This window comes from uncultured Pseudomonas sp., from assembly GCF_913777995.1.
Taxonomy (GTDB): domain Bacteria; phylum Pseudomonadota; class Gammaproteobacteria; order Pseudomonadales; family Pseudomonadaceae; genus Aquipseudomonas.
In genome coordinates this window covers 224,708-281,572 of the sequence record NZ_CAJYVE010000034.1, presented here as the reverse complement: position 1 = coordinate 281,572, position 56,865 = coordinate 224,708, and the positions used below count along the sequence as shown (strand labels likewise).

General features: G+C 65.2%; 50 protein-coding genes (2 of these 50 only partly in view). 24 read left to right on the top strand and 26 right to left on the bottom strand.

The window, feature by feature from the left end; all coding sequences use genetic code 11:
- From QZ497_RS15715 to QZ497_RS15695, 5 genes are all read left to right on the top strand, one after another.
- Window positions 1-1,791 carry the 3' portion of a DUF2126 domain-containing protein gene (locus QZ497_RS15715; RefSeq protein ID WP_295476643.1) on the top strand. 1,494 nt of this gene lie to the left of the window's left edge, so only the last 1,791 of its 3,285 coding nucleotides appear in the window; its start codon lies beyond the left edge, outside the window; it ends in the stop codon at window positions 1,789-1,791.
- A gap of 111 nt (window positions 1,792-1,902) precedes the next feature.
- The gene (locus tag QZ497_RS15710; RefSeq protein WP_295476642.1) at window positions 1,903-4,407 is read left to right on the top strand and encodes a circularly permuted type 2 ATP-grasp protein; all 2,505 of its coding nucleotides are present in this window, start codon (window positions 1,903-1,905) and stop codon (window positions 4,405-4,407) included.
- On the top strand, window positions 4,407-5,300 hold the full coding sequence (locus tag QZ497_RS15705; protein WP_295476641.1) for a transglutaminase family protein: 894 nt from the start codon (window positions 4,407-4,409) through the stop codon (window positions 5,298-5,300). The genes QZ497_RS15710 and QZ497_RS15705 overlap by 1 nt, the downstream gene beginning before the upstream one ends.
- 330 nt (window positions 5,301-5,630) lie before the next feature.
- Window positions 5,631-6,077, top strand: a complete 447-nt coding sequence (azu, locus tag QZ497_RS15700) for an azurin (protein ID WP_295476640.1) — start codon at window positions 5,631-5,633, stop codon at window positions 6,075-6,077.
- 103 nt (window positions 6,078-6,180) lie between these two features.
- On the top strand, window positions 6,181-7,131 hold the full coding sequence (locus tag QZ497_RS15695; RefSeq protein ID WP_295476639.1) for an ornithine cyclodeaminase family protein: 951 nt from the start codon (window positions 6,181-6,183) through the stop codon (window positions 7,129-7,131).
- Window positions 7,132-7,205: 74 nt separating this feature from the next.
- Here the strand turns inward: QZ497_RS15695 and nadE are convergent, their stop codons facing one another.
- Both nadE and pncB read right to left on the bottom strand, forming a co-directional pair.
- Window positions 7,206-8,033 (bottom strand): ammonia-dependent NAD(+) synthetase, encoded by an 828-nt coding sequence (gene nadE / locus QZ497_RS15690; RefSeq protein WP_295476638.1) that lies wholly within the window; start codon window positions 8,031-8,033, stop codon window positions 7,206-7,208.
- A 29-nt stretch (window positions 8,034-8,062) separates the two neighbouring features.
- Window positions 8,063-9,274 carry a nicotinate phosphoribosyltransferase gene (pncB, locus tag QZ497_RS15685; RefSeq protein WP_295476637.1) on the bottom strand — a complete coding sequence of 404 codons (1,212 nt, stop codon included), beginning with the start codon at window positions 9,272-9,274 and terminating at the stop codon, window positions 8,063-8,065.
- 875 nt (window positions 9,275-10,149) lie between these two features.
- Here pncB and QZ497_RS15680 point away from each other — a divergent pair.
- From QZ497_RS15680 to QZ497_RS15655, 6 genes are all read left to right on the top strand, one after another.
- Window positions 10,150-11,286: a branched-chain amino acid ABC transporter substrate-binding protein gene (locus QZ497_RS15680; RefSeq protein ID WP_295476636.1), complete on the top strand. Its 1,137-nt coding sequence runs from the start codon at window positions 10,150-10,152 to the stop codon at window positions 11,284-11,286.
- 142 nt (window positions 11,287-11,428) lie between these two features.
- The gene (locus QZ497_RS15675; RefSeq protein WP_295476635.1) at window positions 11,429-12,343 is read left to right on the top strand and encodes a branched-chain amino acid ABC transporter permease LivH; all 915 of its coding nucleotides are present in this window, start codon (window positions 11,429-11,431) and stop codon (window positions 12,341-12,343) included.
- A gap of 2 nt (window positions 12,344-12,345) precedes the next feature.
- The gene (gene livM / locus QZ497_RS15670; RefSeq protein ID WP_295476634.1) at window positions 12,346-13,644 is read left to right on the top strand and encodes a high-affinity branched-chain amino acid ABC transporter permease LivM; all 1,299 of its coding nucleotides are present in this window, start codon (window positions 12,346-12,348) and stop codon (window positions 13,642-13,644) included.
- Window positions 13,641-14,516, top strand: coding sequence for an ATP-binding cassette domain-containing protein (locus QZ497_RS15665; RefSeq protein WP_295476633.1), 876 nt, complete (start codon window positions 13,641-13,643; stop codon window positions 14,514-14,516). The genes livM and QZ497_RS15665 overlap by 4 nt, the downstream gene beginning before the upstream one ends.
- The gene (locus tag QZ497_RS15660) at window positions 14,513-15,229 is read left to right on the top strand and encodes an ABC transporter ATP-binding protein (RefSeq protein WP_295476632.1); all 717 of its coding nucleotides are present in this window, start codon (window positions 14,513-14,515) and stop codon (window positions 15,227-15,229) included. Before QZ497_RS15665 ends, QZ497_RS15660 begins: the two co-directional genes overlap by 4 nt.
- A gap of 746 nt (window positions 15,230-15,975) precedes the next feature.
- On the top strand, window positions 15,976-16,740 hold the full coding sequence (locus QZ497_RS15655) for an SDR family oxidoreductase (RefSeq protein ID WP_295476631.1): 765 nt from the start codon (window positions 15,976-15,978) through the stop codon (window positions 16,738-16,740).
- A 190-nt stretch (window positions 16,741-16,930) separates the two neighbouring features.
- Here QZ497_RS15655 and QZ497_RS15650 read toward each other — a convergent pair whose 3' ends face one another.
- Together QZ497_RS15650 and QZ497_RS15645 are read right to left on the bottom strand one after the other, a co-directional pair.
- Complete coding sequence (locus tag QZ497_RS15650) at window positions 16,931-18,073, bottom strand: AGE family epimerase/isomerase (RefSeq protein WP_295476630.1); 1,143 nt, start codon at window positions 18,071-18,073, stop codon at window positions 16,931-16,933.
- 53 nt (window positions 18,074-18,126) lie between these two features.
- The gene (locus QZ497_RS15645) at window positions 18,127-18,777 is read right to left on the bottom strand and encodes a TetR family transcriptional regulator (RefSeq protein ID WP_295476629.1); all 651 of its coding nucleotides are present in this window, start codon (window positions 18,775-18,777) and stop codon (window positions 18,127-18,129) included.
- A gap of 163 nt (window positions 18,778-18,940) precedes the next feature.
- Here QZ497_RS15645 and QZ497_RS15640 point away from each other — a divergent pair, with 163 nt between their 5' ends.
- A complete protein-coding gene (locus tag QZ497_RS15640; RefSeq protein ID WP_295476628.1) occupies window positions 18,941-21,007 on the top strand; it encodes an AsmA family protein in 2,067 nt (688 codons plus the stop codon).
- Window positions 21,008-21,148: 141 nt separating this feature from the next.
- Here QZ497_RS15640 and QZ497_RS15635 read toward each other — a convergent pair whose 3' ends face one another.
- On the bottom strand, window positions 21,149-21,682 hold the full coding sequence (locus QZ497_RS15635) for a ferritin-like domain-containing protein (protein ID WP_295476657.1): 534 nt from the start codon (window positions 21,680-21,682) through the stop codon (window positions 21,149-21,151).
- Between the two features lie 350 nt (window positions 21,683-22,032).
- On the bottom strand, window positions 22,033-22,371 hold the full coding sequence (gene osmE / locus QZ497_RS15630; protein WP_295476627.1) for an osmotically-inducible lipoprotein OsmE: 339 nt from the start codon (window positions 22,369-22,371) through the stop codon (window positions 22,033-22,035).
- Between the two features lie 179 nt (window positions 22,372-22,550).
- On the opposite strand from osmE, the gene QZ497_RS15625 reads away from it, so the two are divergent.
- The 3 genes from QZ497_RS15625 (at window position 22,551) to QZ497_RS15615 (ending at window position 24,944) form a co-directional block, all read left to right on the top strand.
- Window positions 22,551-23,441, top strand: a complete 891-nt coding sequence (locus QZ497_RS15625; RefSeq protein WP_295476626.1) for a triacylglycerol lipase — start codon at window positions 22,551-22,553, stop codon at window positions 23,439-23,441.
- A gap of 77 nt (window positions 23,442-23,518) precedes the next feature.
- Complete coding sequence (locus tag QZ497_RS15620; protein WP_295476625.1) at window positions 23,519-23,800, top strand: PsiF family protein; 282 nt, start codon at window positions 23,519-23,521, stop codon at window positions 23,798-23,800.
- A gap of 133 nt (window positions 23,801-23,933) precedes the next feature.
- Window positions 23,934-24,944: a hypothetical protein gene (locus QZ497_RS15615; protein WP_295476624.1), complete on the top strand. Its 1,011-nt coding sequence runs from the start codon at window positions 23,934-23,936 to the stop codon at window positions 24,942-24,944.
- 93 nt (window positions 24,945-25,037) lie between these two features.
- Here QZ497_RS15615 and QZ497_RS15610 read toward each other — a convergent pair whose 3' ends face one another.
- Entirely contained in the window at window positions 25,038-26,303 is a 1,266-nt protein-coding gene (locus QZ497_RS15610) for an Hsp70 family protein (protein ID WP_295476623.1), read from the bottom strand.
- 172 nt (window positions 26,304-26,475) lie between these two features.
- Between QZ497_RS15610 and QZ497_RS15605 the strand changes: the two genes are divergently transcribed.
- Entirely contained in the window at window positions 26,476-28,146 is a 1,671-nt protein-coding gene (locus tag QZ497_RS15605) for a DUF4153 domain-containing protein (protein ID WP_295476622.1), read from the top strand.
- Window positions 28,147-28,282: 136 nt separating this feature from the next.
- On the top strand, window positions 28,283-29,230 hold the full coding sequence (cbpA, locus tag QZ497_RS15600) for a curved DNA-binding protein (protein WP_295476621.1): 948 nt from the start codon (window positions 28,283-28,285) through the stop codon (window positions 29,228-29,230).
- A 322-nt stretch (window positions 29,231-29,552) separates the two neighbouring features.
- On the opposite strand, the gene QZ497_RS15595 is transcribed toward cbpA, so the two are convergent.
- The 9 genes from QZ497_RS15595 to cbiE form a co-directional block, all read right to left on the bottom strand.
- On the bottom strand, window positions 29,553-30,101 hold the full coding sequence (locus QZ497_RS15595) for a GNAT family N-acetyltransferase (RefSeq protein ID WP_295476620.1): 549 nt from the start codon (window positions 30,099-30,101) through the stop codon (window positions 29,553-29,555).
- Between the two features lie 12 nt (window positions 30,102-30,113).
- Entirely contained in the window at window positions 30,114-30,653 is a 540-nt protein-coding gene (locus QZ497_RS15590; RefSeq protein WP_295476619.1) for a GNAT family N-acetyltransferase, read from the bottom strand.
- 715 nt (window positions 30,654-31,368) lie between these two features.
- The gene (locus QZ497_RS15585; protein ID WP_295476618.1) at window positions 31,369-32,736 is read right to left on the bottom strand and encodes a PepSY domain-containing protein; all 1,368 of its coding nucleotides are present in this window, start codon (window positions 32,734-32,736) and stop codon (window positions 31,369-31,371) included.
- 158 nt (window positions 32,737-32,894) lie between these two features.
- Window positions 32,895-33,341 (bottom strand): DUF2946 domain-containing protein, encoded by a 447-nt coding sequence (locus QZ497_RS15580; protein ID WP_295476617.1) that lies wholly within the window; start codon window positions 33,339-33,341, stop codon window positions 32,895-32,897.
- A gap of 11 nt (window positions 33,342-33,352) precedes the next feature.
- Entirely contained in the window at window positions 33,353-33,814 is a 462-nt protein-coding gene (locus QZ497_RS15575) for a copper chaperone PCu(A)C (RefSeq protein WP_295476616.1), read from the bottom strand.
- Window positions 33,815-33,855: 41 nt separating this feature from the next.
- Window positions 33,856-34,233, bottom strand: a complete 378-nt coding sequence (locus QZ497_RS15570; RefSeq protein WP_295476615.1) for a DUF2946 domain-containing protein — start codon at window positions 34,231-34,233, stop codon at window positions 33,856-33,858.
- A gap of 162 nt (window positions 34,234-34,395) precedes the next feature.
- Complete coding sequence (locus tag QZ497_RS15565) at window positions 34,396-35,118, bottom strand: cobalt-precorrin-6A reductase (RefSeq protein ID WP_295476614.1); 723 nt, start codon at window positions 35,116-35,118, stop codon at window positions 34,396-34,398.
- 10 nt (window positions 35,119-35,128) lie between these two features.
- The gene (locus QZ497_RS15560; protein WP_295476613.1) at window positions 35,129-36,217 is read right to left on the bottom strand and encodes a cobalt-precorrin-5B (C(1))-methyltransferase; all 1,089 of its coding nucleotides are present in this window, start codon (window positions 36,215-36,217) and stop codon (window positions 35,129-35,131) included.
- A complete protein-coding gene (cbiE, locus tag QZ497_RS15555; protein ID WP_295476612.1) occupies window positions 36,217-37,419 on the bottom strand; it encodes a precorrin-6y C5,15-methyltransferase (decarboxylating) subunit CbiE in 1,203 nt (400 codons plus the stop codon). Before cbiE ends, QZ497_RS15560 begins: the two co-directional genes overlap by 1 nt.
- A 126-nt stretch (window positions 37,420-37,545) precedes the next feature.
- On the opposite strand from cbiE, the gene cobG reads away from it, so the two are divergent.
- The 7 genes from cobG (at window position 37,546) to QZ497_RS15520 (ending at window position 44,456) form a co-directional block, all read left to right on the top strand.
- Entirely contained in the window at window positions 37,546-38,880 is a 1,335-nt protein-coding gene (gene cobG / locus QZ497_RS15550; protein WP_295476611.1) for a precorrin-3B synthase, read from the top strand.
- Complete coding sequence (locus tag QZ497_RS15545) at window positions 38,877-39,503, top strand: precorrin-8X methylmutase (protein ID WP_295476610.1); 627 nt, start codon at window positions 38,877-38,879, stop codon at window positions 39,501-39,503. Before cobG ends, QZ497_RS15545 begins: the two co-directional genes overlap by 4 nt.
- Window positions 39,503-40,234 carry a precorrin-2 C(20)-methyltransferase gene (locus tag QZ497_RS15540; protein WP_295476656.1) on the top strand — a complete coding sequence of 244 codons (732 nt, stop codon included), beginning with the start codon at window positions 39,503-39,505 and terminating at the stop codon, window positions 40,232-40,234. The genes QZ497_RS15545 and QZ497_RS15540 overlap by 1 nt, the downstream gene beginning before the upstream one ends.
- Window positions 40,234-41,934: a precorrin-3B C(17)-methyltransferase gene (gene cobJ, locus QZ497_RS15535; protein ID WP_295476609.1), complete on the top strand. Its 1,701-nt coding sequence runs from the start codon at window positions 40,234-40,236 to the stop codon at window positions 41,932-41,934. Before QZ497_RS15540 ends, cobJ begins: the two co-directional genes overlap by 1 nt.
- A 375-nt stretch (window positions 41,935-42,309) precedes the next feature.
- A complete protein-coding gene (locus QZ497_RS15530) occupies window positions 42,310-43,113 on the top strand; it encodes a hypothetical protein (RefSeq protein ID WP_295476608.1) in 804 nt (267 codons plus the stop codon).
- Window positions 43,114-43,140: 27 nt separating this feature from the next.
- Complete coding sequence (locus QZ497_RS15525) at window positions 43,141-43,803, top strand: hypothetical protein (RefSeq protein ID WP_295476607.1); 663 nt, start codon at window positions 43,141-43,143, stop codon at window positions 43,801-43,803.
- Window positions 43,800-44,456 carry a hypothetical protein gene (locus QZ497_RS15520; protein WP_295476606.1) on the top strand — a complete coding sequence of 219 codons (657 nt, stop codon included), beginning with the start codon at window positions 43,800-43,802 and terminating at the stop codon, window positions 44,454-44,456. The genes QZ497_RS15525 and QZ497_RS15520 overlap by 4 nt, the downstream gene beginning before the upstream one ends.
- 6 nt (window positions 44,457-44,462) lie before the next feature.
- Here QZ497_RS15520 and QZ497_RS15515 read toward each other — a convergent pair whose 3' ends face one another.
- From QZ497_RS15515 to accB, 10 genes are all read right to left on the bottom strand, one after another.
- On the bottom strand, window positions 44,463-45,062 hold the full coding sequence (locus tag QZ497_RS15515; protein WP_295476605.1) for a MarC family protein: 600 nt from the start codon (window positions 45,060-45,062) through the stop codon (window positions 44,463-44,465).
- Window positions 45,063-45,147: 85 nt separating this feature from the next.
- Window positions 45,148-47,940, bottom strand: a complete 2,793-nt coding sequence (locus QZ497_RS15510) for a hybrid sensor histidine kinase/response regulator (protein ID WP_295476604.1) — start codon at window positions 47,938-47,940, stop codon at window positions 45,148-45,150.
- Window positions 47,941-48,026: 86 nt separating this feature from the next.
- Window positions 48,027-49,322: a phosphoribosylamine--glycine ligase gene (purD, locus tag QZ497_RS15505; protein ID WP_295476603.1), complete on the bottom strand. Its 1,296-nt coding sequence runs from the start codon at window positions 49,320-49,322 to the stop codon at window positions 48,027-48,029.
- Window positions 49,323-49,512: 190 nt separating this feature from the next.
- The gene (purH, locus tag QZ497_RS15500; RefSeq protein WP_295476602.1) at window positions 49,513-51,117 is read right to left on the bottom strand and encodes a bifunctional phosphoribosylaminoimidazolecarboxamide formyltransferase/IMP cyclohydrolase; all 1,605 of its coding nucleotides are present in this window, start codon (window positions 51,115-51,117) and stop codon (window positions 49,513-49,515) included.
- Window positions 51,118-51,194: 77 nt separating this feature from the next.
- A complete protein-coding gene (fis, locus tag QZ497_RS15495) occupies window positions 51,195-51,515 on the bottom strand; it encodes a DNA-binding transcriptional regulator Fis (RefSeq protein WP_295476601.1) in 321 nt (106 codons plus the stop codon).
- Entirely contained in the window at window positions 51,512-52,525 is a 1,014-nt protein-coding gene (gene dusB, locus QZ497_RS15490) for a tRNA dihydrouridine synthase DusB (RefSeq protein ID WP_295476600.1), read from the bottom strand. The genes fis and dusB overlap by 4 nt, the downstream gene beginning before the upstream one ends.
- 304 nt (window positions 52,526-52,829) lie before the next feature.
- A complete protein-coding gene (locus QZ497_RS15485) occupies window positions 52,830-54,197 on the bottom strand; it encodes a DUF3426 domain-containing protein (RefSeq protein WP_295476599.1) in 1,368 nt (455 codons plus the stop codon).
- A 24-nt stretch (window positions 54,198-54,221) separates the two neighbouring features.
- Window positions 54,222-55,100: a 50S ribosomal protein L11 methyltransferase gene (gene prmA, locus QZ497_RS15480; RefSeq protein WP_295476598.1), complete on the bottom strand. Its 879-nt coding sequence runs from the start codon at window positions 55,098-55,100 to the stop codon at window positions 54,222-54,224.
- Window positions 55,101-55,289: 189 nt separating this feature from the next.
- Complete coding sequence (gene accC, locus QZ497_RS15475; protein ID WP_295476597.1) at window positions 55,290-56,636, bottom strand: acetyl-CoA carboxylase biotin carboxylase subunit; 1,347 nt, start codon at window positions 56,634-56,636, stop codon at window positions 55,290-55,292.
- 17 nt (window positions 56,637-56,653) lie between these two features.
- A protein-coding gene (accB, locus tag QZ497_RS15470) for an acetyl-CoA carboxylase biotin carboxyl carrier protein (RefSeq protein ID WP_295476596.1) crosses the window boundary here: on the bottom strand, window positions 56,654-56,865 show its final stretch. It continues 247 nt past the right edge of the window; 212 of the gene's 459 nt are visible here — the last part of the coding sequence; its start codon lies beyond the right edge, outside the window — the gene reads right to left on this strand; its stop codon occupies window positions 56,654-56,656.

The following is a 56,865-nucleotide window of genomic DNA, read 5'->3' as shown; positions in this document are numbered from 1 at the left end:
CTGGCGCGCACGGCTGCCGGAGACGCCTGGCAGACTGGCCCGTGGCACCTGCGCGGCGAGCACTGTCGGCTGGTGCCCGGCGACTCGCCCGTGGGCTACCGTCTGCCGCTCAATGCCCAGGCCTGGGCAGCGCCCGAGGATTACCCTTACGTTCACCCCCAAGACCCCAGCCAGCCTCTGTCGCCGCTGCCTGCCCGAGCCACACCGGTCGCGGCCGCCAGCACCGAGCGTGCGGCGCCGCAACGCGGCGAGTCGGCCGGCTGGGTCGTGCGGACTGCCTTGTGTGCCCAGGCCAGGGAAGGACGGCTGTACCTGTTCATGCCGCCGCTGCAGCGCCTGGAAGACTACCTGGAACTGGTTGCGGTGCTCGAAGACACCGCCGCCGAGCTGAACTGTCCGGTACTGCTGGAGGGCTACGAGCCGCCAGCCGATCCGCGCCTGGCCAACTTCCGCATCACCCCCGACCCGGGCGTGATCGAGGTCAACGTCCAGCCTTCGGCGAGCTGGGACGAGCTGGTCGAACGCACCGAGTTCCTCTACGAACAGGCGCGCCTGACCCGCCTGAGCACCGAGAAATTCATGATCGACGGCCGCCACACCGGCACCGGCGGCGGCAACCATTTCGTGCTGGGCGGCGCCACGCCTGGCGACTCGCCGTTCCTGCGGCGTCCCGACCTGCTGCGCAGCCTGATCAGCTACTGGCACAACCACCCATCGCTGTCGTACCTGTTCTCTGGCCTGTTCATCGGCCCGACTTCCCAGGCGCCGCGCATCGACGAAGCGCGCAACGACTCGCTGTACGAACTGGAAGTCGCCTTCGCGCAGTTCCCCGAGCCGGGCGAGGCCGTGGCGCCCTGGCTGGTCGACCGCCTGTTGCGCAACCTGTTGATCGACGTGACTGGCAATACCCACCGCGCCGAATTCTGCATCGACAAGCTCTACTCGCCGGACAGCGCCAGTGGCCGCCTCGGCCTGCTGGAACTGCGCGCCTTCGAGATGCCGCCGCATGCGCGCATGAGCCTGGTCCAGCAACTGCTGCTGCGCGCCCTGGTCGCGCGGTTCTGGCGTGAACCCTACGCGCCGCCGCGCCTGGCGCGCTGGGGCACCGAGCTGCATGACCGCTTCATGCTGCCGTACTTCATCGAGCAGGACTTCGCCGACGTCATCGCCGAACTGAACGCCGCCGGTTACCCCTTGCGCGCCGAGTGGTTCGCCGCGCACCTGGAGTTCCGCTTCCCGAAGGTGGGCGACTACGCGGTCAAGGGTATCGAGCTGGAGCTGCGCCAGGCCCTGGAGCCCTGGCATGTGCTGGGCGAGGAGGGCACTGCCGGGGGTACGGTGCGCTACGTGGACTCGTCGCTGGAACGCCTGCAGGTGCGCCTGAACGGTCTGCCGCCGCAGCGCTACGTGCTCACCTGCAACGGCTTGCCGGTGCCCTTGCAGCCGACCGGGCGGGCCGGCGAGTTCGTCGCTGGCGTGCGCTACCGTGCCTGGCAACCGGCCAACTGCCTGCAACCGACCGTCGGTGTGCATGCGCCGCTGGTCTTCGATCTGGTCGATACCTGGATGCAGCGTTCACTGGGTGGTTGCGAGTATCATGTCGCCCATCCTGGCGGGCGCAACTACGAAACGCTGCCGGTCAACGGCAACGAGGCCGAGAGCCGGCGCCTGGCGCGATTCTTCCGCGTCGGGCATACGCCGGGCCAGGTCGAGGTGACGCCGCTCAATATCAGCGACGAACTGCCGATGACGCTGGATATGCGTCGTCATCGGCCCATACGTCGCGGCTGAGTCGCTACGGTGGCCTGCCTGCTCCGGCAGGCTGCCGTCAGGCCGGTGGTCCCGCAAGTGACATAAGTGTGCGTTAACCTCCAGTCCACCTAGCCGTCTGCCGAGCCTTGCATGCCTGATCTGCTTGACCGTTACCCGTTTTCTTCGGGGACCTACCACGAGATGCTCGATGAGCGGGGCAGGTTGCGCAGCCACTGGCGGCGCCTGCACGAGTATCTGCAGCGCAGCAGCCCGGCGCATCTGGTGCAGCGCCAGGCCCTGCTGGCCCGGCAGATCCAGGAAAACGGCGTGACCTACAACGTCTATGCCGACCCCAAGGGCGCCGACCGGCCCTGGGAGCTTGACCTGCTGCCGCATGTCATCGCCGCCGATGAGTGGCAACGCATCGAAGCCGGTATCGCCCAGCGGGCGCGCCTGCTCAATGCCGTACTGGCCGACCTCTACGGCCCGCAGCGGCTGATCGCCGACGGCCTGCTGCCCGCCGAGCTGGTGTTCGGGCACAACAACTTCCTGTGGCCTTGCCAGGGCGTGAAGCCGCCCGAGGGCACCTTCCTGCACATGTACGCCGTCGACCTGGCGCGCACCGCCGATGGCCGCTGGTGGGTCACCGCCGACCGTACCCAGGCGCCCACCGGGGCCGGCTATGCCCTGGAGAACCGGCAGATCATCGCCCGCGCCCTGCCGGACATCTACCGCGACCTCAAGGTCCGTCACTTGTCCGGCTTCTTCGAAACCCTGCAGCAGACCCTGGCGCGCCAGGCGCCCGCCGACGACGAGGCGCCGCTGGTGGTGGTGCTGACGCCAGGGCGTTTCAACGAAAGCTACTTCGAACACCTCTACCTGGCCCGCCACCTGGGTTACCCGCTGGTAGAAGGCGGCGACCTGACGGTGCGTGACGCCAGGGTCTATCTCAAGACCCTCAATGGCCTGCGCCGCGTGCATGCCATCATGCGGCGTCTCGACGACGACTTCTGCGACCCGCTGGAGCTGCGTACCGACTCGGCGCTGGGCGTTCCCGGCCTGCTGGAGGCGGTGCGCCAGGGCCAGGTGCTGGTGGCCAATGCCCTGGGCAGCGGCGTGCTGGAGTCGCCGGGGCTGCTGGGCTTTCTGCCGAAGATCAGCGAACACCTGTTCGGCGAGGAGCTGATCCTGCCGTCCATCGCCACCTGGTGGTGCGGCGAGCCGCCGGTCATGGAGCAGGCGCTGGAAAAGCTGCCCGACCTGTTGTTCAAGCCGGCGTTTCCTTCGCAGCGCTTCATCCCGGCGTTTGGCCGTGACCTCGATGAGGCGCGCAGCCAGGCCCTGGCCCGGCGCGTTCGCGCACGCCCCTATGCCTATGTCGCCCAGGAGCTGGCGCAGCTTTCCCAGGCCCCGGTGCTGCAGGCCGACGGTCAGGGGCTGCTGGCGCGGGCCGTGGGCATGCGCGTGTACGCCGTGGCCAGCGCCGATGGCTACCGGGTGCTGCCCGGCGGCCTGGCGCGAGTTGCCGCGCAGGCCAATGCCGACGTGGTGTCGATGCAGCGCGGCGGGGCCAGCAAGGACACCTGGGTACTGGGTGAGCGAGCCCCGCTCATCGAGCCGTGGAAGGGGCGTCGCAACATTGGTGTGCATGACCTGATTCGCCGTGACCCCTACCTGCCGTCGCGGGTGGTGGAAAACCTCTACTGGTTCGGTCGCTACAGCGAGCGCTGCGATGGCAGCGCGCGGCTGCTGCGTATCATGCTGGCGCGCTATGTGGACGGTGACGATCCGCTGGCCTTGCAGGCCGCCGTCGACCTGGCCGAGCGGGTGGGCCTGCTGCCGGATGCCGAAGAGGGCGAGCAAGGCGATACCTTGCCGCAACGGCTGGTCACCGCCCTGCTGGGTGAAGAGTGGATCTTCAGCCTGCGCGCCATTCTGCAGCGCCTGCACTGGGCGGCTTCGCAGGTGCGCGGCAAGCTTTCCCGGGAGAACTGGCAGGCGCTGGTGGAGTTGCAGCGCGAGGCGCAGAGCCTGGAGGCCGGCGAGCCTGACCTGGGCGAGCTGCTGGATTTTCTCAACCGTCTGGTGATGTCGCTGGCCGCGTTGTCGGGCTTCGCCCTCGACGACATGACCCGCGATGAGGGCTGGAGCTTCCTGATGATCGGCCGACGCATCGAGCGGCTGCGTTTTCTCAGCAGCACCCTGGCGGGCTTTCTGCGCGGTGCGGCGGTCAAGGATCAGGCGGCGCTGGACTGGCTGCTGGAACTGGCCAACAGCAGCATCACCTACCGTTCGCGCTACATGGCCGTGCCGCAGTTGATTCCGGTGCTCGACCTGCTGTTGCTCGACGAGCAGAACCCGCATGCCGTGCTGTTCCAGTTGCGCCAGGTGTCGCGCTCGCTGCATCGCCTGAACGAAAGCTTCGAGTCGCCCCGCGACGACAGCCTGGCCCGGCTGGCGCGGCGATTGGCCGCCGTCGACCTGGGCAATCTGGACAACCCACTGTTCGGCGACAGTGGCGTGCAGGCCGCGTTGGATGGCCTGGCCGGCCTGCTGGAAAGCATTGGTGACGCCAGCGGCCAGGCTTCCGACCGCTTGGCCCTGCGCCACTTCGCCCATGTCGATGATGTCAGCCAGCGCACGGTGTCCGTCTGATGAGTGCTCGTTACCAGGTTCTGCACGATACCCATTACCGCTACGACAGCCCGGTGTCGCTGGCCCAGCAGCTGGCGCATCTGTGGCCGCGGGACAACCCGTGGCAACGCTGCAGCGAGCAACGGCTGCAGATTCATCCGCAGCCCACTGCACGACGCGACGAGCTGGACGTATTCGGCAATCCGCTGACGCGGCTGGCCTTCGAACGCCCCCACGACGAGCTGCAGGTCAATGCCCGCCTGCAGGTCGAGGTGCTGCAGCGACCGGCCCTGGACTTCCGCCGCTCCGCGCCCTGGGAGAAAGCCTGCGATGCCCTGAGCTACAGCGCTCGCCCTATGGATGCCCAGACGCTGGATGCCTGTCGTTATCGTTTCCAGTCGCCCTATGTGCACTTGAAGGGCGTGTTCGCCGAGTTCTCGGCCAGCTGTTTTCCGCCAGGCCGCCCGCTGCTGCTCGGGGCCCAGGCGCTGATGGAAAAGATCTTCAAGGAATTCACTTTCGACGCCGAGGCCACCCAGGTGGCGACGCCGCTGGTGGAGGTGCTGGAGCGTCGGCGCGGGGTGTGCCAGGACTTCGCTCACCTGATGCTGGCCTGCCTGCGCTCCCATGGCCTGGCCGCTCGTTACGTGAGCGGCTACCTGCTGACCCGGCCGCCACCCGGCCAGCCGAGGCTGATCGGCGCCGATGCGTCGCATGCCTGGGTCTCGGTGTATTGCCCGGTGCTGGGCTGGGTGGACTTCGACCCGACCAACAACATTCAGCCGGCGCTGGAGCACATCACCCTGGCCTGGGGCCGCGACTTCTCCGACGTGTCGCCGCTGCGCGGGGTGATCCTCGGCGGCGGCAATCACGACCCGGAAGTGCGGGTCACGGTGATGCCCGTCGAAGGCTGATCAGCGGGGCGTGCGTTCGAACGCGTCGCTGGGGCAGTGGGCGCTGGCAGCGCAGGCGTAGGCGGCGAACAGACTGTGGAACAGGCCGGTGATCGACATGAAGGTGGCTCCTGGGCTCGGTTGCTTGAAGCCTAGCCGCTTGATCGCCAACTGGCCTTTTGATTGCCTGTATCGCCTCGATAGCGTCTGTTGCCGGTTCCGCCCGGCCGGAGTCACGTTGACGCAGGTCATTGGAACCGTGACAGCGTTCAGGCAGTCTTCCTCGCAGCCCGCGCAAAAAACGGCCGTGGCGGCCGGTGCGACACCGAACACCTTTCCCAGGAGATTCACATGATTCGCAAACTGTTGGCGGTTTCCCTGCTGACCCTGGCCAGCGGCCAGTTGCTGGCGGCCGAGTGCAAGGCCACCGTCGAGTCCAACGACATGATGCAGTTCACCACCAAGACCGTGGAGATCGACAAGAGCTGCAAGACCTTCACCGTGGAACTCAAGCACGTCGGTACGCTGCCCAAGAACGTCATGGGGCATAACTGGGTGCTGACCAAGGCCGCCGACATGCAGGGCGTCGCCACCGATGGCATGGGGGCGGGCATCGACAAGGATCACCTCAAGGACGGCGACGACCGGGTCATCGCCCACACCAAGCTGATCGGCGGCGGTGAAAGCACCTCGGTCAGCTTCGACCCGAGCAAGCTCGATCCGAACGAGAAGTACAAGTTCTTCTGCTCGTTCCCGGGCCACGTGGCGATGATGCAAGGCGACATCGTCTTCAAATGACACTTGCGCCACGGGCGTGAACGCCCGGCTTGAGGCGGACCCGGCTCATAGGGAGCGACCTCAGCCGGGCCGCCTTTCGCGGCGCTTACCCTGCAGGTAGCGTATGGATCTGATCGATGCCAAAACCCTGGAGTCGCTGATCGATTACCCCAGCCTGTGTTCCGAGTTACTGCTCGCGCACCAAAGGCCGATCCCGGTCAACGCTGACATTTGCCTCGAGCATCCCGGCAGTGCCGATCGCTTCATGCTCAGGCCTGCCTGGGCGCAACAGGAAATGCTAGGCGTCAAACTGGCCACCATCTTTCCCGATAACCACTATCAGCCTGACCCCAAACCCTCCGTTCAAGGCGTTTACGTCGCGTTCGATGGCCTGCGCGGCACCCCGCTGTTCGTCGCGGAGGGTGCCACCCTGACAGCGCTGAAAACCGCCGCTGATTCGGCGCTGGGATTACAGCTGCTGGCACGTCACGATGTCAGCACCCTGCTGATGGTCGGGGCTGGGGACATGGCCTTGCCTTTGATTGGTGCCTTCACCTCGATACGACCAAGCCTCAGCAGAATCCTCGTGTGGAACCGGTCTTTGCCGCGAGCCGAGCAATTGGCTGCACGGCTGCAAGCCTCCGGCATCGAATGCCTCAGCACCGACGATCTGGACAGCGCCGTTGCACAGGCCGACGTTATTTGCAGCGCCACGATGTCTGAAGAACCCTTGCTACGGGGGGCACTGCTCAAGCCTGGTACTCATGTCAGCCTGGTGGGCGCCTGGCGGCCTCATATGCGTGAGGCGGACGACGAGTTGATGAGCCGCAGCCAGATCTATGTCGACTTTCGTGACACCGCCTTGGCCAGTGGCGAGCTGTGCATACCCCTGCAACGAGGGGTCATTTCCCAGGCAGACGTCCTGGCCGATCTTTACGATCTTTGCCGGCATCCGCCCGCTGTCGATCCCAATGCCATCACCGTGTTCAAGAATGCCGGAGGGGCGCACCTGGACCTGTTCACCGCGCAGTTTCTGCAGCGACGGATAATCGCCAGTAAAACCGCTAGCGGTTGAGGCATTTGCCCGGCGGACGGGCTTCAGCCGGGGAAGCGCTTCTCGACTGAAGCCTTTTTCGCCGCGCTTGCCGATCAGGGCGCGTAAGGCAGCTCGCGCTTGTGCTGGGTCTTGGCGTAGGTCTGGCTGATGATCCGGAACGCTTCCTCGCGTACTTCCTGGCCATGCAGGAAGGCGTCGATCTCGGCGTAGGTCACCCCGTGGGCGGCCTCGTCCGGTTTGCCGGGGGCCAGGTCTTCCAGGTCGGCGGTCGGCACTTTCTCCACCAGGAACTCCGGTGCACCGAAGCTGCGTGCAATGGCGCGTACCTGGTTCTTCACCAGGCCACTGAGCGGCGCCAGGTCGCAGGCACCGTCACCGAATTTGGTAAAGAAGCCCATCACCGCCTCGGCGGCGTGGTCGGTGCCGATCACCAGGCCCTGGTAGGCACCGGCGATGCTGTATTGCGCGACCATACGGGTACGCGCCTTGGTATTGCCGACCACGAAATCCACGGCACTGGCGTGCTGCTCGTCGAAGGCACGGACCTCGGCGACCAGGGCCTTGACGCTGGGGCCGATGTTCACGGTGTGGCGCTCGTCGGGGTTGATGAAGTCCACCGCTGCCGTGGCCTCATGCTCGTCGTGCTGCACCTGGTAGGGCAGGCGCACGGCAATGAAGCGATAGGCCTGGTCGCCGGTGCTGTCACGCAGCTCGCGCACCGCGCGTTGGGCCAGCAGGCCGGCGGTCAGCGAGTCGACGCCGCCACTGATACCCAGCACCAGGCTCTTGAGGCCGGCATTGCGCAGGCATTGCTTGATGAACTCGACCCGGCGGGTCACTTCCGCTTGCAGGGCGGCCTCGTCGGCGAAGGGCGGTTGGACCTTGAGTGCTTCGGCGATCTGGCGTTGCAGGGCTTGCATGGGGCTCTCCTCGTTGAAAGTCAAAAGGCTCATTCGCCGGGGGTGTCCGGCACCTTGAATACATGCCGCAGGTAGGCGACGAAATTCGGGTCCTTGCACTGTGCCTTGCCCGGCTCGTCGGACACCTTGGCCACCGGCTGGCCGGCACAGGCGGTCATCTTCAGCACCATGTTCATCGGCTTGACCCCCGGAATGTCGGCGGTGAGGTTGGTGCCGATACCGAAGCTGACGTTGATGCGCCCGCGCAGGGCACGGAAGATCCCCAGCGCCTTGGGCAGGGTCAGGCCGTCGGAGAACACCAGGGTCTTGCTCATCGGGTCGATACCCAGCTTCTGGTAATGCGCGATGCATTTTTCGGCCCACATCACCGGGTCGCCGGAGTCATGGCGCAGACCGTCGAAGAGCTTGGCGAAGTACAGGTCGAAGTCGTTGAGGAAGGCGTCGGTGGTGATGCAGTCGGTCAAGGCGATGCCCAGCAGGCCGCGGTACTCGCGTACCCAGCAGTCCAGTGCGGCGATCTGGCTGTCGATCAGGCGCGGGCCCAGTTGCTGGTGGGCCATGATCCACTCGTGGGCCATGGTGCCCAGCGGCTTGACGTTCTTCTGTTGCGCCAGGTGCACGTTGCTGGTGCCGACGAACTGGCCGGGGAAGTCCTGTTTGAGGGCGTCGACCACGGTTTCTTGCACAGCATAGGAAAAACGCCGCCGGGTGCCGAAGTCAGCCACCTTGAACTCGCTCAGCTCTTCGGCCGAGGCATTGGCCTTCAGCCAGTCGAACTTGGCGTACAGCTGGTCGCGGGCCTGGCTGAGCAGGGTGTGCGGGTGGCTGTGGCGGTTGCGCACCTCGCTGACGATGGCCAGCAGCGGTACTTCGAAGAGGATCACATGCAGCCAGGGGCCGTGCAGGCGGATGCGCAGTTCGTCGTCTTCGATGCTGGCTTCCACATAGCGGGTGTTGAAACGGAACAGGCCCAGAAAGCGCAGGAAGTCCGGCTTCATGAAGCTGATGCGCTCCAGGAAGCCCAGTTGCTCGGCGCCCAGCGACAGGTTGCACAGGCACTCGATCTGATGGCGAATCTCGCCCAAGTAGGGGCGCAGGTCCTCGCCGTTGCGACAGCGGAACTCCCACTCGACATCCACGTTGGGGTAGTTGTGCAGCACCGCCTGCATCATGGTGAGCTTGTAGAAATCGGTGTCGATCAGGTTTTGCACGATGCGTTCGGAGAAAGCGCTCTCGCTCATCGGGGGTAGCTCCAGCATGACCGGTCGACGGACTCGGTCCGGGCGAAAAACAATGTGACAACGCCGGGCAACGAATGTGGCGCGCGAGTGTGTCGAGGCGCCCATGATGCCAGCGATCATCGCGTGTCGGGGCGCTTTGTTGGTCGTTGTCAGCAGTTTGCGTAGGCAAGCCAGGCAGGCGAGGCAGGAAGCGTCCCTTTCTCCTCGCGTGCGCGTCAAAGCAGCCGGCCGACCTATGAAACTTCCTCCTTCACCCTGGCAGCTCCTGGCTGGTCCTCCAGGCGCCATGCCGGGGTGGCCGTTGACCTCTCTGAATGGCGAGGGACTGGACAGCCTTCGCTACGTGACTTTCTGGGACCGGCCCTGAATACGCCAGCAGGGCGCTGCGTGGTGCTGTCATGGGGTATCGGGCGTCGACTGAACGTTCATGCCGTCATGGAATGACATTCGGCAGAAACCTCGTTTGCCCGCCGGGCATCGAGCGGTTATCAATAGCCGTCGCGCGCGGCGCCCGTAGGGGCCGCGTGGCAGGTTTTGCGGCGTTACGGTGACAATCCACTACGCTCACAATGGTGCGTCTCGTAGCGCTCGCGCACCGCCGGTGTGCACTTCGGTGACAGCACCGGTTACCGCCTGGTTGCCCTTTTCCAATGGGCTGGGTTGCTGCTGTTCGCTCTTAGTGGTTGTCCTTTTTTGGGCGAATGGTTGCAACCTTTTGATCAGAGGGTTGCACCTCCTGTCTGCGCTGGGGCGGACGACGGCCAGGAGGTGGATGGAACGTGAGTTTTTGAAAAATAAAAAATGATGGCACGGCGCTTGCTCGAAGCTGCTGCGTAGTTGCAGTGCTAACTAAAAAAACCTCAGGAGCACCACTCATGTCGCAAACGTTCTACCGTAAAGGCTTTCTGGCAATCGCAGTGGCTACCGCACTGGGCGTGACGTCCTTTGCACAGGCTGACGTGAAGATCGGCGTTGCGGGTCCGATGACCGGCGCCAACGCATCGTTTGGCGAGCAATATATGAGAGGCGCACAGGCCGCAGCCGATGCCATCAACAAGGCTGGCGGCGTCAATGGAGAGAAGATCGTCCTGGTTCGCGGTGACGACGCCTGCGAACCCAAGCAGGCCGTGGCCGTGGCCAACCGTCTGGTCGATCAGGACAAGGTCGTGGGTGTGGTCGGGCACTTCTGCTCTTCCTCCACCATTCCGGCCTCCGAGGTTTACAGCGACGCTGGCGTGATCGCCATCACCCCCGGCTCCACCAACCCGACCGTCACCGAGCGCGGCCTGAAGGAAATGTTCCGCATGTGCGGCCGTGACGACCAGCAGGGCGTCGTCGCTGCCGACTACATGGTCGATGTGCTCAAGGCCAAGAAGATTGCCGTGATCCACGACAAGGACACCTACGGGCAGGGTCTGGCCGATGCGACCCGTGCGCAACTGGCCAAGCGCGGCGTGAAGGAAGTGCTCTACGAGGGCCTGACCCGCGGCGAGAAAGACTTCAGCGCGCTGGTCACCAAGATCCGCTCCACCGGTGCCGAAGTGGTCTACTTCGGTGGTCTGCACCCAGAGGCCGGCCCACTGGTCCGTCAGCTGCGCGAGCAGGGGCTGAAGGACGTCAAGTTCATGTCCGATGACGGCATCGTCACCGACGAGCTGGTCACCACCGCAGGCGGCGCGCAATACGTCGACGGCGTGTACATGACCTTCGGTGCCGACCCGCGCCTGCTGCCCGACAGCAAGGCCGTGGTGGACGAATTCCGCAAGTCCGGCTACGAGCCTGAAGGCTACACCCTGTACGCCTATGCTTCGGTACAGGCGCTGGCCGCCGGCTTCAACGGCGCCAAGTCGACCAAGGGCGAAGAGGCGGCCAAGTGGCTCAAGGCCAACCCGGTGCAGACGGTCATGGGCAAGAAGGAGTGGGACGCCAAGGGTGACCTGAAGACCTCCGACTACGTGGTCTACCAGTGGGACGCCACCGGTAAATACAAACAACTCGACAAGCAGAAATAATCCAGGCTCCTGCAATGCCCCCGTCTGCGGCGGGGGCAAACTGGATATCGGCGTCTTCTGTTGCCTTTGTATCTGTTCGCTGCGCCCTTGGGGGCGTGGCGGGCAGGACCCTGAGCGGCCTTCAAGTGTGTGAGCGTGCGTGATGGACGGTATTTTCCTGCAGCAAATGGTCAACGGCCTGACCCTCGGGTCGGTCTACGGCCTGATTGCCATCGGTTACACGATGGTCTATGGCATCATCGGCATGATCAACTTCGCCCACGGCGACGTGTACATGATCTCCGCCTATCTGGCGGCCATCGGCCTGGCGGTGTTGTCTTTCTTCGGTCTTGAGTCTTTCCCCTTCCTGATTCTCGGCACCCTGGTGTTCACCATCGTGGTCACCGGGGTCTATGGCTTCGTCATCGAGCGGGTGGCCTACAAGCCGCTGCGCAACTCCACCCGGCTGGCGCCGCTGATCAGCGCCATCGGCATTTCCCTGATCCTGCAGAACTACGCGCAGATCAGCCAGGGCGCGCGCCAGCAAGGCGTACCGACGCTGCTCGAAGGCGCGTGGCGCTTCGAAGTCGGCAGCGGCTTCGTGCAGATCACCTACACCAAGATCTTCATCCTCATCGCCGCCTTCGCCGGCATGGCGATCCTCACCTACATCATCCAGTGCACCAAGCTGGGCCGCATGTGCCGCGCCACCCAGCAGGACCGCAAGATGGCCTCGATCCTGGGCATCAACACCGACCGGGTGATTTCCTACGTGTTCATCATCGGTGCCGCCATGGCGGCGCTGGCCGGTGTGCTGATCACCATGAACTACGGCACCTTCGACTTCTATGCCGGCTTCGTCATCGGTATCAAGGCGTTCACCGCTGCCGTGCTCGGCGGTATCGGTTCGTTGCCGGGCGCCATGCTCGGCGGGCTGATCCTCGGGGTGGCCGAGGCGCAGTTCTCCGGCCTGATCAACTCCGACTACAAAGATGTGTTCAGCTTCGGCCTGCTGGTGCTGATCCTGATCTTCCGTCCACAGGGCCTGCTGGGTCGCCCACTCGTGGCTAAGGTGTAAGCATGTCAGCTCCTACCAAACCTATCGACTACAAGAAAAGCCTGATCGACGCCGTGGTGGCCGGCCTGCTGGCGCTGATCGTCTTCGGTCCCATCGTCGGCGTCGTGCTCGACGGCTACAGCTTCAATCTGCAACCCTCCAGGGTCGCGCTGCTGGTTGCCGTGGTCATGGCCGGGCGCCTGTTGATGAGCCTGTTCCTGCAGACTCCGCGGGGCCAGCGCATCGCCCAGGGCATCGAGTCCGGCGGTGCCGGCGTGCACGTGCTCAAGCCCGACCACAAGTCGAGCCTGTACTGGATCATCCCGGCGCTGATCATCATCGCCATCGTGTTCCCGGTGTTCGCCAACAAGTACCTGCTGACCGTGGTGATCCTCGGTCTGATCTACGTGCTGCTGGGCCTGGGCCTGAACATCGTGGTGGGCCTGGCCGGTCTGCTCGACCTGGGCTACGTGGCCTTCTATGCCATCGGTGCCTACGGCCTGGCGCTGGGCTACCAGTACCTGGGCCTGGGCTTCTGGTCGGCGCTGCCGCTGGCCGCCATCGCCGCCGCAGTGGCCGGGTGCATCCTGGGCTTTCCGGTGTTGCGCATGCACGGTGACTACCTGGCCATCGTGACCCTGGGCTTCGGTGAAATCATCCGCCTGGTGCTCAACAACTGGCTGTCGTTCACCGGCGGGCCGAACGGCGTACCGGTGCCATCGCCGACCTTCCTGGGGTTGGAGTTCGGCCGTCGGGCGAAAGAGGGCGGGGTGCCGATCCACGAGTACTTCGGCTTCGAATACAACCCGGACCTGAAATTCCTGTTCATCTACGCGGTGCTGTTCATCGTCGTGCTGGCTGTGCTGTTCATCAAGCACCGCCTGACCCGCATGCCGATCGGCCGCGCCTGGGAAGCGCTGCGCGAAGACGAAATCGCCTGCCGCGCCATGGGCCTGAACCACGTACTGGTCAAGCTCTCGGCGTTCACCATCGGCGCTTCCACCGCCGGTCTTGCCGGGGTGTTCTTCGCCAGCTACCAGGGCTTCGTCAACCCGACCTCGTTCACCTTCTTCGAGTCGGCACTGATCCTCGCCATCGTCGTGCTTGGCGGCATGGGCTCGACCGTGGGCGTGGTCATCGCGGCCTTCGTGCTCACCGTGGCCCCTGAACTGCTGCGCAGCTTCGCCGAATATCGCGTGCTGCTGTTCGGCATCCTCATGGTGTTGATGATGATCTGGCGGCCACGCGGGCTGATCCGCATCAGCCGCACCGGCGTCAAGCCTCGCAAGGGTGTTCTGGTACAGGAAGGAGCGGCACGATGAGCCAGGAAATCGTACTTTCGGTCGAGCACCTGATGATGCACTTCGGTGGCATCAAGGCCCTGAGCGACGTGAGCCTGCAAGTGCGGCGCAACTCGATCTTCGCCCTGATCGGCCCCAACGGCGCCGGCAAGACCACCGTGTTCAACTGCCTGACCGGCTTCTACAAGGCCACCGGCGGGCGTATCGAGCTGCACACCCGGGGCAAGACCACCAACGTCATCAAGTTGCTCGGCGAGTCGTTCAAGCCGACGGACTTCGTCTCGCCGCCCAGCTTCCTCAGCCGTGTGTACTACAAGATGTTCGGCGGTACCCACCTGGTGAACCGCGCCGGGTTGGCGCGCACCTTCCAGAACATTCGCCTGTTCAAGGAAATGTCGGTGGTCGAGAACCTGCTGGTGGCCCAACACATGTGGGTCAACCGCAACCTGCTGGCCGGCATCCTCAACACCCCGGGCTACCGCAAGGCCGAGGAAGACGCGCTGAATACCGCCTTCTACTGGCTGGAAGTGGTCGACCTGGTCGACTGCGCCAACCGTCTGGCCGGCGAGCTGTCCTACGGTCAGCAGCGCCGCCTGGAAATCGCCCGGGCCATGTGTACCCGACCTCAGGTGATCTGCCTCGACGAGCCGGCCGCCGGCCTCAACCCGCAGGAAACCGAAGCACTGAGCGGGATGATCCGCAAACTGCGCGACGAGCACGACATGACCATCGTGCTCATCGAGCACGACATGGGCATGGTCATGGGCATTTCCGACGACATCGTGGTGCTCGACCATGGCAACGTGATCGCCGCCGGCAAGCCACAAGACATACGCAACGATCCGAAAGTGATCGCCGCCTACCTGGGCGCGGACGAAGAGGAACTGGTATGAGCAAACCGATCCTCGAACTGAAAGAGATCGACGTGTTCTACGGGCCGATCCAGGCCCTCAAGAAAGTCTCCCTGCACATCAACGAGGGCGAGACGGTGAGCCTGATCGGCTCCAACGGCGCGGGCAAGTCCACGCTGCTGATGTCGATCTTCGGCCAGCCACGCGCGGCCAGCGGGCAGATCCTCTACCAGGGCACCGACATTACCCAGAAGTCGTCGCACTACATCGCGTCCAACGGTATCGCCCAGTCGCCGGAAGGGCGGCGGGTGTTTCCCGACATGTCGGTGGAAGAGAACCTGCTGATGGGTACCATTCCCATCGGCGACAAGCACTGCGACGCAGACATGCAGCGCATGTTCGAGCTGTTCCCGCGGCTCAAGGAGCGGCGCAACCAGCGGGCGATGACCATGTCCGGTGGCGAGCAGCAGATGCTGGCCATTGCCCGGGCGTTGATGAGCCGGCCCAAGCTGTTGCTGCTCGACGAGCCGAGCCTTGGCCTAGCCCCCATCATCGTCAAGCAGATCTTCTCGATCCTGCGCGAGCTGGCCTCCACGGGCATGACCATCTTCCTGGTCGAGCAGAATGCCAACCATGCCCTGAAACTGTCCGACCGCGCCTACGTGATGGTCAACGGAGAAATCCGCCTGTCTGGCAGCGGCCAGGACCTGTTGAGCAACGAGGAAGTGCGTAACGCCTACCTGGGCGGGCACTGACCGGCCTGTTCTACAGGGCGTCACCCAGCCCCGGTTGGTTTCCGTCCGGGGCTTTTTCGATTTGTGGAAAACCTTTTTGTGCGTTACGTCAAGTGCGACGTCTGGCCGCTGTAATCGACGCTTTTGTCATGCCTTTGACTTGTTCAGGATTACTGTGGAATGCGCTGTTGATAACTTGGTGGCATTTAGCTGCACGCCTTTATATTCAAGGCTTGTAAGGCGGTGGTTAAAAAATGCTCAGGTGTTTTTGGCCGCCTCTTCGTGGCGTTTGTCAATGTGCTGGATACTGTTCATTAATACAGTTCAGGTGGCGAACCATCCTGTGGATAAGTCTGTGGGGAAACGTTGGAAAGACCTCGCAATGCATTTAAATGACGGGGCTGCAGCGACCTCCGGGAATTTTCGGGGCTGACGCGCCTGAACAAGACATCAGACAAGTCAAGCAAAATACTTTCGGTTTGCGGCGGCAGGCCCCGGAACACGGGCTTTCCAACCCAGAGAGTTGCCCCCAGAGATTGTGGGCCGGGTTGTGGATAAGGTGCGTAAAACCGGCTGAAGGCCAGATAAATCAAGGTCTTGGCCGTTCTGGTCGTTTTTTGTACAGGTTGCTCTGGGCATTGCATTCGACCTGCCAGGCTTGATCCAGCGCCCTCAGCGGGGGCATTCTGCCGCTCTTGTGTGCCGGGCTGCCTGTCGCGGCGCACTTATCAACAGGCCGCGCGCATGCGCCATGTCAGGAGACCCAAATGACTTCCACTGTATTCATCACCGGTGCCACTTCCGGGTTCGGCGAAGCCTGTGCCCGCCGTTTTGCCGAAGCAGGCTGGTCGCTGATCCTCACCGGCCGTCGCAAGGAGCGCCTGGACGCCCTGCAGGCCGAGCTGTCGGCCCAGACCCGGGTGCTGACCCTGGAACTCGATGTGCGTGACCGCAAGGCCATGGAAAAGGCCATCGCCGGCCTGCCTGAAGAGTTCTCCAGCATTCGTGGCCTGATCAACAACGCCGGGCTGGCCCTGGGCCTGGAGCCCGCGCCCAAGTGCGACCTGGACGACTGGGACACCATGATCGACACCAACATTAAGGGCCTGGTCTACAGCACCCGCCTGTTGCTGCCGCGTCTGATTGCCCACGGTCGCGGGGCGAGCATCGTCAACCTCGGCTCGGTGGCCGGCAACTACCCGTATCCGGGTGGCAACGTATATGGCGGCACCAAGGCGTTCGTCGGGCAGTTCTCGCTGAACCTGCGCAATGACCTGGTCGGCACCGGCGTACGGGTCACCAACCTGGAACCGGGCCTGTGCGAAAGCGAGTTTTCGCTGGTGCGCTTCGGCGGCGACCAGGCCAAGTACGACGCCACCTACGCTGGCGCCGAACCGATCCAGCCGCAGGACATCGCCGACACGGTGTTCTGGATCATGAACACCCCGGCCCATGTGAATATCAACAGCCTGGAACTGATGCCGGTCAGCCAGACCTGGGCCGGTTTCGCCATCGACCGCAATCGCGGCTGAGGCCGATATCGTTCGATCAGAGCGTTGGAGCGAGCTTGCTGGCGATGGCTGCCTCAAGTTCACAGCAGATGCGCTGACGTTGTCGGCGCTCTTCGCGAGCAAGCTCGCGCCAACAAACGCCAGGGTGCGCCTCTAATAGGCTGCAGCCAGGAAGCTTGTCGCGGCTTGGGGCGCTTTTACCCTTATCGCTTCAGACGATGCGGTTCTGCAGGTACTGCTCCAGCCCCAGGTAGCAGGTGGCGAGGTGGTAGGGCGTTGTGGACGGCATGTCGCTGCGGCTGACTTCTCCCTCGGCATTCAGGCATTCATGCCAGCCCTGGGCATGCAGGAACTGGTCGTGCAGGGCCTGGGCCTGGCTGAGCAGTTGTGCCGGTTCGTCACGCAGGGCCAGGGCGCGCAGGTACTCGGCCTGGGCCCAGATTCGCCGCGTGGCGTCGAGCATCTTGCCATCGCCGCGCAGCGTGGCGCCCACCGCGCCGCTTGGCGCATCCACGCCCTGTGCCTGGGCCAGCGGGAAGGCCCTTTGCAGCGCTGCGTGCAACGGCCGGCCATGCAGGGTCGGCGTGGAATGCAGCAGGAAGAACCATTCGAACTGGTGGCCCGGCTCATACCAGTTATCCACAGCACCCAGCGGTTTCTCCATCAGCAGCCCGGTGTCCGGGTCGACGAAGCGCCTGTGCATATGTTCCAGCAGACCGTCCAGGGCCTGGGTGGTCTGCGGGTCGGGGCGTACCTGCAAGGTGGCGAGAAAGGCTTCGGCCAGGTGCATCAGCGGGTTCTGCAGCGGGCCGCTGCCCAGCGTCGACCAGTCTTCGCCCAGGCAGGCCTCATACAGCCCGCGGCCATCGCTGAAGCGTTCACGCACCACGCTCAGCGCCGCGTCCAGCGCCGGTTCCGCCAATGGCTCGCGGGTGCGGTGCCAGTAGTGGGCGCAGGCGAAGATGATAAAGGCATGGGTGTAGAGGTCCTTGCGCCGGTCCAGCGGTGCGCCCTGGGCGTCGATGCTGTAGAACCAGCCGCCATGCTCGGCATCGTGGAAGTGCCGTTGCAGAGAGCGAAACAGCGCATGCGCGCGTTGCTCGGCGCCGGGGACGCGTGGGGCGCCGATCAGGCTGGAAAACACGAACAGCTGCCGGGCACAGGCCATCGCCCGATAGCGTTGCGGCGGCAAGGGCTGATGGCTGCCGTCCAGGGCCTCGTAGGGCAGGGCCATGGCGGCGTTCCAGCCAGGGCCTTGCCACATCGGCACGATGACCTGGACAAAGTGCTGCTGCAGGGCCGCCACGAGAGAGGTCAGTGCGGGCGAGGGGACGGAGCTGGGGGCGTGGGGCATCGGCGGGCATCACGGCGGGATCGGATGCGCGCCATGGTAACAGGCGCGGCGGCTTACGGCGCGGGGGATTGCGGCTCGCTGACGGTCAGCCCGCGCCAGTGCCGCGCGCCCATGAAGATGAAGCGCAGCTGCTGGGTGATCTTCGCCTGGGGCGTGAGGTGCTCCGCCAGGGGGGCAGCGGGCGGGTCGATGAGTTCGGGCAGCATGGCGAACACACTCTTGACCACCAGGTCGGCGATGATCGCCAGGGAGGCCGTATCGAGGTGCTGCCACTTGGGCATCTGCCGCAGGTCGGTGACCAGGTCGGCGGCGATGTCTTCGCGCAGCGTGCCCAGGGCCTGGCGCACCAGTCGTGAACCACCGTACTGTTCGCGAGCCAGGAACAGGAACTGCGGGCGATGGGCGGCCACACCCTCGAGGAAGATGCGTACCGAGGCTTCGATCAGCCCGCCGCCTTCCATCTCGTTGTGACGCACCAGGCGGATGGTTTCGCGGAAGGTCTGGCCGACTTCCACGACCAGTGCCAGGCCCAGCTGGTCCATGTCGTCGAAATGCCGGTAGAAACCGGTGGGCACGATACCCGCCGTGCGCGACACTTCCCGCAGGCTAAGGCTGGCGAAGCCTCGCCCGCTCTCCATGAGGCAGTGCGCGGCCTCGATGAGTGCGCGGCGGGTCTGTTGCTTCTGTTCGGCGCGGGGGGACATCGGTGGACCATTACAGGGATAAACTGCGCGGCACTCTAACACGAGTGCTCGCGTGGCAAGTCGATTCGCAATCGGGTCAAACCATGCTGGCTTTTACCAGTCCAAGTGATATGTCGTATGCAGCGCGGCCCTGGCCGGCGCGCTGATTCTGGAGAGTCGTGCAATGACGCGCAGCCGCAAGATCCTCGCCTGGACAGGCGCTACCCTGGTCGCCCTGTTGGCCATTCTGGTCGTGGTCATCGCCACCTTCGACTGGAACCGTCTCAAGCCCTTTCTCAATGAAAAAGTCAGCGATGCCTTGCACCGCCCCTTCGCCATCAACGGCGACCTCAGCGTGCACTGGCAACGCGAGCCCGATGAAGGCGGCTGGCGTGCCTGGCTGCCTTGGCCGCACTTCCAGGCCCAGGACCTGACCCTGGGCAACCCGGAGTGGTCGAAGCAGCCGCAGATGGTCACCCTGCAACAGGTCAACTTCACCCTTTCGCCACTGCCGCTGTTGGCCCAGCGCATGGTGATCCCGAGCATCGAACTGACTGGCCCGGATGCCCGCCTGGAACGCCTGGCCGATGGGCGCGCCAACTGGGTCTTCGACCTGCCGGCCAGCGACCCGAATGCCGAACCCTCGGCCTGGCAGCTGGACATCGGCTCGATCCGCTTCGACAAGGGGCTGGTGAGGATCGACGACCAGACGTTGAGAACCCGCATGGAGCTGGTCATCACGCCATTGGGCAAACCCATCCCGTTCAGCGATATCGTTGGCGGCGCCGAAGCCAAGAAAGTCGCCGACAAGGGCGCAGCGGCCCAGGACTACGCCTTCGGCCTGACCGCCAAAGGTGAATATCGCGGCCTGCCCGTGTCGGGTGACGGCAAGGCCGGCGGGCTGCTGGCGCTCAAGGACGCACGTCAGCCGTTTCCGGTGCAGGCCGACGTCAAGGCCGGAGCCACGCACATCGTGGTGGCCGGGACCTTGACCGATCCGCAGAACCTCGGCGCGCTGGACCTGCGCCTGAAGCTCTCCGGCGCCAGCCTCAGCGACCTCTACCCGCTGACCGGCGTCACCCTGCCGGACTCCGGGGCCTATTCCACCGATGGCCGCCTGATCGTCCAGCTCAAGGAGCCGCAAGGTGCCCGTTTCCGCTACGAGGGCTTCAATGGCCGTATCGGCAAGAGCGACATCCACGGCGACCTGGGCTTCGTCGCCGGCCAGCCGCGGCCCAAACTCACCGGCAAGCTGGTCTCCGACCAGTTGCTGTTCACCGATCTGGCGCCGCTGATCGGTGCCGACTCCAACGCTGCGCAGAAGAAGCGCGGCGGCGAGAGCAAGCAGCCAGCGGGCAAGGTGCTGCCGGTGGAAACCTTCGCCACCGATCGCTGGCGGGCCATGGACGCCGATGTGGAGTTCACTGGCAAGCGCATCGTGCAGACCCAGGACCTGCCCTTCAGCGACCTGTACACCCACGTGCTGCTCGATGACGGGCAGTTGAGCCTGCAGCCGCTGCGTTTCGGTGTGGCGGGAGGGCAGCTGGACGCCGATATCCGTCTCGACGGGCGCAGCCAGCCCTTGCAAGGGCGCGCCAGACTGTCGGCACGGGGCTTCAAGCTCAAGCAGCTGTTCCCGACCTTCGAGCCGATGAAGACCAGCTTCGGCGAACTCAATGGCGATGCCGACCTCCGCGGGCGCGGCAATTCGATCGCCGCCCTGCTGGGCACGGCCGACGGTGATCTGCGCATGCTGATCAACGACGGCGCGGTCAGCCGCGGGCTGATGGAAATCGCCGGGCTCAACGTCGGTAACTATGTGGTCAGCGAACTGTTCGGCGACAAGGAAGTGAAGATCAACTGCGCGGTGTCGGACCTGGGCATCAAGGACGGCCTGGCCAGTACCCGTGCGTTCGTCTTCGATACCGAGAATGCGATCATCTACATCGACGGCACGGCCAACTTCAAGACCGAGCAACTGGACCTGAAGATCAACCCCGAGTCCAAGGGCTTCCGGGTCTTCTCGCTGCGCTCGCCGCTGTACGTCAACGGCCCGTTCGCCAAACCCAATGCCGGTGTCCAGGCCGGCCCGCTGCTGCTGCGTGGCGCCGGCATGGTCGCCTTGGGCGTGGTCGCCGGCCCGGCAGCCGGGCTGCTGGCACTGGTCGCGACCGGTGACAACACCCCGGATCAGTGCACGCCGCTGCTGGAAAGGCTCAAGGCCGGCAAGCTGCCAAAAACCGTGAAGTGATCCGGCAGAATACCCGGTAGGAGTGGCTTCAGCCGCGAGGCTTTTCGCTGCTCGAGCCGCTCAGGTGTTGATCCGCCGTATACGGCAGACATAAAAAAACGGCCCATCCGCGAACGGAGGGCCGTTTTTTCGAGCTGGGAATCACAGGTCGCCGAGAATGTCGGCCATGTCGTCAGCGTGCTCTTCTTCCTGGGCCAGGATGTCTTCGAAGATGCGTCGGGTGGTCGGGTCGGACTCACCGATGTACTGGATGATCTCGCGATAGCTGTCCACCGCGATGCGCTCGGCCACCAGGTCTTCGTAGACCATTTCCTTCAGGGTGCTGCCCGCCACGTATTGGGCATGGGCATTTTTCGACAGGGTATCGGGGTTGAACTCCGGCTCGCCGCCCAGCTGCACGATGCGCTCGGCCAGTTTGTCGGCGTGTTCGGCTTCCTGCTGGGCGTGTTCGAGGAATTCGGCGGCGGCCACGCTGGCTTTCAGGCCGGTGGCCATGAAGTAGTGGCGTTTGTAGCGCAGCACGCAGACCAGTTCGGTGGCCAGCGACTCGTTAAGCAGGCGCAGGATGGTTTCACGGTCGGCGCTGTAGCCTTCGGTGACCGCTCCGTTCTCGACATTCTGACGGGCCCGCTGGCGCAGGCTGCTGACGTCAGACAGGGTAGGGGCTTGGTTCATGCTGTTCATCGGGGATCTCCTAGGCTAATCAGGGAATACGCTCCGCTCTGATGCAGCCGCTGTCGGCGAAGTCGTTACAAGGTGTGAGTGATGCGAGGGCGAAAAAGTTTTATCGGATTCGATCCACTCGATCGGGTGCAAAATTCTCGAAACGACTGCCGAGTAGCGGGGTCACAACCTTGAACCCCCTGCATGGAGAAGCACGATGCTCAAGTTCCTTGGCGGTACTGTCGGTATCATCTTTCTGATCGGTCTGATCGTGGTCATTGCCCTGTTCAAACTGGTGTTCTGAATACGAGAAAGCCCGGTGCAATCACTGCACCGGGCTTTTTGTCCTGCCTTTGCCGGCCTCACATGGCCCGTTCGTTCTGCTCGCGTTGTTCGCAGGTCATGAAGCCCTTGTTCACCACGCGGCCATCGCTGTTGAAGCTCACGTGATACACCTGCTGGTGGCCATCCTTGTTCAGCACATAGTTGTTGCAGGTGCCTGGGCTGACCTTGCGCTGCACGGTGGAGGACGGCTCGCCTCCAATGGTCAGCACCTGCTGACGGGTCATGCCGTTTTCAACCTGCTTGACCAGCGGCTGGTCGCGATAGGTGACGTAGTCCACGGGGTTCTGCACGGTGGTGCTGCCGCAGCCGACCAGAGTGGCCAGCACCGCGCTCGCTGCGAGGATTTTCTTGTACATCGCTGTCTCTCCATATGACAGAGCCGATGCCGGCCCGTTATGGCTTGGAGCAATGGCCTGCGGCCAGAGTTCTATCGGATATGGCCAGTAGGCATGAGTGCTTGTTGGTCGCGTTCCGCCGCTGGTCCGGATAAACGCCGCTAGGCTGAAGCCATCAAGGTTCAGGACAGGAGAGTCCCATGACACAAGAGTACGCCACGCGTTATCCGCTGTTACTGGTTCCCGGCCTGTTGGGCTTTGTCAGGGTGCTGATCTACCCCTACTGGTTCGGTGTCGTCAAACCCCTGGAACGCGGCGGCGCCAGGGTATTTCCGGTGATGGTCTCGGGCGTCAATTCCACGGAGATCCGCGGCGAGCAGCTGTTGCTGGTCATCGAGCAGGTGATGCGCGACACCGGGGCCAGCAAGGTCAACCTGATCGGCCACAGCCAGGGCGCGCTGACCGTGCGCTACGTGGCCGCGCGGCGCCCCGACCTGGTGGCCTCGGTGACCTCGGTGGCCGGGCCCAACCATGGTTCGGAGCTGGCGGACTTTCTCGAACGACGCTTCCCGGCAGGTACGCCGGGCGGGCGGGTGGTCAACGCGATCATCGGCCTGATGGACTGGCTGATCCGCATTTTCGAGACCGGCTACCGTGGCCCGCGCCTGCCCACCGATATCACCGCTTCGCACCAGTCGCTGACCACCACCGGCGTGGCGCTGTTCAACCGCCGTTATCCACAGGGGCTGCCGGCCACCTGGGGTGGCGACGGCGAAGAACTGGTCGACGGCGTGCGCTACTACTCCTGGTCGGGCATCCTCACCCCCGGACGGACCAATCGCGGACTGAATCTGATCGACGGTTCGAACATTGTCTGCCGGCTGTTCGCCCGCACCTTCATCAAGGAGCGTGGCCAGTGCGACGGTATGGTCGGGCGCTTCAGTTCGCGGCTGGGCAAGGTGATTGGCGACGACTTCCCGCTGGACCACTTCGACAGCGTCAACCAAATGATCGGCCTGGTGGGCAAGGGGGCCAGGCCGGTGCAACTGTTCCTCGAACATGCGGCGCGGCTGAAGGCCGCCGGTCTGTAGGGCCGAGGGCGGGCGGTGCGGCTGGCTAGACTGAACAGGCGGTATTTTCTGCTATCGGCGTTCAGGAGAGTCGAACAATGAACAGGCTGCATGTTCCGTTGGTACTCCTTGGCTGCCTGGTGTCTGCCCCGACACCGGCGGCCAATCCTCAGCAGGAGAAAATGGCCAGTTGTAACAGTCAGGCCAGTACCCGTGCCTTGCAGGGCGACCAGCGCAAGGCCTTCATGAGTGCCTGCCTCAAGGCCTCACCCGCCACCCCACAGGAACGGATGACCCTGTGCAATGCCAGCGCCAGTGCCCAGGCACTCAAGGGCGAACCCCGGCAACGCTTCATGAGCGATTGCCTCAGGAAGAAGTGAGCCCCTGCCGCTGACCGGCCCGGCGCGCTGTGCATGACGGGCGCGCCAGGGCCCTGGCATGCGGCAGTGGCTGGCTCTCGCTGGCGAAGGCTGGCAGACTGCCCTCCTGTCCGTGTTGTCGATAAGAGGCGCCATGTCAACGTTTTCGTCGCGTCAGGTGTTCCTGGCCAGCTGGGTCATCATGTTCGGTGGCTTGTTGCTGGTTCTGCCCTTCAGGTTGCTGCCCAGTCTTTTATGCGGGTTGTTGGTGTTCGAGCTGGTGAACATGCTCACTCCCAAGCTGCAAGGACTGATTTCCGGCGAGCGCGCGCGCTGGCTGGCGGTGGCGTTGCTCGGCACTCTGGTAGTGAGCCTGTTGGCGCTGCTGTTCGCCGGTGGCTTCAGCTTCATCCTGCACGAGGCGGAGAATCCTGGCGCATCACTGGGCAAGTTCATGACCCTGGTAGACCGGGCCCGCGGGCAACTGCCGCCGTTCATCGAATCCTACCTGCCGGCCAGTGCCAGCGAGTTCCGGGCCTCACTGGTGGTGTGGCTGCAAAAGCACATCGAAGAGCTGCAGCTGATCGGCAAGGGCGCCGCGCACATGTTCGTGACCATGCTGATCGGCATGGTGCTGGGCGCAATCATCGCCCTGCAGCGCATCAGCGACGTCAGCAGCCGCAAACCGCTGGCCGCTGCGCTGTTCGATCGTCTCTACCTGCTCAGCCAGGCGTTTCGCAACATCGTCTTCGCGCAGATCAAGATCTCGCTGCTCAACACCGCCTTGACCTCGATCTTCCTGGCCGTGGTGCTGCCGCTGGCCGGCATTCACCTGCCACTGACCAAGACGCTGATCTTCATGACCTTCGTGCTGGGGCTGTTGCCGGTGGTCGGCAACCTGATGTCCAACACCCTGATCTTCATCGTCGGCCTGTCGGTGTCGCTGTGGGTGGCGGTGGCGGCGCTCGGCTACCTGATCGTCATCCACAAGGTCGAGTACTTCCTCAACGCGCGCATCGTCGGTGGGCAGATCAGTGCCAAGTCCTGGGAGCTGCTGCTGGCCATGCTGCTGTTCGAAGCGGCCTTCGGCCTGCCCGGCGTGGTGGCCGGGCCGGTGTATTACGCCTACCTCAAGAGCGAGCTGCGCCAGGCCGGGCTGGTCTGAGCGCACACCGGCCTGCTGCGGCTGACAGCGTGTAGGACCGGCTTCAGCCGGGAAGCTTTTCGCGCCTGAAGCCGTTCTTGCAGCCTACCGCCTTCAGCCGTAGCGCTTGCGCGCTTCGATGGCCAGGCCACTGCCGATGCCGCCGAAGATGTCGCCTTCCACATGCCGGGCGTTGGGCAGCATCTGCGACACGCTATGGCGCAGCGCCGGGATGCCGCTGGAACCGCCGGTGAAGAACACCGTGCTGACCTGCTCGACGCCCACCCCGGCCTTTTCAAGCAAGGCGCTGACGCTGCCACGCACCTGTTCCAGTTGCGCTTCGATGGCCGTCTCGAACAGTGCGCGGGTCAGGTCCACGCCCAGGCCCGGCTCGATGCGCTGCATCGCCACATGACGGCTGTCGGCATGGCTCAGTTCGATCTTGCTGGCTTCCACTTCCATGGCCAGCCAGTGCCCGGCGCGCTGCTCGATGAGCTTGAACAGCCGGTCGATGCCCTGGGTGTCCTCGATGTCGTAGCGCATGCTGCCCAAGGCCAGCCTGGATTTCTGCGAATACACCGAGTTGATGGTGTGCCAGGTGGCCAGGTTGATGTGGTGGCTGGTAGGCATGAAGGCGCCGCTCTTCATCCGGCTGCCATGGCCGAACAGCGGCATCACGCCCTGCAGGCTCAGTTGCTTGTCGAAGTCGGTACCGCCGATGTGCACGCCGCCGGTGGCAAGGATGTCATCCTGGCGCTCGTCACGGGTGCGGCGCTCCGGCGACAGGCGCACCAGCGAGAAGTCCGAGGTACCGCCGCCAATGTCGACGATCAGCACCAGCTCTTCCTGGGTGATGCCCGACTCGTAGTCGAAGGCCGCGGCGATGGGCTCGAACTGGAACGACACGTCCTTGAAGCCGATCTTGCGCGCGACCTCGGCCAGGGTGTCTTCGGCCTCTTGGTCGGCGGCTGCGTCGTCGTCGACGAAGTGCACCGGGCGGCCCAGCACCACCTGTTCGAATTCACGACCGGCAGTGCGCTCGGCGCGTTTCTTCAGTTCGCCGATGAACAGCCCCAGCAGGTCGGTGAACGGCATGGCCGTACCCAGCACGCTGGTGTCGTGCTTGATCAGCTTGGAGCCCAGCAGGCTCTTGAGCGAGCGCATCAGCCGCCCTTCGTAGCCTTCGAGGTATTCGTGCAGCGCCAGGCGGCCGAACACCGGGCGGCGTTCTTCGATGTTGAAGAACACCACCGAGGGCAGGGTGATCTTGTCGTCTTCCAGTGCGATCAGGGTTTCCATGCCCGGGCGCAACCAGCCCACGGTGGAGTTGGAGGTGCCGAAGTCGATGCCGCAGGCACGGGCCGGTGATTGATCAGTCATGGGCGTGCGCCTCCTGGGAAAAAACGGCCGCGCAGTGTATGTCAGTGTTCCGCGATTGCGTAGGGCTGTTTTGCGATCATCGACGCGTGGCCGATCCAACCGGCGGGGCTGTTGTCCTATACCGCGCCGACTCTACACTGCGCGGCGCAAACGCTATGGATGAGGAAATGCAATGCCGGTTAGCGAACGAGGGACCCTGCCGTTCTATGTGTTGATCGGGCTGCTGCAAGGAGGGCTGATCCTCCTCGCCCTGCTGCTGGACACGCCGGTACCGGCGCTGGTCGGCGCGGCCCTGGGCGTGAACCTGCAGTTGCTCGGCGGTTGGCCACGCGACCGCGTGCTGTGGCTGGGCATGACCTGGCTGGCCATGGTGCTGGCGGTCATCACCGCCTGGGTGACGAGCATCGACTCGCCGGGCTGGTCGAGCGATAACTGGGCCGTCAGCATGGTGATACTGGGGTACATCGTCACCGCCTTCATCGTCAGCGGCACTGCGCGGCAAGGTGGGCGGGTGCCCTACACCGCGCTGTTCCAGCATGGCTGGAACAACGCCTTCATCATCGCCCTGGCCCTGCTGCTGACCCTGCTGTTCTGGCTGCTGTTGGTGCTGTGCGCCAAGCTGTTCCAGATGCTCGGTATCCGCGCCTTCGACTGGCTGGTCGATAACCGCTACTTCCTGGCATTGAGCCTGCCCGTGGTGGGCTCCCTGGGCATGCGCATGGGGTGCCAGAACGAGCGTGTCATCGGCCTGCTGCGCGGCATCCTGCTCAGCCTGTGCCGCTTCCTGGCCCCCCTGGCGGCGCTGATCGTCGTGCTGTTCACTCTGGCCTTGCCGTTCACCGGCCTGGAGCCGGTGTGGAAGACCGGCTACGCCACGCGCATCCTGGTCGGCCTGGCGGTGGTGATGCTGTACCTGGTCAATGGTGTGTACCAGGACGGCCAGCAGCTGCGGCCCTATAACCGGCCCTTGCTGTGGCTGCTCGACGCCGCGCTGTGCTGCCTGCCGGTGCTCGCCGCCCTGGCGGCCTGGTCGGTATGGCTGCGCATCGACCAGTACGGCCTGACGCCGGCGCGTTGCACGGGCCTGCTGGCCGCCCTGGTAATGGCTGTGCACGGCCTGGCCCTGCTCTGCGCCGTGCTGCGTCGTGGCGGGCCATGGCTGGCCAGCCTGCGGGTCAGCAACCCGATCATCGCGCTGCTGCTGTGCGGGGTGCTGGTGGCCATCAACACCCCCTGGCTGAATTTCGAGCAGCTCAGTGCGCGCAACCAGGTGCAGCGTCTGCTCGACGGGCGCACCCCGCCCGAGACCTTCGACGCCTCCGTGCTGTACTGGGACCTGGGCGCGTCGGGGCGGCGGGCCCTTGACCAGTTGCTGGAACAGGTCGACAGCCTGGAGCAGTTCAGCATCGCCACGCGCCAGGGCCTGAGGGCTCGCCTGCAAGCGACGCGCGACAACGGCAGCTGGGCGCAGCCCGAGCCAGCCGCGCCAGCCAACCTGATCTGGCTTACGGGCAAGGTCCGCGACGCCGAGCAGTTCAGCGACCCCGAGCTGCAAGGCACCGACTGCAATCGCCAGGCGTGCTACCTGTGGGCGGTGGACCTCGACGGTGACGGGCAGGATGAGGTGCTGAGCTTCTCCTCCGGCTGGCCGCAAATACAGCTGTTCGACCACGAGGACGGGCACTGGCGCAAGGTGGGGTACATGGAGGGCAGTATCGTCCCCGAGAAACTGGCCGAGCAGATCCGCGCCGGCAAGGCCACAATCAGGGCGCCGCGCTGGCGCAGCGTCGAAATCGACGGGCAGGTGTTCATTCCGGTGGAAATCGACTGGGGTGGAAAATGAATAAAGCACGCCAGCCAAGTGCTCAAGCAGGGCTGTTTGCCGATACACTCTGCGACTTTGAGCCGTTGCGGATGTCAGTGTCTGACAGGCAGGTTCCTGCGCAGCGGTCGGCTAACCGGTAACGGGTGAGTGTTCGATGGATTTCAAAGACTATTACAAGATACTCGGCGTGGCGCCGACGGCGGACGACAAGGCGATCAAGGCCGCGTACCGCAAGCTGGCCCGCAAGTATCATCCCGACGTAAGCAAGGAAGCCGGGGCTGAAGACAGGTTCAAGGAGGCCAACGAGGCCTACGAAGTGCTGGGCAGTCCTGAAAAGCGTGCCGAATACGACGAGTTGCGCAAGTACGGTCGCCAGGGTCGCCCGTTCCAGGCCCCGCCCGGCTGGCAAAGCCGCAGTGGCGGCAGCGCGGGTGGTTTCGGCGGCGATACCACCGATTTTTCCGAGTTCTTCAGCTCTATCTTCGGCAACCGCGGCGGCCAGGGTGGCCGTCCCAGGGCCCAGGGGCGCAAGGGCCAGGACGTCGACATGGAGCTGGCGATCTTCCTTGAAGAAAGCCTGTCGGGTGAGTCCAAGAAGGTCAGCTACCGGGTGCCGCAGCACAGCGCCAACGGCCAGCGCATGGCCGACATCACCAAGACCCTCAACGTGAAGATTCCCGCCGGCGTCGCCGACGGCGAGCGCATCCGCCTCAAGGGCCAGGGCGCGCCGGGAGTGGCCGGTGGCGAGAACGGCGATCTCTACCTGACCCTGCGCCTGGCGCCGCACCCGCTTTTCGAGGTCGAGGGTAACGACCTGGTGATCCAGGTGCCGCTGGCACCCTGGGAGCTGGCGCTGGGGACCAAGGTCGCGGTGCCGACCCTGACCGGGCGCATCAACCTGACCATCCGCCCGGACAGCCAGAACGGCCAGCGCCTGCGAGTCAAGGGCAACGGCCTGCAGGACAAACAGGGCCAGCGCGGCGATCTCTATGCCCAATTGAAAGTGGTCATGCCCACCCAGAACGATGAAGCCAGCCGGGCCTTGTGGCAGAAACTGGCCGACAAGGCCGGCTTCGATCCGCGCAGTGGTTGGGGCCGTTAGGCCAGGCGGGTTTCAGCCGCAATACTGGTCAATTAGACCGTTGGAGCGAGCTTGCTCGCGATAGCTGCGTCACGTTCACAGCAGATGCATGGGGTTGGTTGACCTGTTCGCGAGCAAGCTCGCCAACAAAAGCCGAATAGCGTCTAACTGACCGGTATTGGCTTTAGCCGCAATACTGTTCGCTTAAGCGGCATGTGGCCCGGTGGGAGCGGCTTTAGCCGCGAAAGCACCAGAAAATTCAGCGCATCTGTTGTGAGCAGGCGGCCGCTTCGCGGCTAAAGCCGCTACCCGTTCTAATTGACCCGTATTGCGGCCAAGCTCGTTACTGGCCCTCTATCGGGTCCATGGGCAGCTGCTTGTAGTACAGCGCCGTGGCGCTCAAGCGGCCATCGGGGCTGGCGCAGTAGTCGGGGATTTCGCCGACACGGTGGTAGCCCAGCGCCTGATAGAAGCTTTCGGCGTGGGATTGCGCTTCGGTGTCCAGGTACAGCAGACCGCGCTGGCGTTGCCGGGCCTGCTGCTCCAGCGCCGCCATCAACTGCCTGCCCAAACCCTGTTGACGGGCGCGGTGCAGCACCATCAGCTTCTGCACCTCGGCACGGTTCTGGCCATTGGGCTTCTGACACAGCGACAGCTGCACGCTGGCCAGTACCTGCTGCGCGTCGTCGATGATGACCCAGATCAGCAGGCTGTCGTTATTCAGGTCAGCCTGCAGGCCATCGACCCAGGCCAGTGCCTGGGCGTCGTCCAGATCGGCCATGAAACCCACCGAGGCTCCGTGCGCTACGGCATCGCGCAGCAGCGCGGCCAAGCCTTCTCGATAGCGCGGCAGCTCTTGCAGGGTGATGCGCTGTATCCGGGTTTGGGCCATGGGCTGTTCCGTTCAACGTCGTGGTGCTTGGGAGGCCGGGGCGCTGGCGCCCGGCGTGAGGTCCAGTTGCAGGAAGGTCAGGTCCAGCCAGCGGCCGAACTTGGTGCCCACTTGCGGCATCTGTCCGGTAATCGCGAAGCCGAGGCGCTGGTGCAGGGCCACGGACGCGGCGTTGCCGCTTTCCACGGCGGCCACCATGATGTGTTTGCCACAGGCCCGTGCGCGCTCGATCAGCGCGGTCATCAACTGCGGGCCAAGACCTTTGCCGCGCTGGTCGGCGCGCACGTAGACCGAATGTTCCACGGTATGCCGGAAGCCTTCGAAGGGCCGCCAGTCGCCGAATGACGAATACCCCACCACCTCGCCGAGCGGATCGAGGGCCACCAGGATCGGGTAGCCTTGGGCCTGGCGGGCATAGAACCAGGCCTGGCGGTTGTCCAGATCAACGGGCTGCTCGTTCCAGATGGCGGTGGTGTTGAGCACAGCGTCGTTGTAGATGTCGAGGATGCCGGGCAGGTCGGCAGGCAGGGCGTCGCGAATCAGGATGGTCATCAAGAGGCTCCAGTGAGAGCCGCAGTCTGGCGTGGCCGACTGCCTGCTGGCAAGCGGGCAGTCGTGCCTGGCCAAGGTCACAGCGCCTGGCACTGCTCCAGGCCATGGCCGCCGCCGGCCAGGTGAGGGGTGTAGTGGTACTTGCTCAAGCGGTGCCGCCCATCCTGTGTAGAGGCTTTGGTCCGCCAGGGTCATGCTGAAGGTATACGCACCCTGTGTTCCAGTGCGCTGCGCTGCCTCCAGCTTGAACTCGATGAATCCCTGGAAGTCGCCCCCGTGGCTATCGTGACCACTGCATGGGTCGCGACCGCTGTAGTTGGGGCCAGTAAAAGGCGGTGTTTGGTGCCTGATGATCTCTGCCAGTGGGCCGATGCACAAGAAATGGCCGGCGGCACAGAGCGGCCAGCGAGCGCAGGACTATAGAGGGAGTGTGCGAGGCTTCAAGGCATGTAGCGGGGTATTGGGTTGCGGGATTTTTCTATGGGGCGGGGAATAGCGTTGTTGAAACAAGGTGTTATGCAAAGGTGGCGGCTTCTGCATGAAAACAGAGCGGGGTCCGAAGCATGTCGAGTGAGGAATTCATCACAAAACCGCTCGCCGTCTTCGGACCCCGCTTCGGCAATTTAAGCTTCTGCGGGGCATTTGGCAAAGCTTGTAGCAACTATTTGCACAAATGGCGGTCGCGCCGGACGGCCGGTATTCCGGCGCTTTGCGCTCAGTTGGCGTGTGCCATCCGGCTGCGCACCACCAGGTTGTCCAGCGCCCACATCAGCAGCATCGAAATGCCTACCAGCGGAAACAGCGCACCCAGGACCAGCATCACGGCGATGGCGGTTTTCCAGCGTGGCAGGTCGTGGCGCAGCGGCGGCACACCCAGGCCACCTTGCGGGCGGCGCTTCCACCAGATCACCAGGGCGCTGACCGAACCGAGCAGGATCATCAGGCACACCAGCAGCATCAGCAGCTGGTTGAGCCAGCCGAAGAACTTGCCTTCATGCAGCATCACGCCCAGCTCGGTAGCCCGCGATACCAGGCCGTAATGCTCCCAGCCCACCTGGGCCAGCACCTTGCCGCTGTACTGGTCGATATGCAGGGTGGCGTCGTTGCGCGGGTCATCGGCGAACACCGACACCGTGTACACGCCCTCGGCGGTCTTCGGCGCGCTGATGCTGTAGCCGGGTTCGATCTGGTAACGGGTGGCGATATCCACCACATCCTGCAGGCTCACCCGCGGGTCGGCGGGGCCGCTGGAAGCGCCGTGGTGCTGCATGTGCTCGGCATGTTCGCCGCCGGACACCGGCAGCGGGGTGTTCTCCACCGCCCAAGGCACGGTCTGCTGCGTGGCCGTGTTCAGCTCGCCGGCCAGGCGTTTGGACTGCGGCACGTCGGTCCACATCGCCGCCGGGAAGCTGTTCCAGACCTCGGCATATTGCTTGCCCCAGAAGCCGGTCCAGGTCATGCCGCTGAGCAGCATGAACAACAGCAGCAGCGAGCCCCAGAAGCCGCTCACCGCATGCAGGTCACGCCATAGCACCCGACCGCGCCGCGACAGCCGGGGCCACAACACCCCGGCCGGGTTGCGCCCGCGCGGCCACCACAGGTACAGCCCCGATACCACCAGCACCACACCCCAGCCGGCGGCCAGTTCGATGAGCCGGTCGCCGGGCGTACCGATCAGCAGTTCGGCGTGCAGGCCCCGGGCGATGGCCTGCAGGTTGTTCTTCGCATCCTGCACGCTGAGGATATTGCCCCGGTAGGGATCGATGAACACGTTGAGGTCGCGGCCTTGGTAATTGAGCACGAACTGCGCGCTGCCTTCGGCGTTCACCGGTGGAAAGTACTTGCTCACTTTCGCACCGGGCCAGCCCATCAGCACCTCATGCTGCTGCATGTCGGCGCTGATGCGCTGCGTGCCGGGTTGCACGTGGAGGAAGTCGCGGTACATCAGGTTGTCGAGCTGCGGCTTGAACAGGTAGATGATCCCGGTGAGGGCCAGCAGGATCATGAACGGCGCGACGAACAGCCCGGCGTAGAAATGCCAGCGCCAGGCCAGGTTGTAGAAAGAGGGCTCAGCTTTTTTCATGGCTGTGCACCTCGGCGGATGAGTGGGAGGCCACCGACAGGCCGGGCACGCGCAGGCGCCTCTTGGCCCAGGCGTGCGCACACGTAGCATTGCAACGGTTCATGGTGCGTTCCAGAAGACAGTCTCATGGGCGCAGCACTTCAGGCTGCGCGGTCATTTCAGGACAGCTGCCGGAAAGGCGGGGCGCGGCTCTGGGCGTGCAGGAAGACGGTGCGTCGCGCATGCCCTTCGCGGGTCAGCGCCGCGTAGAACTCGGAAGGCTTGGGTGGGGTGGCGGCCAGCAGGGTCAGCATCTGCGGCAGCGCGGGGCAGCCGAACAGCAGCGTGCAATAGCCACACTTGGCCCACAGCGCGTGGTCCATGGGCGCCGCGTGCGCCGCGGCGGCTGGCTCGGCCTGCAGCGAATGATGGCCGCCAGGCGCATGGGCCGTGGAGGCACTGGCGTGGTGAGCGGCGGGCAGGCGCATGCCGGTGTGATGCTCCATCGGCATCGACTGAGAAATCAGCGGGCCGATGAAGATCATCATCATCGCGAACAGCGCCAGCCAGGTGCCGCGCCCGGGGGGCGCAGACCGGCTGGCATGGCGACGCGGCAAGGCGTTCATGCGTGGCTGGCTCAGTGTACGTGTTCAGGGGCCTGTTTCTGGACCTGCACCTGGACTTCGACGGCACCGGCCTTTTCGAAATGCAGGGTCAGGGGGAAGCGCTGGCCTTCGCTCAGCTGCGAGCGATCCTTGATGTCCAGCAGCATCACATGGTAGCTGGAAGGCGCGAACAGCACCTGGCCACCGGCGGGAATCTCGACGCTCGGCACCGGCTGCATTTTCATCAGGTCGCCGGCCTGCACGTGCTGGTGCAGCTGCGCCTGACCGGCGATGGGGCTGTCGGCAGACAGCAGGCGGTCGGCCTCAGGACCTTTGTTATCGAGGGTGAAGTAGGCGGCCACGGTGGGTGCGTTGGGTGGCAGCTGCATCGACCAGGGGTGGCCGATCATCAGGCTGCCAGCCTTGTATTCGTGGGCATGGGCGAAGGCCGCGGGCAACAGCAGGGCTGCCAGCAGCAGAGCTTTCTTGAGCATGGACGTTCTCCAGTGAGTCGTGGGATATGGCGTGCAGACCCTCAGACGTGTGGAGAAGCCCTCGGATTGGCCGCCGGCCATTGCAGATGCGGCGCTTGAGCGGTGGGCAGCAGGTAGGCGGGTAGCCGTACCGGCGGCTGCCAGGCGAACAGCCCGGCCGGCAGTCCCGCCGGGAGCATCACCGTCAGCCCGCCGCTGCAGCACAGGCAATGCTGCATGCCACTGTGCGGGTCCTTTTGTGGCTGGCCATGATCGCCCAGCGACAGCGCGGCCAGTTGCGCATTGGCGCCACAGAAACCACCCAGCAACAACGACGCATCCACGCCGCGCGGCGCGTTGGGCGCCAGGGGCATGGCCAGCAGGCTGAACAGCAGCGCGAAGCAGGCGATCCAGGCTGTCGTCGTGCGGCGTGCAGACATGGCAGGTTCCGTGGGTGGGCGGGTGAGCGACTCATTTAGCCTGAACGGGGGCCGGAAGTAAAAGCATCGGGCGCGACCTTGTGTCGCGTCACGGCCCTTGGACGCGGCTCCAGTCGCGAAGCGCCGTCACAGCCAAAGCCCTATCAGCAGGCCCAACGCAGGTCAGGTCAATGCTGCCAATGCCGCCAGCACTTCACTGACGCTGCCCAGTTCACGATCCACCGGTGGCAGGGCCGGGCGTTTGAGGATCAGCACGGGGATGCCGCGTTCGCGGGCCACTTGCAGTTTGGGCTCGGTGGACGCGCTGCCGCTGTTCTTGCTGATCAGCACGTCGATGTCGCGCTCGGCGAACAGCCGGCGTTCGTCTTCGAGCTTGAACGGCCCGCGCGCGGCGATGATCTCGCAGCGGGCGTTACCGGGCGCGCTGTCCAGGGCGCGCAGGGTCCAGAACTGCCCAGCAGGGATTTCGTCCAGGTGCTGCAAGGGTTCGCGGCCCAGGGTGAACAGCGGACGCCGAAAAGGCGCCAGGGCGGTGCTCAGTTCGGCCCAGCCATCCACCTCGCGCCAGTCGTCATTCGCGCCAGGTTGCCAGACCGGGCGGCGCAGCGCCCAGCAGGGGATGCCAGTCAGCGTTGCCGCCTGGGCGGCGTTGCGGCTCATTTGCGCTGCGTAAGGATGGGTAGCGTCCAGCAGCAGGCCGATGCCCTGTTCGCGTATGAACGTCGCCAGCCCTTCGGCGCCGCCGTAGCCGCCGACCCGCACCTGGCAGGGCAGGTCGGTCGGCACACGGCCGACGCCGGCCAGGCTGTAGAGGTGCTCAGGACCCAGGGTCCGGGCGATGGCCAGGGCGTCGGCGACGCCACCGAGCAGCAGGATGCGTTTCATCTGGAGATTCTCATGTGGCGTGGCCGACGATGCCGCCCTGACGGTCGATGGCGAAGACTTCCACCTCGACGCTGGCGGGCACCACACTGCGGGCGAAGACCAGGGCGTGGCGGCACACCACATCGCCAAGCGGCACGGCCGCCGCATGGCTCAGGGCCAGAGCCTGCTGGCTGGTATTGGCGGCGATGATCTGCTGTTGCAGGTCGTCACTGGCGCCGACCTCGGCGGCCCAGCGCGCCAGCTGCGGCAGATCGATGCTCGAATGCCGGCTGTGCAGGTCCACGTGTCCGGCGGCCAGTTTGCTGATTTTGCCAAAGCCGCCGCACAGGCTCAGCTTCTGCACAGGCACCTTGCGCAGATGCTTGAGTACCGCACCGGCGAAGTCGCCCATTTCGATCAGCGCGATGTCGGGAATGCCGTAAACCCTGCGCATGGTGTCTTCGCTGGCGTTGCCGGTACAGGCCGCGATATGCAGGTAGCCGTTGGTGGCGGCGACATCGATGCCCTGGTGGATGGAGGCGATGTAGGCCGCGCAGGAAAAAGGCCGGACGATGCCGCTGGTGCCCAGAATCGACAGGCCGCCGAGAATGCCCAGGCGCGGATTCATGGTCTTCAGCGCCAGCGCCTCGCCGCCCTGCACGCCAATGGTCACTTCGAAACCGCCGGCGTGGCCGGTTTCGGCGGCCAGCTGCTGCAGGTGTTCGGTCATCATGCGGCGTGGCACCGGGTTGATCGCCGGCTCGCCCACGCCCAGCACCAGGCCGGGACGGGTCACCGTGCCCACGCCAGGGCCGGCGACAAAGCGCACGCCCGGCTCGCCGGTCAGCCGCACCTGGGCGAACACCAGCGCGCCGTGGGTCACGTCCGGGTCGTCACCGCCATCCTTGAGGGTGCCGGCTTCGGCGCCGCCCTCCAGCAACCGGCAGAACTCCAGGCGCATCTGCACCTGCTTGCCCTTGGGCAGGGTGATCTGCACCGCATCGCACGCCGGCCCGCCGAGCAGCAGGCGCGCCGCCGCCAGGCTGGTGGCCGTGGCGCAGCTGCCGGTGGTCAGGCCGGTGCGCAGCGGGGCGGGTTGCTCGGCGGTTTCTTCGCGCATCAGGGTTTGACCGCCTCCAGCAGAGTGATGGGCAGGGCCTGGCGCCAGGTGTCGAACTCCCCCAGCGGCCGCGCATGCGCCACGTGCAGACGGGTCAGCTCGCCGCCGTGGCGCTCGCGCCAGTTCAGCAGGGCCATTTCGCTTTGCAGGGTCACGGCGTTGGCGACCAGGCGCCCACCGGTACGCAACTGCTCCCAGCAGGTCTCCAGTACGCCAGGGCGGGTCACGCCGCCACCGATGAATATTGCATCCGGGCGCTCCAGGCCGGCCAGGGCTTCGGGGGCCGCGCCGCGTATCAGTTGCAGGCCCGGTACGCCGAGGCGGTCGCGATTGCCTTCGATCAGCGCCTGGCGGCCTTCATCGGCCTCGATGGCGATGGCTCGGCAACTGGGGTGCGCGCGCATCCATTCGATGCCGATGGAACCGCAGCCGGCGCCGACGTCCCAGAGCAGTTCGCCGGGCAGCGGCGCCAGGTGGGCCAGGGTCACTGCGCGTACGTCGCGCTTGGTGAGCTGGCCGTCATGCTCGAAGGCCTGGTCCGGCAGGCCGGCCAATGGACTCAGGCGCAGGGCGTCGGGGGCGATGCGGCAGTCGATGGCCACCAGATTCAGCGCGGCGATGTCCGGGTTTTGCCAGTCGCCAGCCAGGCCCTCGACGCGGCGTTCCGCCGGGCCGCCCAAGTGTTCCAGCACGGTCATCCGGCTCGGCCCGAAGCCGCGCTCGCGCAGCAACGCGGCCAGGGCAGCCGGGCTGCTGCCGTCGTTGCTCAGCATCAGCAGGCGCAGGCCGTGGTGCAGGTGCGCGTTGACCGCCGCCAGCGGGCGAGCCACCACCGAAAGGGTGACCACATCCTGCAGGGCCCAGCCCATGCGTGCCGCCGCCAGGGAATAGGAGGAGGGCGCTGGCAGCACGAGCATCTCGCTGTGCTCCACCAGCCGCGACAGGCTCACGCCGACGCCGTAGAGCATCGGGTCGCCGCTGGCCAGCACGCACACCGGCTGGCCACGGCGTTCCAGGACCGCATTGAGCGAGAAGGGGCTGGGCCAGGGGTGGCGCTGCGCGGCGATGCACGGCGGCAGCAGGGCGAGCTGGCGGGTGCTGCCGAACACTTCGGCGGCATTGAGCAGGGCATGCCGGGCATTGCGGCCCAGGCCCTTGTAGCCGTCTTCTCCGATACCCACGACGGTCAGCCACGCAGCCATTTACATTCCTCGATCCGAACATCCGACAGAGCGTTTTTCATGCCTGCCGCCAAAGCAGGCATAATACCGCGCCCGACGGGAACAATGCTCCCGCGCTGTCTTCAGTCTGTCCGCATCGGTGATCCCTTGAACGAGCCGCAGTCCGCTCGCCCATCCTTCGCTACGCCCCGTCCCTCGGCCTGTCCGGGGTTGTTGCGTATCGTCGCGGCGCGCGATGGCGGAATCTGCCGGGTCAAGCTGGCCGGTGGGGTACTGAGCGCCGAGCAGGCCCTGGCGGTGGCCGCTGCGGCCGAGACGCATGCCGGCGGGGTGATCGAACTCACCAACCGCAGCAACCTGCAGATTCGCGGCATCCATGGCGATCATCAGGCGCTGGTCGCCGACCTGCTGGGCGCCGGCCTGGGCCCTGGCAATCCGGCCAGCGACGATGTGCGCAACCTGATGCTCAGCCCCAGCGCGGGGCTGGACCGCGACATGCTGCTCGACACCCGGCCGCTGGCGGCGCAGATCCTCACTTCGCTGGAGCAGCGCCCGCGGCTGCATCAGCTTTCGCCGAAGTTCGCCGTGTGCCTGGATGGCGGCGAGGGCCTGGCGATGCGTGAACACCCTCATGACCTGTGGTTGTCGGCCCTGCAGCGCGACGGGCAAACCTGGCTGGCGTTCGGCCTGGCCGGTTGCCCGGCCTTCGATGCGCCGCTGGCGGCGGTGCCGGTCGAGCAGGGCCATGCACTGGTGCTGGCGGTGCTGGAGCTGTTCCTCGACCTGGCCAGCCCCGAGCAGGCGCGTATGCGCCAGTTGTTGAGCGACCTGCCGGCGGCGGCTTTCCTGGCGCAGTTGCGGGCGCGCATGCCGGTTCCGCTGGAGGCAGTCGAAGGCTGGCAGAAACCTGCGACGAACCAGGATTACCGCCACCTGGGGCTTTATCCACAGGCGCAGGCCGGGTGCGTGGCGGTGGGCGCCGTCGCGCCGCTCGGGCGGCTGACCAGCGCCACCTTGCGCCAGGTGGCGCGATTGGCGGTGCAGTACGGCGACGGCCAGCTGCACCTGACGCCCTGGCAGAGCCTGCTGTTGCCCAACGTGCCTGCCGAACGTGGCCAGGCGCTGCTGGACGCGCTGCAGGCGCTGGGCCTGCTGGCTTCGCCTGACCAGGCGCTGGCGCGTCTGACCGCCTGCAGCGGTGCCCAGGGTTGCGCCAAGGGGCTGGCCGACACCAAGGCCGATGCCGTGCGCCTGGCCGAGCGGCTGCCCGGTGGTGTCAGCGCCCACCTCACCGGCTGCAAGCGCTCCTGCGCGGCTGCCCATGTGGCGCCGTTCACCCTGCTGGCGGTGGCGCCCGGCCGTTACGATCTTTACCAGCGTGATGCGCAGCACCCGGGCTTCGGTGTGCTGCGCGCTCGCGACCTCACTATTGACGCCGTCGGCGCACACCTGGCCGTCGACTCACGGAGCCACACTGCATGATTGATTACATCCGCGATGGTCAGGAGATTTATCGCAACTCCTTCGCGATCATCCGCGCCGAAGCGCGGCTGGAGACCATCCCCGCCGACCTGGAAAAACTCGCCGTGCGGGTGATTCATGCCTGCGGCATGGTCGATGTGGTCGACGACCTGCGTTTCTCCCCGGGCGCCGGCACCGCCGGGCGCCAGGCCCTGGCGGCGGGCGCACCGATTCTCTGCGATGCGCGAATGGTCTCCGAGGGCATCACCCGTGCTCGCCTGCCGGCCAGCAACCCGATCATCTGCACCCTGCACGACGAAGGCGTGCCGGAGCTGGCCAAGAGCCTGGGTAACACCCGCTCGGCGGTCGCCCTGGAACACTGGCGCGAGCATCTGGAAGGCAGCGTGGTTGTGATCGGCAATGCGCCGACCGCGCTGTTCTACCTGCTGGAGATGCTCGATGCCGGCGCCCCCAAGCCGGCGTTGATCATCGGCTTCCCGGTGGGCTTCGTCGGCGCCGCCGAGTCCAAGGACATGCTCGCCGCCGACAGCCGTGGCGTGCCCTATGTGATCGTCCAGGGCCGGCGTGGCGGCAGCGCCATGGCGGTGGCGGCGGTCAACGCCCTGGCCACGGAGGTGGAGTGATGCAGGCACGCGGCAAACTCATCGGCCTGGGCGTCGGCCCTGGCGATCCGGAGCTGATCACCGTCAAGGCGCTGCGCCTGCTGCGCGAGTCACCGGTGGTGGCGTATTTCGTGGCCAAGGGCAAGAAGGGCAACGCCTTTGGCATCATCGAGGGCCACTTGCAGCAGGCGCAGATCCTGCTGCCGCTGGTCTATCCGGTGACCACCGAGGTGTTGCCCGCACCGCTGTCCTACGAGCAGGTGATCAGCGACTTCTACGACCAGGCCAGCCTGGAAGTGGCCGCGCACCTGGACGCTGGCCGTGACGTGGCGGTTATCTGCGAAGGCGACCCGTTCTTCTACGGCTCCTACATGTACCTGCACGACCGCCTGGCCGAGCGCTACCCGGCCGAAGTGATACCCGGCGTGTGCTCGATGCTCGGCGGCGCCTCGGTGCTTGGCGCGCCGCTGGTGTACCGCAACCAGAGCCTGTCGGTGCTATCTGGCGTGCTGCCCCACGAGGAACTCAAGCGCAAGCTGGCCGACGCCGACGCGGCGGTGATCATGAAACTGGGGCGCAACTTCCACAAGGTGCGCGAGGTGCTCGGCGAGCTGGGCCTGGCGGGTCGTGCGCTGTACGTCGAGCGGGCGACCATGGCCAACCAGAAGATCGTGCCGCTGGATGACGTCGACCCGATGTCGTCGCCGTACTTCTCGCTGATCATCGTGCCGGGCGAAAGGTGGCAAGGCTGATGGCTGACAACGCTCCGGCCATCGTCATCCTCGGCAACGGCGGCCTGGCCACCGCCCGGCGTATCCAGCAGGTACTGCCTGCCGCCCAGGTGCTTGGCCTCGAAGGCCGCGTGCAGGGCGCCGATCATGCCTATGCGGAATTCGGCGCCACGCTGCGCCAGCTCTACCAGAGCGGCGCACCGATCATTGCCCTGTGCGCGGCGGGCATCGTGATCCGTACCCTGGCGCCGCTGTTGCAGGAAAAAGGCAGCGAGCCGCCGGTGCTGGCCGTGGCCGAAGACGGCAGCGCGGTGGTGCCGTTGCTCGGCGGACTGGCCGGGGTCAACGCGCTGGCCCGTGAGATTGCCAGTGCATTGCAGGTGGCGCCGGCGATCACCACCAGCGGCGAGCTGCGTTTCGGCACCTGCCTGCTCAATCCGCCGGCCGGTTACGCACTGGCTGATCTGGAGCAGGGCAAGCGCTTCGTCTCCGACCTGTTAGGCGGCGAGACCGTGCGCATCGAGGGCGACGCCCCTTGGCTGGGCACGGCGCAGTTGCCGCAAGCCGCCGATGCCCGGCGCACCATCCATGTCGGCCACGCGCTGCGTGAGCCGGCGGTCGATGAGCTGCTGATCCACCCGCGCAACGTGCTGGTGGCCATTGGCGAGGCGGGCGACGGGCTGGCCGACGAGGTGCGCGCTGTGCTGCGTCAGGCCGGTATCGCCCAGCCGTCCCTGGCCGGCCTGCTGGCCGCCGATGCCCAGATGGCCGATCCTCGCGTGCACCAGGCTGCCGCGCAGTTGCAGGTGCCGGTGCGTTACCTGGCGGCGTCGGATGGCGCGACGCGCCTGGCCCAGACCGGTCTGGCGCTCCAGGTGCTGCCCGGTCCGCTGTCCATCGGGGTGGCCGCACGGCCGTTGAACATGACGCGCATCGGTCGCCCGCGTGGGCGGCTGGCGGTCATCGGCCTGGGGCCTGGCGCGCGCGAGCTGATGGTCCCTGCGGTGCAGGCCGAGCTGGCGCGTGCCACCGACGTACTGGGCTACGAGACCTACGTGCGCATGGCCGGCCCGTTCCGTGACGATCAGGTGCTGCATAACACCGACAACCGCGAAGAGATGCAGCGCGCGCGGCATGCCTTCGAGCTGGCCGCTCAAGGACGTTCGGTGGTCATGGTGTCCTCGGGTGACCCGGGGGTGTTCGCCATGGCCGCCGCCGTGCTCGAAGCGCTGCATGAAGTGGTTGACGATCCGGCCCGCGAAGACTGGCGCGGCGTCGAGCTGCAGATTCTGCCCGGCGTGTCTGCCAGCCTGGCCACGGCGGCGCTGGCCGGTGCGCCTCTCGGTCATGACTTCTGCGTGGTGTCGCTGTCGGACAACCTCAAGCCCTGGTCGATCATCGAGCGGCGTCTCGACCTGGCGGCGCAGGCCGACCTGGTACTGGCCTTCTACAACCCGATCTCCCGTGCCCGGCCCTGGCAACTGGGGCAGGCGCTGGACATCGTGCGTCGGCATCGCGCAGCGGATACCCCGGTCACCCTGGGCCGCGACGTAGGCCGCCCGGCACAGGCGCTGCGGGTGGTGACCCTCGGCGAGCTGACGCCGGAAATGGTCGACATGCGCACCATGGTGCTGGTCGGCTCGTCGACCACCTGCACCTTCCCGCGGGCCGATGGCGGGCAGTGGGTGTACACCCCGCGCTGGTATGGCAGCAAGCCCTGACGCCGTGGCGGCCGGTCCCTCTGGATCGGTCGCTGGCGTTGCGCGTCGTAGGAAACGGCCCGTAACGGCTATTCAGAATCTGTATTGAACCCCGCGATTTCTTCTCTGATGTGATGCGGCGCTGCCTGACGGCAGCCGATCACTGCTGTCATCTCTTTCCCCAGGTTCTCGCCCGCTTCACCGTTCCTGCGGCTTCGGCCTGCTGGCTGGGGCGTCATGTGGAAATTTCCGTATCCGGTTTGCGGCAGGCGCTTGGCCGATCCTACGCCCGCGACCGCGTATTCCGGCCTGTCTCGGCGGTGGGAGCGCCCGGTGTTCCTCGCTAGCCTGCGAGTCGTCCATGAGGACTCCCAACAACAAGAAGGACCGATGACCATGAATACTCAAACCCCTTTCAACCCAGACCCACGCCTGAGCTACATCGCCAATTGCGAGCTGAGCGACTGCAGCCATTCGCTGGCCGAGCATGTTGCCGCGACGCCGATGGCCCCAGCCGATGAGCAACCCGCACCGGTCGCACAAGGTGCCGTGGTCGCCAGCAGCCTGCTGGCCTTCACCGAAGGCACCTCGGCGCAGAATCGCCAGGACGTGATGGACTCCTTCCTGTTCGCCACCCTGGTGGCCAACAAGGCCTTCAACCCGGAAACCCAGAGCCCACTGTGGTACGGCAAGTTCAACGAGGTGCTGTCGCGCCTGGGCTGGCTGTCCAGCCAGTGGCGCTACGCCCGCTACCAGGCGCAGGGGCAGCGCCTGTCCATGGACCAGGTTGGCCTGGAAATCATCGCCTCGGCCCTGGCCGCCGCCGCGTTACCCGGCCCGGCTTCCGTGGCCATGCTCAAAGTCGCCACCGATGCCGTACAGGCGCTGCGGGCCAAGGACGAGCCACTGCGTCTGTTCGAGCGCCAGAGCCGCACTCACCAGGGGGGGCATTTCCGCATGGCGTCGTGCAGCGAGTCCGGCGATGGGCTGGTCAACGTGGTGATGGGTGCGGTCAGCTTCAAGGCCAACACCGAAGTGCGCGATGTTCTGTTCTGGGAGTGGGGCAGCGCCGATGTCGAGACCTATCGCGGTGAAGACAGCCTGGTGCTGAACAGCCGCCTGTATGCCCAGCACCGTGAGCTGGTGCAGGAGAAGCTGGCGGCCGGCTCGCGCCAGGCCATCGCCGAGTTCGATATCTGAAGACCGGGTGCCAGACAGGAGGGGATCATGAACCAGCCTTCGAGTGACGTGATCGTCAATGCCGGTTGCCTGTTGTTCTTCCATGGGCAGCCCCACGACCAGGACGTTCTGGACTCCACCCTCTACGTGCAACTGGCCGCCTCGCGCAAGCATTCGCGCTTCGCCGAGTACCCGCAGTGGAAGGCCACCTGGTTGCAGGCCGCACTGCGCTTTGGCTGGCTGTCACAGGCCAGCGAAAGCTTCTTGCAGCCGGCACCGGAACTGACCACGGCCACGCTCTGGGACTGGGCACGCGCCTGGCGGCCCGGGTTCGTCAGTGCTGCCTTGCTTGAACGCAGTGAAGCAGCACTGGCCGACTGCCAGGCCCTGCAACCGGCGTTCGAACTGTTCGCCTCCCAGGTGCTGGCACCAGAGGGCACAACCTTGGCCCTGCAGCTGGGTTTGGTGGACACCGATGACAGCCTTACGCTGCTGCAGCTGCATTTCACCAGCCGTTGCGCCCTGGGCGCCGATGAGTTGCTGGGCCCTTGGTGTCGCGAGCGCATTCGCGGCAACGTGAGCCTTGGCTTTCACCGGCTGATCCTCTCTCATACGCTCTATGCGCCGTTGCGCGAGGCTTTCGCCAAGGCCTTGCGCGACCGGCGTCCAGGGTTGGTCATGCCGCTTGCGCGGCGCGCGGAGATGCCATGAGTGCGCCGGACTTCGTTGCCCGAGTGGGCGAGCTGGACAGCCTGTTGGCATTCTACGCCTCGGTGCCGACCGAATACCGGGACGACATTCAGGACGTGTTGCTATACGCCCAGCTGTTCGCCAGCCATCTCAATGACTTCCAGGGCCAGTGGCACAACTGGATGCACTACTACCGCGACCGCCTGGAAAGTCATGGTTTCGTGCGGCAGAACCTGGTGATCAAGGATGCGGTACTGCTCAGCAGTGTCTCGGACTTCGAGACCGCCAGCTTCCGCCTGGCCAGCAGCGTGGCCAGCGCCGAGGTCAGCGCGTTGGTTCGAGGGGCGGTTCGCTGGTTGGGTATTCGTGACATGGCCACGGCTTACTTTCGCGGCGGCGGGTTTTCCGAAAGCCGCGGCAGTATGCAGATCGTGCCCTGCGAGATGACCATCGACGGTTTGCCAAGCTTGATGCTCTGTGCACTGCGGGTCGGTGTCGACCATGGCTCGGCCGGCATGCGCCGGCTGGTACTGCACTTCAAGGGCGGCAGCTATCGGTTCGAACCCCAGCGTTATGCTGCACGTCGTGCCAGCGTGCAGGCCTATCTGGCTGGCAAGAGCCACGCGGTGATTCGTGCGTTCGACCCGAGTGAGCTGGGCTTGCTGGCGCCTTGAACGGCGCTAGCCTGTGACCAGGTAACCGCGAATACCAGTGAAGATGATCTGCGCCGCCAGGGCGCAGACGAACAGCCCCATTAGGCGGCTGACGATCTGCAGACCCTGGTCGCCCAGCAGGCGTTCGATACGGTTGGCCATGAACAGCACCAGCCCCACGGTGAAGCTGGCCAGGGCAATGCCCAGCAGGGCGAGGATCTTGTCGTCCCAGTGGGGCTGGCTGACGCCCATCACCAGCAAGGCGCCGATGGTGCCCGGGCCTACGGTGATGGGAATAGTCAGCGGCACGATGCTGACGTCCTGCTGCACGTTGTCGGTCTGCACCGCCGACTTGCCCTGCGCCATGCCCAGCGCGGAAATGAACAGCACGCTGCCGGCGCCGATGCGAAAGGCGTCCACGGTGATACCGAACACATCGAAGATCACCCGTCCGAACAGGTACAGCAGCACGCTGGACAGCAGGGTGGCCAGCGCAACCTTCCAGGCCAGGCGCTTCTGTTCCTTGCGCGAATAGCCACGCGACAGGCTGATGAAACACGACAGCACGAAGAAGGGGCTGTAGAGCACCAACATCTTCAGGTAGACGCTGGACAGCAGATGCAGCATGGCAGGCGCTCGCGCAAGGAAGAGGTCGCCAGTCTAGGGGTTTTGAGCGCGGCTTGCTCGAACGCCACCCTCTTGGCTGCCGATTTCAGTTCTGCTGATAGGTCTTTTCGTCACGCATCGTCGACCTGAGCCGTTCGCGCTGCGCCAACCAGTATTCGATCAGCTCGCGCAGTTGCGACAGCTCCACCGGCTTGGCCATGTGGCCGTCCATGCCGGCCTGGCGGGCACGGTCCTTGTGTTCGCTGAGGATGTGCGCGGTCAGCGCCACGATCGGCGTACGCACCCGCTGGTTGCCCACTTCCCAGGCGCGCAGTTGCTCGGTAGCGGAAAAACCGTCGAGCACCGGCATCTCGCAGTCCATCAGCACCAGGTCGTAGCGCTGGGCTTTCATTGCGCGCAGCGCTTCCTCGCCATTGCTGGCGGTGTCGGGCTTGAGGTTGAGCTTGCCCAGCATGCCGCGGATCACCTTGGTGGAGATGTTGTTGTCTTCGGCCACCAGAATCCTGAAGTCGCTGGGCAGTTCGATGGGCTTGGCGACCATCGGTGCCGGGGCTGGCACGGTCGGGGAGTCCCCCTTGTTTCGTTGCGTCAGCTCGTCGGCCAAGGTGGTCTTGAGGGTATAGCCGGCCACCGGCTTGGCGAGAATGCGCTTGATCCCGGCATTGCGCGCAATAACCTTGCTCGGTGCATCGCTGATGCCGGTGAGCATGATCAGCAGGATGTCGTGGTTCAGGCTGGGGTCTTCCTTGATCTTCGCCGCCAGCTGCATGCCGGTCATGCCGGGCATGTTCTGGTCGAGCAGCACCACGTCGAAGTAGTCGCGCAGGTGCGCCTTGGTACGCAGCAGCGCCAGGGCTTCCTTGCCGGAGGCCACGGCACTGACGTTCAGGCCCCAGGACGAGCACTGCTGCACCAGCACCTTGCGGCAGGTGTCGTTGTCGTCCACCACCAGCAGTCGCGCATCGCGCAGCGGGCCGTCCAGATCGAGGGTCGGCTGATCCAGCAGGTGCGCCGGCAGCGGCAGGCTCAGCCACAGGGTATTGCCCTGGCCGCTGCCATTCTGGATGCCGAACTCGCCGTCCATCAGGCGGATCAGCTGCCGGGCGATGACCAGGCCCAGATGGCCGCCCAGCTTGCTGGAGGCCAGGAAGTTGCGGCTGTGCAGCTCGGTGTGCAGCAGGGCATCGCGCTCTTCGGCCGACAGCGGTTCGCCGGTGTCCTGCACGGCAATGCGCAGGCGCGGCTTGCCGTTGCGGCTGTCGAGCCCGGCCACCAGCAGGATTTCGCCGCCTTCGGTCTTCTTCAGCGCGTTCTCCAACAGGCTCAGCAGGGTCTGGCGCAGGCGCGTCGGGTCACCGCTGATGACCCTCGGCACCTGCGACTGCACCAGGCTGATCAGCTCGACGTTCTGCTGTTCGGCCTTGCCCCGGAAGATGTTCAGGCAGTCTTCGATCAACGCGCCGATATCGAACTGCACGTCGTCCAGCTCGATCTGCCCGGACTCCAGCTTGGTGATGTCGAGGATCTCGTTGATCAGGGTCAGCAGCTCGTTGCCGGCGCTGTGGATGGTCTGCACGTAGTCGCGCTGCTTGACCGACAGCGGCGTGTCGAGCAGCAGCTCGGTCATGCCCAGCACGCCGTTCATGGGGGTGCGGATCTCGTGGCTGATCTTGGCCAGGAACTCGGCCTTGGCGTTGATCTCCGCCGTGCTGGCGGCCTCGTCGCGGCTGATGCTGAAGCGGCTTTCGGCGATGCTGCGCTGGCGCTCGCCCAGCGCGGTGTTCATCAACAGGCCGCTGACGCAGAACACCCCGAGCAGGGCCAGAATCAGCCATTGCGGCGGAATCAGGCTCAACCACAGCAGGCCCGGCAACACCACCATGTAGCCGATGTTGAAGATGATCATCGAGGCCATGAACAGCCGGGCGGAGCGGTAGCCACGCACCCAGTGGCGGATGGCGATGCCCAGGATGCTCACCGTGGTCAGTGACACGAACAGGAAGGTCACCACGTTGATCGGCAGGCTGTCGACCAGCAGCACCAAGGCGATGGCTACGACCATGAGCACGCCGTCGACCAGCAGCAGGCGGTCGAGGGCATGCGCCTTGCGGTGCGCGAAGAAACAGTAGGTGTACATCAGGCCGGTGATGGCGGCCAGCAGCAGCGCCACGTGGGCAGCGGGTGTCTGGGCCATGCGCCAGCTGTCGAACAGGTTCAGCAGGTTGAGCAGCAGCAGGGCGCTGAGCGCCAGCAGGGCTTCGCAGGCGGCCAGCCACAGGTTGGTACGCGAACGACTGTGGCTGTAGCGGGCGAGGTTCTGCAGGATCAGCATGCCCAGCAGGCCGAATACCAGGCCGAAGAGGAAGGGCTCGCACTCGTCGGCGGCGCTCTCGATGGCTGGCTGCAGGCTGATGTTGGGGCGCATCTGCTGGCTGGATGCCAGACGCAGATACAGGTCCAGCGGTACCTGACTTTGCGGCACGGCGAGGAGGAAGTCCTTGGACGGCAGGCGCTGGTTTTCCTTGGGGACCAGGTTGCCGGTGTGTTGCAGGTCGATCTGGCGGTCGCCCTGGAAGACATAGAGGTCTGCGCTCGCCAGGTCGGGAGCGAAGATGCGCAGCAGTTGTTCGTGGGGGCTGGGCAGCAGCCGGTAGTGCAGCCACACCGCGCCGCCGGGGCCGGCTGCGGTGATCGCGTCCAGTTCACGGGGGCTGAACTGGTTCTGCTGCTGGGCGACGCGTACGTCACCGATCTGCAAGTGACCTTGCTCGTCGAGCAGGGTCGACCAGCCTGTGCTGGCGGCGGCATGCGCCGACAGCAGGAAGAACAGGGCCAGCATTCCTGCTGTGGAGGTTATGGCGATCCTGAGCCAGCGCACGGCGAAGTCCCTTCGTGAGTGAATGCCTGAAAAACGCGCGGTGCGGGTAAAACCGGCCAGCCCCTTGCGGGGCTGACCTGGGGGCCTTATTTCAGACCTTCACCACGCTCACGGGCAATGGCGCGATAGCCAATGTCCTTACGGTAGAAACTGCCTTCCCAGTCGATCTTCGCTGCCAGCGCATAGGCGTTGCGCTGCGCCTCGCCGACGCTTTCGCCCAGGGCAGTGGCGCACAGTACGCGACCGCCGCTGGTCACCACCTGACCGTCCTTGAGCGCCGTGCCAGCATGGAAGACCTTGCCCGGCAGGGCGGCAGCGGCGTCCAGGCCGGCGATTGCCGCGCCCTTGGCGTAGTCGCCGGGGTAGCCGCCAGCGGCCAGGACGATGCCCAGGCTCGGGCGCGCGTCCCATTGGGCTTCGATCTTGTCCAGCGCCTGCGCCAGGGCCGCCTCGACCAGCAGCACCAGGCTCGACTGCAGGCGCAGCATGACCGGCTGGGTCTCCGGGTCACCGAAGCGGCAGTTGAACTCGATGACCTTGGGGTTGCCGGCCTTGTCGATCATCAGACCAGCATAGAGGAAACCGGTGTAGACGTTGCCTTCCTCGGCCATGCCACGGACGGTCGGCCAGATGACCTGGTCCATGACCCGCTGGTGGACCTCGGCGGTGACCACCGGGGCGGGCGAGTAGGCACCCATGCCGCCGGTGTTCGGGCCGCTGTCGCCGTCGCCGACGCGCTTGTGGTCCTGGCTGGTCGCCATCGGCAGCACGTTGTGGCCGTCGACCATGACGATGAAGCTGGCCTCCTCGCCGTCGAGGAACTCCTCGATCACCACCCGCGAGCCCGCTTCACCGAAGGCATTGCCCGCGAGCATGTCACGCACCGCGTCTTCGGCTTCGGCCAGGGTCATGGCGACGATCACGCCCTTGCCAGCGGCCAGGCCGTCGGCCTTGATGACGATTGGCGCACCCTTTTCGCGCAGGTAGGCCAGGGCCGGCTCGATCTCGGTGAAGTTCTGGTAGTCGGCGGTGGGGATCTTGTGGCGGGCCAGGAAGTCCTTGGTGAAGGCCTTGGAGCCTTCCAGCTGTGCGGCACCGGCAGTCGGGCCGAAGCACGGCAGGCCACGCTGGCGGAACAGGTCGACCACGCCAGCCACCAGCGGTGCCTCGGGGCCGACGATGGTCAGGCCGACGTTCTTCTCGGCGAAATCGGCCAGTTGCTCCAGGGCCAGCACGTCGATGGCGACGTTTTCGCATTTGGCCTCGGTGGCGGTACCGGCGTTGCCAGGGGCCACGAAGACTTTCGCCACGCGCGGATCCTGCGCGACTTTCCAGGCCAGGGCGTGTTCACGGCCACCGCTGCCAATGATCAAAACATTCATGTCAAAACCTCGATGACGCAAATTCTAAGGGATGAGTACTGCCTGGTTCGGCAGCGCCGCATCGCGAGATCGCACTGGCGCGGGCGGATGCAGGGCGAAGAAGGCGGCACCGAGCGCAGTTGCCTCATGGCAATGAGCATCGGGGCCGCCCCCTCCAACGCAGCAGACGCCTGCGCCAGTGCGGCCGTTCTTAATGACGGAAGTGGCGCATGCCGGTGAACACCATGGCAATACCCGCTTCGTCGGCAGCGGCGATGACTTCCGCATCGCGCATCGAGCCGCCTGGCTGGATGACGGCGGTGATGCCGGCCTTGGCGGCGTTGTCGATGCCGTCACGGAACGGGAAGAAGGCGTCCGAGGCCATGACCGCGCCCTCGACCTGCAGGCCCGCATGCTCGGCCTTGATGGCGGCGATGCGCGCGGAGTTGACGCGGCTCATCTGACCAGCGCCGACACCGATGGTCTGGCGGTTCTTGGCGTAGACGATGGCGTTGGACTTGACGAACTTGGCCACTTTCCAGGCGAAGATCAGGTCGTGGATTTCCTGCTCGCTCGGCGCGCGCTGGGTGACCACTTTCAGGTCGTCACGGCTGATCATGCCGATATCACGGCTCTGTACCAGCAGGCCGCCGTTGACGCGCTTGTAGTCCCAACCCGGCTGGCGCTCGCCCCACTGGCCGCAGGCCAGCAGGCGCACGTTGGCCTTGCTGGCGACGATGGCCTGGGCCTCGGCGCTGACGCTTGGCGCGATGATCACTTCGACGAACTGACGCTCGACGATGGCCTTGGCGGTTTCGCCGTCCAGTTCGCGGTTGAAGGCGATGATGCCGCCGAACGCCGACTCGGTGTCGGTGGCGTAGGCCAGGTCATAGGCCTTGCGGATGCCGCCTTCGTCGTCAGGGCAGACCGCCACGCCGCACGGGTTGGCGTGCTTGACGATGACACAGGCTGGCTTGACGAAGCTCTTCACGCACTCCAGCGCGGCGTCGGTGTCGGCCACGTTGTTGAACGACAGTTCCTTGCCCTGCAGCTGGGTGGCGGTGGCGATACCGACTTCGGCCGGTTTGGCCTCGACGTAGAACGCCGCGCTCTGGTGCGGGTTCTCGCCGTAGCGCATTTCCTGGGCCTTGACGAACTGGGTGTTGAAGGTGCGCGGGAACTGGCCGCGGCCTTCGGTGGACAGGGTCTCGGCGCGCTGGTCGATGCCGCCCAGGTAGTTGGCGATCATGCCGTCGTAGGCGGCGGTGTGCTCGAAGGCCTTGAGCATCAGGTCGAAGCGCTGCGCGTAGGTCAGGCCGCCGGCCTTGAGGTTTTCCAGGACGCTGGCATAGTCGCTGGCGTTGACCACGATGGCCACGTCCTTGTGGTTCTTGGCCGCGGAACGGACCATGGTCGGGCCGCCGATGTCGATGTTCTCGATGGCCGTCGGCAGGTCGCAGCCAGGCTTGGCGACGGTGGCTTCGAAGGGGTACAGGTTGACCGCGACCAGGTCGATCGGCTGGATGCCGTGCTCGCCCATCACGCCGTCGTCGGTGCCGCGACGGCCCAGGATCCCGCCGTGGATCTTCGGATGCAGGGTCTTGACGCGGCCGTCCATCATTTCCGGGAAGCCGGTGTAGTCAGCCACTTCTACGGCCGCGACGCCGTTGTCGCGCAGCAGCTTGAAGGTGCCGCCAGTGGAGAGGATTTCCACGCCCAGGGCTTCGAGTTCACGGGCGAACTCCAGGATACCGGTCTTGTCGGAAACGCTGATCAAGGCGCGGCGGATCGGCAGGCGGGTGGTCTGGTCGGTCATCTCGATTTCCATCAAAGCTAAAGGTAATCAGCAAAAAAGGCGACCTGTGGGTGGTCGCCTTGGTTTGTCTGCATCGCTTAAAGCAAGTCGTACTGCTTGAGTTTCTTGCGCAGGGTGCCGCGATTCAGTCCCAGCACCTCGGAAGCCTTGGTCTGGTTGCCCTTGACGTAGTTCATGACGCTTTCGAGCAGTGGCGCCTCGACTTCGGACAGCACCAGGTTGTACACGTCCGTGACCGTGGCGCCTTCAAGGTGGGCGAAATAATTGTGCAGCGCCTTCTCGACACTGCCGCGCAGGGTCTGGCCCTCTTCGCTCGGCGTGTTCAGGTGCTGTTTCAAATTGACATTGTCGCTCACGGGTGTTGTTCCACTCACTAAAGTCTCGGTCATCATCGTCATGCGGCCACCTCTTCTTCATTCTCGTTATCCGGGCCCTGGCAGCCTTGGCTGAAGAACGCCCGGATGTTGGCGCACTGTGCTTGTGTATCGTCCAAACGATTGAAGTGGGCGCGAAACTCCCTGGCGCCCGGCAAGGTTGCGAGATACCAGCCGACATGCTTGCGTGCGATGCGCACGCCCATCACGTCGCCGTAGAAGGCATGCAGCGCCGTCAGGTGCTCCAGCAGGATCCGTTCCACTTCGCCCAACGGGGGCGCGGGGAGTTTCTCGCCGGTGCGCAGGTAGTGCTCTATCTCGCGAAAAATCCACGGGCGGCCCTGGGCGGCCCGGCCAATCAACAACCCGTCGGCCCCGGTGTGCTGCAACACCTGCCGGGCCTTTTCCGGTGAATCGATATCGCCATTGGCGAAGACCGGGATCGACACCGCCTGCTTGATCGCGGCGATGGTGTCGTACTCGGCTTCGCCGGTGTACAGATCCGCGCGGGTCCTGCCGTGGACCGCCAGCGCCTGGATGCCGGACTGTTCGGCGATCCTCGCGACCGTCAGGCCGTTACGGTTGTCACGGTCCCAGCCGGTGCGGATCTTCAGGGTGACCGGTACATCGACTGCGGCCACCACGGCCTGCAGGATCTCGCTCACCAGTTGTTCATCTTTCAGCAGCGCGGAACCGGCTGCCTTGTTGCATACCTTCTTGGCCGGACAGCCCATGTTGATGTCGATGATCTGGGCACCCAGTTCGACATTGGCACGCGCCGCGTCCGCCAGCATCTGCGGGTCACCACCGGCGATCTGCACCGAGCGCGGCTCGGGGTCGCCTTCATGGATCATGCGCAGGCGCGATTTGCGGCTGTTCCACAGGCTCATGTCACTGGTGACCATTTCCGAGACCACCAGGCCGGCTCCGAGGCTGCGGCACAACTGGCGGAAAGGCTGGTCGGTGACGCCCGCCATCGGGGCGAGGATCAAGCCGTTCTGCAATGTATGGGGACCGATGCGTACCGCCGACATAGCTTTACCTATAAAGGGGCCGAATCATCCACAGGCCGCGTGAAAACCGTTGCACACGGTCTGCAACAGTTCGTCCGTCCAACCGCTTGCGCAACGACGAGACCGAACCGGGAGTTTGAAAAAGGGTTGGCATGATACCCGCTCTCGATGACTGGATAAAGGCTGAACTGGATAAAATCTGAACAGCTGTCGTCTTATTGCCGATAGCGCGTTTTTCGTGGGTCTGGCACGTGATCAGCATCGATCGTGCTGCAAAAAGCAGGTTTCAAGCGTTGCGCAAGCGCTCTTTGCCGGTCTGTGCCGGCTATTCGGGGGAGCGGAAGTTGAGGCTGTAGTTCACGGCCTTGGCGCCTGGATCGAGGATGTCCAGGGCAATATGGATCGGAGTCTGCGGCGGCATCTCTTCCTTGCCAGCCATCTCTCCGGACAGGTATTCGCCGGGCTTGAACCGACGGCTGGCGATCAGCTGACCACTGGTATCGGCAAAGCGCAGCTCCAGCAATGGAAAGGGTTGGGAAAAGGACGCGCGGTTATAGATGATCGCATCGACCACCAGGGCGCCCTGGAAGTCCGGGTGGCTGCGCACGACCAGGTTACTGCTCTTGAGCTGGTTGATGTCGACCTTCGACGGCACCTTGCAGCCCAGCTGCGGGCACAGTTGCTGGAACCAGGGGCGGTACTGGTCCTGGCGCGCCAGATGGTCGAAGTGATACCAGACGTATTGCAGGGCCAGCCCGCCCAGGGCCAGCACGACCAGCGTGCTCCACAGCAGGCGGCGGCCCCAGCGTGGCTTGGGGCGCTGCCAGTCGAGCTGCAGCGGGTCGTCGGTCAGGTCCAGCAGGGCCTTGTCACGGATCGCCGGTTCGCTGCGTCCGCGCGGGTCGGCGGGCTCGTCATCCAGCGTGTCGTCGTCGGCGTCGTCATCCCGTGCCGACAGGCGTGCGCTGTTGTCCTGCGCAGGCTTGCGCGGCTCCAGCGGCGTGACATCAGGTTCCGTGTCGTCGAGCGGCAGTGGGGTCAGCGACAACGAAGGCTCGGTGCGCGTCTCGTGCAGCGGCGGTTCGTCGTCAAGGTCCTCGGCCGTGTTCTGGTCCAGGTCCGGGTCGCGGTCTCGGGCGCTGAGCGGCGTGGTCTCACGTGGCGGTGCCGGTTCCACGTCGTCATTGGGCAGGCTGTCGATCCAGTCGCCCTGGTCGGTCTGCGGCGCATCGCGGCGCGCGCTCAGCGAGGCCGGCGGCGCCGCCTGGAAGGCTTCGGCCTGCTGGATCTCGCGCTGTTCGAGGCGTGCCAGCTCGCCGTCCAGGTCCAGGGCGTCGAGGTCCAGTTCGCTGACGTGCCAATAATCCTCACCGGCCTCGGCGTCGAGCGTGTCCGATTGGGCATGCCTGGCCGGTGGTTCGGCGGAGGCTGGCGATTGCGCAGCCGCGGGAGGCTCGATCACCGGTACGGTGATGGCGGGCACCGCTGTCAGCGGTTCGGCCGGCACAGGGGGCGACAGGGGGGTGGGGGGTTCACGACCCTGGGCGCTCTGCTCGACCAGCTGTTTGGCGGCGTTGAACACCTCCAGGCAGGACCCGCAGCGAACCACGCCGCGTGCCACGCTCAATTGCGCATAGTTGACTTTGAAGCTGGTCTGGCAGTGCGGACACTGGGTGACGAAACTGTCGGTCATGCGGCGCTCCGGTTCAGGCAGCGGTCAGCGGCGGCGGCCGGTGATGCGTACCCAGCCATCACGGTCGGCGATCGGGTCGAGGTCGAAGGCATCGGCATAGGCCGCTGCCACTTCTGCGCCTTGTTCAGCGAGGATGCCCGACAGTGCCAGGCGGCCGCCCGGTTTGACCAGGCTGGCCAGCTGCGGCGCCAGGGAAACCAGCGGGCCGGCCAGGATATTGGCCACCAGCACGTCGGCCGGTTCGGCCGGCAGGTCTTCGGGCAGGTACAGCGGGAAGCGTTCGGCGGCGATGCCGTTGCGTCCGGCGTTGTCGCGCGAAGCCTCCAGGGCCTGCACGTCGATGTCGGTCCCCACGGCCTTGGGTGCGCCCAGCAGCAGCGCGGCGATGGCCAGGATGCCGGAGCCACAGCCGAAGTCCAGGACGTTGCAGCCGGCCAGGTCCTGACCGTCGAGCCACTCCAGGCACAGCGCGGTGGTCGGGTGGGTGCCGGTGCCGAAGGCCAGGCCCGGATCGAGCAGCAGGTTCACGGCATCAGGCTGCGGTGCGGCGTGCCAGCTGGGCACGATCCACAGGCGCTGGCCGAAGCGCATGGGCTGGAAGTCGTCCATCCAGCTGCGTTCCCAGTCCTGATCTTCGATGACTTCGGCGCTGTGCTCGGGCAGCTCGGCGTCGGTCAGCAGGCGCAGGTGCGCCAGGGCCAGGTCGGCATCGGTATCGGCCTCGAACAGCGCCAGCAGGTGGGTGTGCGCCCACAGCGGCGTGGTGTTGAGCTCCGGCTCGAAGATCGGCTGGTCCTCCGCGTCCATGAACGTGACCGATACGGCGCCGACTTCGAGCAGGGCGTTTTCGTAGGTCTCGGCTTGTTCAGGGCTGATGGCGAGGCGGACTTGCAGCCAGGGCATGGGGTGTACCTGTGGATATGTCGGGAAAGCCGCGCAGTTTACTTCAGGTTGCTGGCAAAAGCTTGTGAAGGGTGCGCAGGTGGTCGTGTTCGACAGACCGCTTGCCCGGCCGTTCGCCGGCCAGGGGCGGAAAACACACAAGCCCCGGCGAGGCGGGGCTTGTGTGGGGTGCATGCAAGGCAGGGAGAATTACTTCTCGCTGGCCAGCTTGTGCTCCAGGTAGTGAATGTTGACTCCGCCTTTGCAGAAGCCTTCATCACGGGTCAGCTCGCGGTGCAGCGGGATGTTGGTCTTGATGCCGTCTACCACGATCTCGTCCAGCGCGTTGCGCATGCGGGCCATGGCCTCGTCACGGGTGGCGCCCCAGGTGATCAGCTTGCCGATCAGCGAGTCGTAGTTGGCAGGGACCTTGTAGCCGCTGTAAAGGTGCGAATCGACGCGGACGCCGTTGCCGCCCGGCGCGTGGAAGTGCTTGACCAGGCCTGGGCTTGGAATGAACGACTTGGGATCCTCGGCGTTGATCCGGCACTCCAGTGCGTGGCCGTGGATCTTCACGTCGTCCTGGGTGTACGACAGCTTGTTGCCGGCGGCGATGCTGAGCATCTCCTTGACGATGTCGATACCGGTGACCATTTCCGAAACCGGGTGCTCTACCTGCACACGAGTGTTCATCTCGATGAAGTAGAAGCGGCCGTTCTCGTACAGGAACTCGAAGGTGCCGGCGCCGCGGTAGCCGATCTCGATGCAGGCGCGTACGCAGCGGTCGAAGACTTCCTGGCGGGCCTTCTCGTCGATGCCTGGTGCCGGGGCCTCTTCCAGGACCTTCTGGTGGCGGCGCTGCAGCGAGCAGTCGCGGTCACCCAGATGGATGGCGTGGCCCTGGCCGTCGGAGAGCACCTGCACTTCCACGTGGCGTGGGTTGGTCAGGAACTTCTCCAGGTAGACCATCGGGTTGCCGAATGCCGCGCCGGCTTCGGTGCGGGTCAGTTTGGCCGAAGAGATCAGGTCTTCTTCCTTGTGCACCACGCGCATGCCGCGACCACCACCGCCGCCAGCGGCCTTGATGATGACCGGGTAGCCGACTTCACGGGCGATTGCCAGTGCAGTCTCTTCGTCTTCAGGCAGCGGGCCGTCGGAACCCGGTACGGTCGGAACGCCGGCGCGGATCATCGCGTCCTTGGCCGAGACCTTGTCGCCCATCAGGCGGATCACGTCGGCGGACGGGCCGATGAAGGCGAAACCGGATTTCTCGACCTGCTCGGCGAAGTCGGCGTTTTCCGCCAGGAAGCCGTAGCCAGGGTGGATGGCGGTGGCGCCAGTCAGCTCGGCGGCCGAGATGATCGCCGGGATGTTCAGGTACGACTGGGTAGCGATGGCCGGGCCGATACAGACGGTTTCATCCGCCAGGCCCAGGTGCATCAGCTCGCGGTCGGCCGTGGAGTGCACGGCGACGGTCTTGATGCCCAGTTCCTTGCAGGCGCGCAGAATGCGCAAGGCGATTTCGCCGCGGTTGGCGATCAGGACTTTTTCCAGCATCGCAGGGTCTCCCTGGTTCAAACGATGGTGAACAGCGGCTGGTCGAACTCAACCGGCTGACCGTTCTCTACCAGGATGGACTCGATGGTGCCGCTGGTTTCGGCCTGGATGTGGTTCATCATCTTCATGGCTTCGACGATGCACAGGGTGTCGCCCTTCTTGACGGTCTGGCCGACTTCGACGAACGCCGGGGAAGTTGGCGACGGCGTGCGGTAGAAGGTGCCGACCA

Coding starts and splice junctions, on each gene's coding strand:
- QZ497_RS15710 (WP_295476642.1), top strand. CDS start 1,903: ATGCCTGATCTGCTTGACCGTTACCCGTTTTCTTCGGGGACCTACCAC.
- QZ497_RS15705 (WP_295476641.1), top strand. CDS start 4,407: ATGAGTGCTCGTTACCAGGTTCTGCACGATACCCATTACCGCTACGAC.
- azu (WP_295476640.1), top strand. CDS start 5,631: ATGATTCGCAAACTGTTGGCGGTTTCCCTGCTGACCCTGGCCAGCGGC.
- QZ497_RS15695 (WP_295476639.1), top strand. CDS start 6,181: ATGGATCTGATCGATGCCAAAACCCTGGAGTCGCTGATCGATTACCCC.
- nadE (WP_295476638.1), bottom strand. CDS start 8,033: ATGCAAGCCCTGCAACGCCAGATCGCCGAAGCACTCAAGGTCCAACCG.
- pncB (WP_295476637.1), bottom strand. CDS start 9,274: ATGAGCGAGAGCGCTTTCTCCGAACGCATCGTGCAAAACCTGATCGAC.
- QZ497_RS15680 (WP_295476636.1), top strand. CDS start 10,150: ATGTCGCAAACGTTCTACCGTAAAGGCTTTCTGGCAATCGCAGTGGCT.
- QZ497_RS15675 (WP_295476635.1), top strand. CDS start 11,429: ATGGACGGTATTTTCCTGCAGCAAATGGTCAACGGCCTGACCCTCGGG.
- livM (WP_295476634.1), top strand. CDS start 12,346: ATGTCAGCTCCTACCAAACCTATCGACTACAAGAAAAGCCTGATCGAC.
- QZ497_RS15665 (WP_295476633.1), top strand. CDS start 13,641: ATGAGCCAGGAAATCGTACTTTCGGTCGAGCACCTGATGATGCACTTC.
- QZ497_RS15660 (WP_295476632.1), top strand. CDS start 14,513: ATGAGCAAACCGATCCTCGAACTGAAAGAGATCGACGTGTTCTACGGG.
- QZ497_RS15655 (WP_295476631.1), top strand. CDS start 15,976: ATGACTTCCACTGTATTCATCACCGGTGCCACTTCCGGGTTCGGCGAA.
- QZ497_RS15650 (WP_295476630.1), bottom strand. CDS start 18,073: ATGCCCCACGCCCCCAGCTCCGTCCCCTCGCCCGCACTGACCTCTCTC.
- QZ497_RS15645 (WP_295476629.1), bottom strand. CDS start 18,777: ATGTCCCCCCGCGCCGAACAGAAGCAACAGACCCGCCGCGCACTCATC.
- QZ497_RS15640 (WP_295476628.1), top strand. CDS start 18,941: ATGACGCGCAGCCGCAAGATCCTCGCCTGGACAGGCGCTACCCTGGTC.
- QZ497_RS15635 (WP_295476657.1), bottom strand. CDS start 21,682: ATGAACCAAGCCCCTACCCTGTCTGACGTCAGCAGCCTGCGCCAGCGG.
- osmE (WP_295476627.1), bottom strand. CDS start 22,371: ATGTACAAGAAAATCCTCGCAGCGAGCGCGGTGCTGGCCACTCTGGTC.
- QZ497_RS15625 (WP_295476626.1), top strand. CDS start 22,551: ATGACACAAGAGTACGCCACGCGTTATCCGCTGTTACTGGTTCCCGGC.
- QZ497_RS15620 (WP_295476625.1), top strand. CDS start 23,519: ATGAACAGGCTGCATGTTCCGTTGGTACTCCTTGGCTGCCTGGTGTCT.
- QZ497_RS15615 (WP_295476624.1), top strand. CDS start 23,934: ATGTCAACGTTTTCGTCGCGTCAGGTGTTCCTGGCCAGCTGGGTCATC.
- QZ497_RS15610 (WP_295476623.1), bottom strand. CDS start 26,303: ATGACTGATCAATCACCGGCCCGTGCCTGCGGCATCGACTTCGGCACC.
- QZ497_RS15605 (WP_295476622.1), top strand. CDS start 26,476: ATGCCGGTTAGCGAACGAGGGACCCTGCCGTTCTATGTGTTGATCGGG.
- cbpA (WP_295476621.1), top strand. CDS start 28,283: ATGGATTTCAAAGACTATTACAAGATACTCGGCGTGGCGCCGACGGCG.
- QZ497_RS15595 (WP_295476620.1), bottom strand. CDS start 30,101: ATGGCCCAAACCCGGATACAGCGCATCACCCTGCAAGAGCTGCCGCGC.
- QZ497_RS15590 (WP_295476619.1), bottom strand. CDS start 30,653: ATGACCATCCTGATTCGCGACGCCCTGCCTGCCGACCTGCCCGGCATC.
- QZ497_RS15585 (WP_295476618.1), bottom strand. CDS start 32,736: ATGAAAAAAGCTGAGCCCTCTTTCTACAACCTGGCCTGGCGCTGGCAT.
- QZ497_RS15580 (WP_295476617.1), bottom strand. CDS start 33,341: ATGAACGCCTTGCCGCGTCGCCATGCCAGCCGGTCTGCGCCCCCCGGG.
- QZ497_RS15575 (WP_295476616.1), bottom strand. CDS start 33,814: ATGCTCAAGAAAGCTCTGCTGCTGGCAGCCCTGCTGTTGCCCGCGGCC.
- QZ497_RS15570 (WP_295476615.1), bottom strand. CDS start 34,233: ATGTCTGCACGCCGCACGACGACAGCCTGGATCGCCTGCTTCGCGCTG.
- QZ497_RS15565 (WP_295476614.1), bottom strand. CDS start 35,118: ATGAAACGCATCCTGCTGCTCGGTGGCGTCGCCGACGCCCTGGCCATC.
- QZ497_RS15560 (WP_295476613.1), bottom strand. CDS start 36,217: ATGCGCGAAGAAACCGCCGAGCAACCCGCCCCGCTGCGCACCGGCCTG.
- cbiE (WP_295476612.1), bottom strand. CDS start 37,419: ATGGCTGCGTGGCTGACCGTCGTGGGTATCGGAGAAGACGGCTACAAG.
- QZ497_RS15545 (WP_295476610.1), top strand. CDS start 38,877: ATGATTGATTACATCCGCGATGGTCAGGAGATTTATCGCAACTCCTTC.
- QZ497_RS15540 (WP_295476656.1), top strand. CDS start 39,503: ATGCAGGCACGCGGCAAACTCATCGGCCTGGGCGTCGGCCCTGGCGAT.
- cobJ (WP_295476609.1), top strand. CDS start 40,234: ATGGCTGACAACGCTCCGGCCATCGTCATCCTCGGCAACGGCGGCCTG.
- QZ497_RS15530 (WP_295476608.1), top strand. CDS start 42,310: ATGAATACTCAAACCCCTTTCAACCCAGACCCACGCCTGAGCTACATC.
- QZ497_RS15525 (WP_295476607.1), top strand. CDS start 43,141: ATGAACCAGCCTTCGAGTGACGTGATCGTCAATGCCGGTTGCCTGTTG.
- QZ497_RS15520 (WP_295476606.1), top strand. CDS start 43,800: ATGAGTGCGCCGGACTTCGTTGCCCGAGTGGGCGAGCTGGACAGCCTG.
- QZ497_RS15515 (WP_295476605.1), bottom strand. CDS start 45,062: ATGCTGCATCTGCTGTCCAGCGTCTACCTGAAGATGTTGGTGCTCTAC.
- purD (WP_295476603.1), bottom strand. CDS start 49,322: ATGAATGTTTTGATCATTGGCAGCGGTGGCCGTGAACACGCCCTGGCC.
- purH (WP_295476602.1), bottom strand. CDS start 51,117: ATGACCGACCAGACCACCCGCCTGCCGATCCGCCGCGCCTTGATCAGC.
- fis (WP_295476601.1), bottom strand. CDS start 51,515: ATGACGATGATGACCGAGACTTTAGTGAGTGGAACAACACCCGTGAGC.
- dusB (WP_295476600.1), bottom strand. CDS start 52,525: ATGTCGGCGGTACGCATCGGTCCCCATACATTGCAGAACGGCTTGATC.
- QZ497_RS15485 (WP_295476599.1), bottom strand. CDS start 54,197: ATGACCGACAGTTTCGTCACCCAGTGTCCGCACTGCCAGACCAGCTTC.
- prmA (WP_295476598.1), bottom strand. CDS start 55,100: ATGCCCTGGCTGCAAGTCCGCCTCGCCATCAGCCCTGAACAAGCCGAG.
- accC (WP_295476597.1), bottom strand. CDS start 56,636: ATGCTGGAAAAAGTCCTGATCGCCAACCGCGGCGAAATCGCCTTGCGC.